Genomic DNA, 57,671 nt, shown 5'->3' with positions numbered 1-57,671 from the left:
TTTCCTCCTGGTGGTCTGAAAACCGTAGGTGCCACTTTGACAGTCTCCTCCACCATGTAGTCACACTTTCTGATCACAGACCTTATGCCTTCTACAGGAACAGAATCGAGATAATCATGGGTATAGGTGTGATTACCGAGCTCACATCCAAGTTCCACCATCCTCTTTACACAGTCGTTGTTCTCTCCCACAACACGGCTTCCCTGCATGAAAAATGTGGCATGACCTCCGTACTGCTGAAGCGAATCCAGAATACGGTTCGTGACCTCTGCCTTTGGTCCATCATCAAATGTCAGGGCTATCATAGGCTTATCCGGATCTATATGACTTAAATCCAGTGTCGCTCCCAGAAACTGATTATTCATGGCGATATAATCATCGGGTATGAGATACTTCTTAAGTACATAACAGGTCTGTCCGTTGGCACTGAACTGATCCCATCCCTCTATATTTCTCTCAACCGACACAGGGGCATTTTCTTCAAGTACTCCCACAACCGCAGAATCACTTTCCGAATCAACATGCATATTTACAGCAGTCAATGCCCGTGCTGTATATGGATAAGGAAACTTCGCTCTTTCTATCTTCGCCGGAACAGAAACATTGTTACTTTCAATGCTTATCCCGGAAGTTTCCTCCGCAGCCGATGTTTCATCGGCTTCTATACTTGTTGTTTCATCCTTTGCCTCAGGAACAGCCCTGACACCGCAGGCTGAAACTGCCAAAACAGCTGCACCCACAACCGGCAGCAAAAAAAACTTACTTACTCTTTTCATAACTCCCCCACCGTTTTATCACTCAACTATATATACTCTGTCTCCAAGCTGCATGATATCGTATATTTCTTTATTCCACTCATTATATACACCTATACAGCCTCGCGTCGCATCCATCAGCTCACCGTTACCATGGACCTCTATTGCACCGCCTAAACGCGTACGTGCCGTTGGCTTCTGAAGATTCTGGCTGGTCTGAATCAGCTGCTCCGCAGTAGCCTTGTCTATGAGCCCTGTCTTGAGTCCCCTTTTTGCATCCTCAATATTAGGATAATTTAGATACATCTCCTCCTTTAGAGAAGATGATACCTTCTTATCGCAGATATAAAAGTAACCTAACGGCGTTTTGTAATCTCCCTGCCTCTTTTTATCCCCCTCGGCAGCACCGGATGTCACCATATATGACTTTGTCATCACTCCATTGACCCAAAGCTCCATGTAATGAGATGACTTGTCATATGCCAGAGCTCTTCTTCCGTGACTCGCATATTTCATGAAGGTTCTGTTGATATTGTTATCCATAGGATCCAGCTTTATACCGTCAATGTCTACATAAGCGCTCCTGTCCGGTACCAGTCTGTCCCTCACCATCTCTCCGTTTTCATCGAAGTACCTCTCGAATCCATCCGGACAGATCATGTAGCTGTTCTTTATTCCCTTTTTAGAAGCAATCTCCTGCGCTTCAATCATTCCTGCAGCATGCTCCGGATTGGAAACCGGATGATAACGCTTTGCTGCTTTCTCAGCTTCATTGGTTATACCGCTTAAGTCTACTGTCGCATCCAGCTGAGCATCATCGTATTCCTCTCCGTAAGCGCTGCTACCGCCTCCGGCAGCAGTGGCAAGAAGCATCAGCGAAACTGCCAGAAGCCTCATTCTGCTACGACGACCTGAGCCTTTAATATTTTTTCCATCCATATCTCTATTAAGTCATTTCAGAAATTCTATGCACATTGTGATCGGATCACCGAAAATCCGGCCACAATGTATTCACACAGAACTCCGTACCTCAGCCGTTCCCTTCACTTATATTTTTCAGATTACCGTAATACTTCTCAACGTATCTCAGTATCTCATCAGCATCATCACCCTCATGAAGAAGCGTGATATATCCCTGAAGTGATTCTGCCTTTGATTTCAGCACATCTGATTTTTCATCAACAAATATGCGACTTTCATATTTACTGTTACGGGCATCCTGCATGAGGTTACATGCCGCACTGTTTCCATCCAGAGCTATCATAACTGACTGTCGGCGTTTAAATATCTCATAGGCAAAGCTTTTATAAGTGCCGAGAGGTGAAGACTCTATGGATACTCTGATTCCTGTCTCGGTTTCTCTGAGTTTGCTGAGCTCGCTTTCCGTAATAGATGCAGGAACAAAGCAAAATACCTTGAATTTATCTTTACACCTGTCCAAAACGTACTTTTCATATCCGCTTATTGACGGACCTATGGCAAAGAACAGCTTGCCGGGATCCCCCTTCTTTATGAGGTCATCCAGAAGTCTGCACTCCTGTTCTTCTATAGTAGTTACATGATGTGCATTGTTAAAACTGCCGCCGGCTATGACTACAGGAATCATATCAAGAGGAAGCTCTCTTATCCTGTCACTCAATTCTGCAGCGCTGTCATACTGTCTCTCTCCACCATCGAGGTCCATGAAGTCATCCGCTTTTTCGCGTATTCTCTTTTCGAGGAATTCTCTGACTGTCATCCCTCCGCACTTTCCATAGAAGGTCTGGATCTTATCATTGAACTCCTTCATAGAACCTGCTATTACTCTGTCATCAGCTTGCCTCATCTTCAGAAGCTCTTCATGGTTGAGATCCAGCATCCTCTCCAGAGAAAGCTGCTCATCTATTGAATCGGTTCCGTAAAGTGCACCTCCATCTGTACCCTGCACACAGGAGATACCTGTTTTCAGGTACTGCTTTAAAGGATGCATATCCAGTCTCGACAGATTATTCAGTCTTACATTTGATGTGATCTGGAATTCAAGCACCACCCCCAGAGACCTGATCTTCTCCAACAGCTTCTTTCCTTTTTCTGTATTGAGATCTGCTGTATAGAGACCGTGCCCTATTCTCATGTGAGGGAATATCTGACCTTCTGCCAATGCTTCTTCAACACATCTTATGCTATTGTATACATTGTCAGGAAGAGAGTCATTTTCACCTGCATGTATGCGCACAACATAAGACGGAATATCTTTTGCTATCTTTACTACCGCAGCTATAACGGATTTCAACTCCAGTATGTCATTTATCTCTTCACCTACAAAATCACTTCCGGCAACATATGGATCTATGGCTACAGCCTTCAATACCTGAAGGTTCTCAGTAAAATAGTTTCCATGTGCCACCTGATCCTTTACTATAGTGAGCGGTATACGCCTGAGAGCGGCAAGGAATCTTATGGTAACACCCGTCTCTCTGGTTATCTTCGGCATCACGTCATGTATTTGTTGCAATGTTTCTGCCGCTTCTGTCTTCTTTACAAGTGCAGTGTCTGACATCTCGGCATAGGTGATACCGTTGTGCTGATAGTTTCTTGCAACCCAAAGCAGACCGTCCTGAAACAGTGTATTGTCCGCATAGTCCGGATTTCTTCTGTCCTTCTCCATCTGTCTCAGTGCATCAACTATATCTTTATCAGGAATCTCACCGATATTTTCTATTTCGATTTTCTCCTTCGCAGCTGTCCCCTTTGTAAACACATATCTGTAAATATATACCTTCTCAAGATTTGTGAATACAGCCTGACCGTCCTTCATCACCGCCAGTGATGCACGGATTCTCGGAATATTGTATTTACTTCCGGATATATTATGAAGGATCAGATCTGCAAAATTGATCTCTGTGTTGTCATCGATACGTCTGTCTAGATACTTCCCCTTCAGTCCGCTGTTTACAAAATTGGCAGCCACATCAGCTCTCTGTTTTTCCAAAGCCGCTCTTTGTTCAGGTGTGATCTTCAAGCCAAGCTTTTTTATATAGTAATACGGATATCTGATCTGATGATGTATGCCGAGGGCTATCAGAACATCAGGACTAAGATTTGCGCTTCTGTGCGTATGCAAGTCCGAATGGAACTTGACTTCTTCCTTAATATATGTCTTAACCAGTGTCTTATTTATATCCAGGGCATAGTCCTTGGTCTGACTCATCAGAGTCTTTGCGATGGCAGGAATATACGCCTTTCTTTCGATAGTGCCGTCGGGATAGATATTGGCAACCTTGGTATTTCCCATTCTCAAGATGTAGACCTTCTGGTTTTCTCCATTGAAATAGCAAGGCACACTTCCCTCGATGACCTTCAGACCCTCCGCATTAAAACTGATGGGAAGATCACAGACCTTTGCAAGATTGGTTATCAGATTTCCTGTACCATGATTGGGTGTTTCCAAAATATAGGACATCCCGTTATCACCAAGGTTAAGTGTAACGATCACATCCTTTTCCTTGTCCAGATAGAACTTTCCAAAAAATGTCATATGCTTATCCTTTACCATGTGGGACTCATAAGTCCTGTCTATAGTGCCAATTCATCCAATGTACTTCCGTACGGAGGCAGGAATTCCCGAAGAAAATCTCCTACCTCCGGATAATTTTCCTTCATTTCCTCCAGTGACCTTAATGTAGATTCTTTTGCTGTACAGAACTCTCTGTTTCCGGAATTTTCTTCCTCGATGCACTTTATCAGTGCCGAGATCTTGTCTGCAGCCTTTACAAGCTTTCTCATATAAAGCTCGTTTTCATCAGTCTTACTTCTATTAAATATTTCATCGAAAGCCGGTCTCAGATCCTCCGGAAGTCTTTCCAAAAGACTGTTCTCCGCTATATGCTCCAGCGATTTATATGCTCCGGTTATTTCTTTATTAAAATACTTAACCGGTGTAGGCATATCTCCGGTTATTATCTCGGAGGCATCATGATATATGCCTATGAGTGCCGCCTTTTCTCCATCCAGCTTTCTACCATATCTCACATTTCCTATTATACATAAAGCATGTGCTATCATGGCAACCTCTACCGCATGTTCACTCAGATTTTCAGGTCTGGAATTTCTCATAAGTGCCCAGCGCTCTATATATTTCATTCTGGATATAGTTGCAAAAAATGTATACTTGTCCATATTCACCTCTTATTCATGATACTTATATCTCCCATTACTTTTTCATATCACACATTTTACCTCTTCAATAATATTTCATTTATTACCTGTCGAAGTAATCTGTAAAATCATACTTATTTATGGCAAAAATAAACAGAAATTTAAGAATTTAAAATATTTATAAAATAAATGTAATTCAAATCAAAATTCCTGTTATATCCACCATTTTATCCGAAGGAAAGGAGATATCATTATGTGTGCCGAGGAACGAAACCACATCTATAACAAATGGAAAAATGAATATAATTCACGTATAGAACGTCAAACCCACTTTAAGGATCTGCATAAATCCTGCATTTATGCTTATGCATTTATTCTCATTTTTATGGTAGGTGCAATCCTGATCAGTAATGAATACACCTCATATGGTTTTGATGAAGCCTCAGCTGTCTACCAGCTTTTCATTTATTCCTGCCCGTTGTTCATACTTATTCTTGCAGTATTCGAACTCATCGTTTACAGACTGATACCTGATCCTAATATGATAGAGATCGACGAATATTATGTTTTTCTCTCACATGATGACTTTGACAACTTTACAAAGGTTCTGGCTATCTCGAAAAATGAGCATTATACCATAAGAGATATACGTAGCGACGATACTATCAAAGATAAATGCATCATCATAGGAAGCTGCTAAGCTTCTATAAACCATCAGGCACTTTCATCACTGCTACTGCAAATGAAAGTGCCTGAATTATTTACATATTCCGAAAAGCTCAGTCAACAGACACTCTATATCATCTATAAACTACTGTTTGTGGATTTATATCTGTCCCTGCAGATTTTCTGCAGGACTGATCAAATCTTAGTCTCTATCAGAGACTGTATTTATAAAGCCAGTTTTTTTGCTTTCCTGTTTCTTATGGTCTCTACTATGCCAAGCTTTTTTTTCTCCTCCTTCGGCATAACTTTTCCGTCCCAGGTATTAAAAATCTCCATCATCTTTCCGGTAAGCTGACCGATAGTCAATTGTGAAGCTTTCTCGATATACTCAGAAAGTTCCTCATCCGCAGTTAACTTATCTATCTTCCACTCAGCATCTCCTATGGTATCAAACCCATCTTCTATGAGATTTTTCTCCTTGTCTATGATGTCAAATGTCTCTCCATTACCTGCTACAACGTAATAGATACCATGCTTTATGCCAACTATTCCGTTTTTATATTCTTTCAGTTTTGCCATATCAACCCTTCCTGTCCCACATTGTTGGTTTCTGTGCTATACCGTCGTAATCATTTACGAGGCTAGCCAACAAACGTTTATATGTCGTCGTCTTCGTATCTTCAGGTGTTGCCTTTATCCAGTCAAAATAATGTGACATATAGTCAGTTGCCCATGTATCATACGCATCTACACGTATCTGACGAGGCTCAAGATTCTTTATGCACGCGTGATACAGATGATCAATCTGATCTTCATTAAAGTCCTTGTATAATGCCATATAGAATACCGGATATACCGTTTCATCGGCTCTTTGCTCTGCCAGCTCTTCAGCATTGGCAGCCTCAACTACAACCTCTTCTACTCTGAATTCTTCCTCTTTTTCCCTCTGCATTTGATCCTGCATGAAGAAGGATTCTTCCAATGTCATCTGATGAGGTTCCATATCATCTACGATGTTGTCAAAGTTTCCGTTATACTCTGAGTCCAATATACTCTGGGTCTCCTTCAGCTCTCCACTTGTCTTTGGAAGCATAAGGAACTTGATGCGTACAGGTCTTCTGTACTTTTTACCCATGGCATCTGTCTTCAGTGCCTCATAGTTTATCTTTATATCTGTATAATGATTGATCTCTTCTCTCGCAGGTGCCAGAACATCTCTCTCAAAAAATGAGAACTTCGACCAGCTCTTGGGAATTTTCGCTACATTCTTACCTTTTTTATTCGGATCCGGCTCCCAGTCCGCTATCTTTCTCATGAAGTCATTATCAGTTCCGGTACCTAGTTCAAAGGTCCAGGTCTTGTTGTTGAACTGATATGACCTGAGAAGATCAAAAATTCTCGGAGAATATTTGTGAGTCATAAGAGAAGTTTCTTCCAGTCTCGGAGCTATATAGTACTTCTCTTTATCAGTCATCAGATTATAGAGAAACGGGAACATATCCTCATGAAATTTTATCTCCACGTCTCCGCTTCCGGGATCCATATGCACGACATTAAGCCAGTGAACCATGGCTTCTTTACCGCTCTCCAATGTGATCCACCAGGTCTTTTGACCGATATCGTTCAATATGGCCTTTGTATTTGTATAGCTCAGCTTATTTGCAGAAGCACTTCTGTGTATGATCTGCTGGAACTCACTGCAGTTAAATGTATACACCGTATTGATATCATCAGTCGGTTTGATCTTTGAAATCAGATAGTTAACGGCTTTACTCTCTACCAGTGAAAGAGAAAACTTTCCTTCCTGAACCATCTTTGTACTTTTGGCAACCTGTTGCTTACGAGCTTTTTCTATTCCATGACTCATAAATAATCTAAACTCCCACATCCGGATAATAAAAGTTGAGTAACTGTACGGTCTTTTTCTTATAAGTACATGATAATGCCTATTTCGCAAAACCACTACCGTATCTTTACTCAACTTTAACGTATATTTTCTCAACTTTTAGCCAATACAATCATAATCAGCTATAAGAAGGTTGAATCAATTTACGGACTTATTCTATCACTATCCGTAAATTCACTCAACCTTTACCTGGAATTCTTTTAAATACAGTATCCGTATGATAACTCAACTATTGTTATAATTCTACCGTAAAATCACTCAATTTTTATTCTATTCACCGTATACTTTCTCACATTTCAGAACAATTCTGATTTATAGACCGTACATTTGCTCAACTTTTGAACCGGATATTCCTTAGAAACCCACGTAATTCCGTCTGTCTTATCATGTATTTCTTATCCGTATAATTTCTCAACTTTCACCGTAATTTTACTCTACCTTTGTAAATTAATATCCGTACATAGCCTTAATTTTTTCGTACGATCACTATAATCTCCGTAATATCACTCAACTTTCAGGATATATATCCGTGTTTACCCTGCTGTTTTTCAGAATATATACCGTATAATCAATCAACCTTAATCATAAGTTCCTGATTTTTTTCTGGTCTCCGTATGATTTCTCAATTTTCCTTCATATTTTCCGTATCAGTTCTCAACTAACCGTATAATCAGTCAACTTTTAGAGATTAATTCCTCTTTTACCGTATTTTCCCTCAACATTCCCGTATATCTACTCTACGCTTTCCGTATGTAAACTCAATTCTTTTCGTATATCCTCTCAATTTTCAACGTATATATACTCAACTCTCACTGAGTTTCTTCTATAAGATGATAAAATAAATAAAATATATATAAATTATATATTATCTACTACTACAATAATCTCTGTAGGAGTTGAGTTATTTTACGGTTTATCCATTTAATGTAAAAAAATACTCCCGGATGATCAGGTATTCATCCGAGAGTTCATAAACTATATTCTAATTTTAAAATCAGTTTTCATCTATCAATGCTTTCAGATCATCAATTATAGCTTTGATTTTCTGAATATCATTTTTGGTAAACTGATAACCACGTTTTTCTTTACGCTTACCAAGCTTTACTACATTATCATTTATCTTGGATAGCATTTCATTTACTGCTATAGGAGCAGATATACCTATAGTTTTGTTGAGCTGTTCTGCATCAGCTTCCTTTGCATCCTTCAGGATCTTTTGATATTTATCCGCTTTTTCTCTTGCTCTTCGAAGCTGGGCCTGTGTGTTGATGAGTTCCTGAGATGTATTTTCAGTATTGTCCTGTTCATCCTGTACCATGGATTCCAGTTCAATTGTTTTATTTTTCAGACGAACGATCTCAGCTTCCTGCTCTCTTAACTTCTGTTCATTTTCTCTGAGGCGTTCCTCGGCAAGCTTTTGAGCCTTTTGATTCTCCTCATCCTGATTTTTAAGCTGCTGATATTCATCCTCAGTCAGTGTTTCATTATGCTCTGTAATATAGTTCAGTATGTATTTCTGTACCTCTATACTTCTTGATGCATATTGGTTAGCTTGGTTTATAGTGATTTTTTCCTCATCCAGCAGATTCTGTAACCCGACTATCAGATTTTTGTTTATGGAATCATACTTACGAATCTGACGGGAAGATATGGAGAGTTTATCAGCGATCCTGTCATATAGCTTTTTCTCGATGCCTCTTTTTTGAAGCAGTTCCATCAGTCTGGCAACTCTTATTCTCATCTCACCCGGATGTGATGACTCAGAAACTGCATCATAGTTCATCAGAAGATTAAGTTCTTCAAGCTCAGTCCAGGGTATGTCATCCCTTAAAATAAGTGCAGGTACTTTTCTATGCATGAAAGAAGAGTCTTCATCCAGAATCATACCAAATGCAGCATATCGTCTATGTCCTGATACTATAACGTAATTACCGGTTGCATTTCCTGTTCTTGATTCTCCGCCATCAAATTCTCTTGCAATAACTATGGCTGACTGGAATCCATTACGTTTGATATTCTCAGCAAATACATCTATATCTGTATCATCTATGTCTCTGTTGTTTGGAAAAGGAACCAGTTTTTCGTATTGAATCATCTCTATCTTAGAGCCGTTACCTAAATCCAGACTTACAGTATCCAGTTTTTTCTGAGTATTTTGAAGTAATATTTGTTTATTTCCATATCCTAAAGGTGCCGGATCTTTCTTTGACGCCATTTTTATCTCCCTGTGTTTTAATTATATAATGTTTATCTCTGTTCCATTTCGAAGCGAGTTTTAGTATTGGAATACTCACGTATCAGTTTTTTATAATCATCCAGATCTATGAGTGACAGCTGCTGAGCTACATTGATATAGTCTGTTCCTGCATTGGTCTTCTTATCGTAGAAGTAGATAGGCATATATCTGGATAAGGACTCTGCGATATTGTTATCATCTCTGATTACTGATTTCAGTGCTATATTCTGAAACATGGAATCGTATGCGGAATATTTCTGTCTAACGAGGGTAGTTCTTGCTTTTACATGTGCAAGTAATACACCTATGATCTGTAATTCACTGTTATAGTCGGATTGTATTCTGTAGTAATCTTCAATTACATCAGAGATACCATCGTATGAAAAGTTTGCTGAGTCTACAGGTATGAGTACATAATCTGATGCGATCAGAGACATATCTGAAAAACTGTCCGCTGCAGGGTTGTTATCTATGATGATCGTATCGTAATTTGATTTTAGTTTATCGAGAACATCCTTTAATCTGTAAAGATCTCTTTCCTGATATCCGTTACTGTAAAAATACTGATCAGGTCTTTTGACATGCTTATTGTTTGGAAGAACATCTACACCAAATTCCGAATGCACAAGTACATCATCAATAGAGGTATCACCAAACAGGAGATCAGTGATATCCGGCTTTTCTTCATCAAATGCTCTATATACCTGACTGGAATTACCCTGACAGTCCATATCAACTATCAAAGATCTTTTTCCTACTAATGTTGGTATACATGCAAGTTCTACGCAGCTTGTTGTTTTTCCAACACCACCTTTTTTATTGAATGCGCATAAAATACTCATGATTCCTCCGTACAAATGTTCGATAAAACAATAGATATTAATTATTGTACATCATTTTTTGCGTAAATGAAATATTTTTATACTGATTTTATTAGTTAGTACAAATTACAGATCAATACCGTATGTAATGTTTATATTTTCTTTTTCTTTCTCTGATAACTTTATTTTTTCAAATCGGTATAACTGCTTTATATCAGGATATTTTTTGGTATCGACCTTCTCCATGAACATTTCATAAGGACGTACGTATATCTGACAGTCTCCGTATAAAGCCTGATATACCATCATAGGTTCTCTGGTTTCTGTATGAGTTGCTACGCCTATTATTTTATACAGATATGTTGAGCTGTTTCGATCTACAGTTTCTCTTTTAAAATGCTTTACGATATCTCCTGATGTAAAATTTCTTTTCAATGTCTCCATTATTTTTATCCTCCTGATTTTTTTTATGGTTATCACTTTATTGTTTTTATTTTTTCTTTTATTTAATTCCTAAATCTATAATATCTTTTCTATATTAAAAATCATTCTAAATTAGCCAACCCATCCTTAAGTAAAGTTAATCTGTTGTATTGATATCTAATAAATTATATCAAGTTTTCGTTTTAAATAAATTTGATGTCATTTAAATTCTTTATTAATTTCATTGAATTTTTTCTGTTTGAATATTGATATAAACTAACATCAAACTGTTTGATTTGAAAAATGTGAACTCAGTTCACATTTTCATCCGGAATACTCAGCCCATTTAGTTTGTCTTGCGAAGATCTGATGTAATATGACAGGTTTCTGTGTAACATGTCACGGAGCAAGTTTATAACTTCATTTGTTAAATCTAAAATATACATAAATTAAATAAAAATTTTGCGTAAAATAGCATGGTCAGGAGGCGTGAAACATTCCTGATGGCAAACAAATGAAAAAATAAAATTGGAATATGTAGTGCTATGGGAGCAAATGAGCAACTATATGATGTGGTTTCTTAGGCTGTGAAACATTTTTCAGGATTCCGTGAAACATCATTGATGAATCTGCTAAGACAAAGTGAATTTGAACCGGGTTCAATTTTAAATGCTGGTGAATCGACATTGTAAATAGCGTGGTATTTGGATTACCACGCTAAAGGAAAAAGAAGACTAATAGTTATAGTCAGAGGTTCGAATTAAAAATAAGATACTAGGAATTAACACAACGATTCATGGTGCGCTGTTTATTGATATCATTGTTTTCAACATTGATAAGATCAAAAGATCTGTTTTTGGAAATTTTACGTCTGTTCCTCTTATTAGAAGAGGAACGGAACATAAAAAGTGAAACAACAGCATCAAGAATATAATAACCAAGAATGACGATTGCAGTTACAAGAATAAAATTCATGATAATAATGTCCATATTGTCCTCCCCCATTTAGATTTCAGATTGATTATTTAAGATTTGATTCGACGTTAAATTATACACATATAAGTTAAAAGTTAAAACAATATTAAAAGTATAAAAAAAGAAAGAAATGTCATAAAAAAGTAATAACTATTTATATTGTAAATATTAAATGCGACTAAATAAAGATTATACGAGAGAAAAAAAGGGATATTTTATCGTTTTGTAAGATTTGCACAATTTAAAAATCAAAAATTGTACAAATTTAAAAACGTTATTGACACATGAGGTCAATGCGTGATAGAGTTCACCACCGTCACAGGGAAGTGATCAGCTCGTTGAAACTTTTAAAAAGTTGTTTATGAAAGGAGTCATAAATGAGAGCACTGATTGAATTTATAAATAATTTCACCAGATGTGTGCGTTTTGAAAATGAATACAGATGGAATGATGATTACAGAAAATTCATTATTGAATAATTGACTTGTAATTACCTGTTCAGATGGGAGAAGCCATTCACTCCTTACTTATAGAATTAAAATCGAAAACAGGTAATTGACATATATTGAGGACTACGTGAAAGTTCGTAGTCGGTGACATTAGCTCGTACATCGATGTGGATCAAATCAGGCATCTGATGTTAATTATGAGAATAATTTTATCGGGAGAAGATTCCTGATGCGTAGCTGTGTCATAGAGTGATATTGCTTGTATACTCATCATCACACAATTTGAGATATATATAGAAGAAACAAATAGTATTTGCCAGTATACTACTCGCTGAAAGTGAAAGCTTTCGTACATATAAACTATATAATTAGTACATTCTTCATGCCAGGGAGTTTGTACTAAGTAATTGGTTTCCTTGTATCCCCTTCAATATTCGGAATTACCGTAAATATTATCTCCTGAAAGAATATAATATAGTTTAAATGTAAAGGTTGATTCGTAAAGTACTCAAATATAGATGTGTGAATGATGAGTGAAGCTCTATCTAAGATCTGATTTGAATTATAAAATACCCTTCGACAGGATGTGAACTCAGTTCACATCCTGTTTTTTGTTTTGAATGGAAGAGTAGTGTATTGAAATTGAGATATGAATAAATAAAGACAAAAAATCAATTTTCCTGCCTCAAAATATAGGTAAGCATCTCGATAAGGATGATCAATAGAGCCTGTTGATCAAGTGAAATAATACCACTTTGCGTTGGTGATAAAGAAATGACATGTGAAAAACCAAGATTCGTTGTTTTTTTAGCGGTAGTTGTAATAAGCCAGAATTTGTCAGTTAACTGTGAAATATCAGTAATTATGGACTGATATGATTTCATATCATGCAGTACACTAAAGACAATTACAGTAGAATTTTTATCTATAATTTTTTCATAATGTTCATAAGTAAGAAGATCTGATGCAGTCATGCATGTGATGCCCAGATTCGTCATATTCATGGCAAGCTTTTCACATACAACTTTGTTTCTGTAACGTCCCAGTGCGAAGACCTTGTCGGATGAGTTGATATCATCAGCAAGCTTTTTCAGGGAGTTATCACAAGAACCGGGTATGGAAAGGACTGCATCGGAATAAGCATTGGCAATTTTTGAAATAGGATCATCCGAAACCGAGTTCAGATTCTTTGAACGAAGCCATGTTTCTACTTCAAATTTAAATTCTTTATAACCGTTAAATCCAAGCCTTTTACAAAAACGAAGCATGGCAGAGGTGGATACTCCGGCGAGACTGGCGATCTGAGTGATGGTATAGTTATGCACCAAATCAGGATCTTCAGATATGAGATGATACAATTTGCGCTCATTTGTAGTATATGAATTCTTAAAATGATCCAAAGTTTCTATAATATTCATAATGAAACCTCTGCAATTATTAATAAACACTAAAGTCGTGAATAATATAACAAAAAAGCATTGCAATATCTACATCTCGATGATAATATTCTCACATGCAATCATAATTGTTTGACAAAATTGTCTAACAATAGTCGATGAGAGGAAAAAAAGTATGAAAAAGACCAACATTGGAAGAAAAGTAACTTCCGTTGTGTTAGTAGGTACTATGACTGCAGCGGCACTTGCAGGTTGCGGATCAAATACTAACACACCAGCAACAACAACAGCCGCAGCTACAGAGGCTGCAGCAACTGAGACAACAGCAGCTGCTGAAAAGCCGGCAGAGGGTGGAGTTTCAGGAACATTCTCAGGAGAAGCAGTAGGACAGGGCGGTGCTACTAACCCGGTTAAGGTTACACTTACACTTGATGCCGGAAAGATCGCAGATGTTCAGATCGAAGGTGCAGGAGAGACACCTGGTATCGGTAGCAAGGCTATCGAAGAGTTCCCTGCAAAGATGATCGCAGGAAATACAATTCAGGTTGATGCGATTTCAGGTGCAACTATTACATCAAAGGCTATCGTAGAGGCAGCTACAGCAGCTCTTGCTGAGGCAGGCCTTAAGCCTGAGGATCTCGAGTCTGTAGAAGTTGAGGCAGCCGCAGCACAGGCAGAGGATATGTCTATCGATACAGATATCGTTGTTGTAGGTATGGGTGGTGCCGGTATGACAGCAGCCATTACAGCAGCTGATGCAGGCAAGTCAGTAGTTATCCTTGAGTCACAGCCTATGGGCGGTGGAAATACTGTTCGTTCAACAGGTGGACTTAATGCTGCCGGAACTGAGGAGCAGAAGTCAAATGAGTTCACAGAGGCTGACGGTGTAGAGAAGACACTGAAGACAGCTAAGGAGAAGTGGGCCGATAACGAGACCATCACAAAGCTTGCTGCAACAGTACAGCAGCAGTGGGATGCTTACAAGGCTTCACCTGATGGATACTTTGATTCAGCAGAGCTTATGGCTCTTGATACTATCATTGGTGGTCACGGAATCAATGATCCTGAACTTGTTTCAACACTTACAAACGGTTCAGCAGGTGCTATCACATGGCTCAAGGAGCACGGCGCAGATCTTCCATCAGTTGGTGCAGCCGGCGGTGCTTCAGTTAAGCGTATTCATCGTCCTGTAGACGATAAGGGCAAGACAAAGGCAGTAGGTGCTTACATTGTTCCTGTACTTACAAAGAACGTAGAGGACAGAGATGGAATCGAAGTTTACTACAATACAACAGCTAACAAGATCCTTATGGAAGATGGTAAGGCAGTTGGTGTAGTTGCAGAGGGTGAGACAGGAAATACAGTTACTGTCAATGCCAAGGCAGTTATCCTTGCAACAGGTGGTTTCGGCGGAAACCAGGATATGGTTGTAAAGTACAGACCTGACCTCAAGGGATTTGTTTCAACAAATGCTGACGGTGCCAAGGGACAGGGTATCGAGATGGCAACAGCTGATGATGTAAAGGCTGATGTAGTAGATCTTGATCAGATTCAGATCCATCCTACAGTTCATACTGATCCGGACGGAAATGCTCATCTTATCACAGAGGGTGTTCGTGGTGATGGTGCTATCCTTGTAAACAAGGAAGGAAAGAGATTCTACGACGAAGTTTCTACAAGAGATAAGGTTTCTGCAGCTGAGATCGAGCAGACAGACGGTGTTGCATACCTCATCCTTGATCAGACAATGATCGATGGATCAGCTGTATATCAGGGATATCTTGATGCTGGTTACGGCGTAAAGGGTGAGACATACGAAGAGCTTGCAAAGGCTATAGGCATTCCTGAGGATGCATTCAAGGAGACAATGGAAGGCTGGGCAAAGATCTGGGCTGATAAGGCAGATCCTGAGTTCGGACGTACATCATTCTCTAACGAGAACAGCCTTGATAAGGCACCTTACTATGCTATCCTTGTATCACCTGGTATCCACCACACAATGGGCGGACTTAAGATCAATACAGCTACAGAAGTTATCAACACAGATGGCAATGTAATTCCTGGTCTTTTCGCAGCCGGTGAGGTTACCGGAGGCGTACACGGCGGAAACCGTCTTGGTGGTACAGCAGTAACAGATATCATCGTATTCGGTCAGATCGCAGGCGACAGCGCTGTAAAGTACGTTGGATAAAAAATAACATATAGTTTTTTGAGGAATGTGGTTTTCCCACATTCCTCTTTTTTTATTTACATAAGCTGCGAGCGAGTTGTATATTATATACAAATATATCAGATGCGAAGCGTGCTGTTTGTGCGATTGCACCAAAGAACAAGATAAATACTTTGGTGAAGGGACTGAATATATTCTATTCAGTACATGGTGTGAGAGATAATTTACGAAAGACGGTTTCGTATAATTGAGGTAAGGGGATGAAAGAATTTAAGGAAAGGAAGGATGCATTACAGATCATAGGTCTGGTACTGAATCATGGATCTGCAACGGCTTCTATGATAGCGGAAAATGTAGGAGTTTCCGAAAAGACAATAAGGAAACGAATTGCATATGCAAACGATATTCTTAGAGATAACGATGCAGGGGTGCTCGTGGCGAGACCAAAGATCGGAATAGTATTAAGCGGAAATCAGGAACAGAGAGGAAAGGCATTTGACCTTATTTATATGAAAAAGGACGATTCCGACGATTGCAGCAATGAGCGGATGCTTGAAACATTAAGACTTGTCCTTAGGTCAATACACAGAGATATCATCACTATAAATCAGATTTCGGATGAGCTTTATATGAGTCCGCCAACAGTGGCGAGAGAGATAAAGGCGTGCAGAAAGTGGCTCAGTGGATTCAACATAGAACTTAATTCAGTCCGAAACAGGGGACTGGAGATAAGATGTACAGAGCTTGATTACAGACAGGCGCTCAAAGAGTATATCTGTAAGCTATGTGAGCCGTCTGATATAGATAGAGAACTCAGATTCTTTTTTCCGGAGATAAACATTGGACTTATACGTGAAGCCCTTATATGGGTGGAGAATGAATGGAACCTTCTCCTTACGGAATCAAGCTTCGCTGAGATCCTGACCTACCTATGTATCGCGACATTCGAAAATGTCCGTAAAAAGCATGAACTCAAACTGACATTTTCCGAAGAGGAAGTCAATCGTTACAATGAGTATAATTTTGCCGAAAAGGTTTTTCGTCAGGTCAATGACCATCTCGGACTTACTTCACGAGCTGAGGAGATAAGATATCTGACGATTCAGATCCTGTGTTCAAAGGTCATTTCTTCTGCCAATGCAGACCCCATAAATATGGTGAGGGAATATGACCAGAAACTGCGGGATTTCGTAAACAGGACCATAACAGTCGTGTCGGATGTTCTGAACACAGATCTTTCTCAGGATGAAAGACTTTATGAAGGGCTTCTCAATCACATAAGGGCGCTGATTTTCCGTCTTAAGTACGGTCAGACTGTAGACACTACGGTCAATTCCTATATAAGAGAGAATTTTATCACTACCCTTAAGGTTTCATGGCTTGTGTCAACATTGTTCGAAGAATACTTCTCTCTTTCCATAGGTGATGATGAACTGAGCTACATAGCACTCTACATTCAGACTGCCATCGATTGCAGTCGGAGACCTGCAGAAGCTGTGCTTGTGACAGATCAGAACAGCTCTGTTACCAGACTTATACACGACAGGATAGTTCATACATCCATGGATATCGGCAAGATAGAGGATGTTACAGTGCATCAGTTTTTGAGAAGTAAATATCCTTCTGCGGAGCTGGTCATTTCGCTGGTTCCATTGGAGAGTAAAGACGAGAGGATTCTGGTGCTGAAGGATCCTTTCCATGAGAAGAATCGGGAAAAGATACATGAAAAGCTTATGGAGATTAGGGCAAAGAGACATTGGCAGAAACCACATTTCAGTTCGGTCTGTCACAGACTGTTCGAGCCTGATCTCATGATGACAGATGTACATTATGAAAATAAGGATGAGCTTCTTTATGATATGTGCAGTCTTTTGGAAAATAAGGGATATGTGTCTCATGAGTATTATGCCTCTGTAATCAAAAGAGAACGGGCGGCCAATACTGCCATCGGAGGGGATGTGGCCATTCCTCATGGGGACATGAGTTTTACCAATGAATCGAAGATAGTGGTTGCGATCCTGGATGAGCCCATAGACTGGGGCGATGAAAAGGTGGATGTTGTGTTTCTCCTTAACATACTGATGAAGTCAGAGGCGGAGGTCAGCAAATGGCAGGCATTTTACAGGCAGTTTATAAGTCTGACTGACTCACGTGAGGCTATAGATAAAATGAGGGATTGCTGTGATCCGGTGGAGCTGTACTGTTATCTGGTACAGTGAGGGGGATGCGAAGCCGGGCATACGCGCTAAAAAAGCTTATTTAATTTCAGAAAAAAATTAATTAGAAGAGGTCGTGAATTGATGACAGGTGCTGCGGCAAAGGGCGGAATATCATCATTCACGGCTTTTTTGATGTTGTTAAAAAGCTGATGCTACTCCCCATTACGAAAGCCCTGCAAAATAAACAAAACCATTTTCCTAATACGGAAAAAGAAAATTATTTTTCACCAATCTCCAAATGTTAAAATTTAAATAAAGAAAGAGATGTTTTAATTTGGAAACAGATAGGCCGGGAATCAGTTTAAAAGACATGACGGAGAAGACAGGATATTGACTATAAAATGATGTGAGTATCGGTAAATAGTAAGTCATGTGAATCAAAAAAAGGGGGTGGATGTGATGGATCTTAGGGAAATATTGAATCCGGAGATCATCGATCTCAGGGTTAAGGGAAATACAAAGAGAGAAGTGCTGGAGAATCTGAGTATCCATCTTTTGGAACAGGGATATATAGGAGATGTGAAACAGTTCGTAGATGATATATTCCTGCGGGAAGCGGAGGGTCCCACAGGAATGGGGGAAGGTCTTTCCATACCTCACGGTAAATCAGAGACAGTAAAGAAGATAGGTATAGCCATCGGGCGCACAGTGAATCCCATTGCATGGGAATCGGATATAAGCGACAGCGGATGGCAGGAGACAAATCTTATCTTTCTCTTCTGTGTCAGTGTAGATAATTCCTATGCAGAGAATCATTTGCTGCTCCTAAGTGAGCTTGCGGGAAAACTCGGAGATTACGGTCGTGTACAAAGCCTGCTTTCCGCAGAAACCGCTGATGAGATAATAGAAGATCTGGTTTCCGATAAAGCTGAATTTGAATGTGATAAGACAAGCGAGGAAGAGATCGTGGAGCTTGATATCGCATTGTAATAGTTAAAAAAAAAAAGAAAAGGGAGGTGAAGATGTGAATATCGTAGGCATTACCGCCTGCACAGCGGGTATAGCACATACCTACATCGTTGCTGAAAAGATCCAAAAGGCAGCGGAAGAGGCGGGCAACAAGTGTAAGATCGAGACCCAGGGTACTGTGGGAGTGCAGAATGGTCTCACGGCGCAGGACATCGCAGAGGCGGATGTTGTGATAGTGGCTCATGACATTCAGGTGCATGGTCTGGAACGGTTCAAGGGAAAGCCCACTGTGGACATTCCTATCAGTGTGGCGATGAAGAGTCCGAAAAGTCTGATAGCGACTATTCAGAAGAAGCTGGCAAAGTAAAAGTCGAAGGATAAATTAACAATTGATTCAGTCTTTTCTGTGAAAGAGGACTGAACACAAAAATACATTAATGGAAGGGGAAGTAAAAAATGAGTATTAAGGAATTGAAGAAACATTTGATGACTGGTATTTCTTACATGATTCCGATGGTAGTGGCAGGCGGTATGCTGGGAGCTTTTGCAAAGCTCTTCGGAACCTACAATATCGGAAGTCTGGGACCTGAGGCAGGGGCTACGGCATTCTCAAATCTGAATGCCTTCACATGGACAGAGTTTTGGTGGGCTATCAGTAAGCTTTCAGATTTCGCCATGAGCTTTGCGGTTCCTGTTATGGCTGCGGGAATTGCCTATTCCATGGCTGATCGTCCCGGCATCGTTCCTGCCTTTGTAATGGGTTATGTGGCGAATCAGGCGAAGGCCGGTTTTCTGGGCGGTATGCTCATGGCCTTCATCGTAGGCTTCATAGTCAACTGGATGAAGAAGTGGAAGCTTCCCAAGGTTCTGGAAAGTCTTAAGCCGGTAATGATCATTCCGGTGCTTTCCACCTTCCTGGCAGGTATGTTTTTCTTCATGGTGGTATGCCATCCGATGGCAGCTGCAATGACAGCTATCCAGATGTGGATCCAGTCACTTTCAAACGGTTCTCTCTTCATCATCGGCGCAGTTATCGGTGGATGCATGGGCTTCGATATGGGCGGTCCTATCAACAAGACAGCTTCCATGGCTGCCAATGCCTTGTTCGCTGACAACCCTGAAGGCATCGGATCCGCAGCTGAGTCTGCAAAGATCATCGGTGGTATGACACCTCCTATAGGTATCGGTATCGCTACACTTATCGCAAAGAAAAAGTTTACAGAAGAGGAAAGAAATGCAGGTCTTTCGATGATTCCTATGGGACTCTGCTTCATAACAGAAGGTGTTTTGCCATTTGCAGCCAATGATCCTCTGAGAGTCATCCCTTCATCTATGATCGGTTCAGCTATCGCATCAGGTCTTGCCATGGCGTGGGGCTGCCATACACCTGCGGCTCATGGAGGAGTTTTCATCCTTCCAGTGACTGAGAGATGGTACATGTTCGTTCTTGCACTTATCATAGGTTCTGCTGTTACTGCTGTATCCTATGCTTTCCTCAGAAAGCCTGCTTCAGAAGAGGCGGTTAAGGAAGAAGAGGTCAACGACGAGCTTGAGATCGCCATCAATGTATGATGATATAGAGGTTAAATTATGTTCGTTTCTATGAAAGATATACTGGAGCATGCCAATGTCTACAATTACGCGGTAATGGCGGTAAACAGTGTAAATATGGAGATGGCGAGGGCTGTCATCGAAGCCGCTCAGGAGAAACATTCACCCATAATCATTAACTTAGGTGTAGGTCAGATGAAGAAGCTGGCGCATCCCACTGAAATGGTGCCTATGATACGTGAAATGGCAGAGAGAGCTGACGTGCCGGTAGCATTGAACCTGGACCACGGTTCAAAGTTCGAAGATGAAATTTCGGCCATACGATACGGATTCACTTCGGTGATGATCGACTGTTCAGCCCTTCCCTATGAGGAGAATGTGAGCCGGGTGGCAAATATCGTTGCCCTTGCTCATGCAAAGGGAATCGCAGTTGAAGGCGAGCTCGGTCATGTGGGACAGGCCTTTCAGGGTGATGACGGAAAGGTGGATCTCTATACCAATGTAGCTCAGGCCAGGGACTATGTTGACCGTACAGGAGTGGATGCCCTTGCGGTTGCCATAGGCACCGCACATGGGGATTATCCGAAGGGTATGACTCCGAGACTTGATTTTGAAAGGCTTAAGGAGCTGAAGGCTGAACTCAGGATGCCGCTGGTGCTTCATGGAGGTTCAGGTTCCGGTGAGGAAAACATCAGAAAAGCCGTGGAGTGCGGCATCAATAAGATCAATGTCTGCACCGATGCCTTTCATGCGGCAGAGGATGCCATGAAGGCGAAATGGGCTGAGAATCCGAAGGCGAACTATCTGGAGATCATGGCGGCGGCTGAGGCTGCAGTAAAGAGATTTGTCATGGATTACATAGACATGATAGGTTCGGCTGACAGGTACGGATATGGCGAGTATCTCGCCGAAAAGGAAGAGATAGTGGTACTGAAGAAAACGGGTTGAATTTTGGTCACCTGCTTCTCCGATGTTTTCTGCCGGTAAAGAAGATACCGGAATAAACGCCAACAGCTAAGGTATTATGGAGCAGCAAAGAACAGGGTGACTTAACACAGGAGGAAATGGTATGTTACGATTTATAATAATGCTGATAATTCTTATAGCAGGACTTGGAAGTCTTCTTCAGGCGAAGCTGGAGTTCGCAAAAAGACAGCGCATAGAGCCTGACAATAAATGGAGTTATCGTGAGCAGATCTGGAGACGTATAGGCTATTTTCTCTGTGCCGTAGATTTCATAATCGCCGGATTTATCAATTTCTGATATCAGACAATTTGCAACATAAATTAAGTAAAAAAATCTCCCTGCCGGCTTTTGCCGTTGGGGAGATTTTGTACTAAAGGAGCATTTTTATACCGGTCTAAAGCCTGGAAGCGCCCGCATACTGATGGGAAAAATATCAACCTCTGATGCAGATGATTTGATGCAGAAGAATATGAAAAGACACATAACAGGCTGTCAGAGTTTCAAAGTGAACTGCTCACATATATCAGACTTCTTTGATATCAGTAGCGATCAATTCGAAATTATCACTGTTTTCCAGATATACATTCAGGTCATTGATATTGGAATATGTGATTCCATCCACACAGGAAAAGGCATTAGGCCCGATGCCGATAACATCAGTGTTCTTTTTTCGTAATTTAAAATCCAGACACTCAAAACCTTCTAAACCGAAACAATAAGGTAAATATTCCGTGTACCCTCTTTCTTCAAGCTTTTCTTTCACGTACTTATAGGATCTTTGGATATCCGGCAGAAATCTGTTTGAGTTTTTCAGATACTCCGGGTGTTCATCATAAAGCTTTTCAATCGCAGAATCTTTTTCAATTTTTAAGGGATGAAGAGTTATCTCTTTTGCGTCATGAAAATCACAAAGAGTATGTATCTCTTCCTCCAGATTAGCTTCATTTTGTCCCGGTAGTCCTATACCTAAGTCATAGTTTACATTTTCAAAGTGATTCTTCAGAAAAACGGGTAATGTCCTGTCCATGGCATTGTCCGTTTTCTTATGACCTAAGAAATTATGCAGGAAGAAACTATTAGTCAAATAGTCAATACTGATTCTGTTGATTCCCTTTTCTATATATACCGGGAAATAATTGTCATTTAATTTTCCGGGGAAAACCTTTAAGCTTATCTCTGCATCGCTGCTGACAGTAAACTGACATTTTATATTTGATAATATTTCTTCAATGACGTTTGGTCTGATTGAACCAGGTACACCTCCGCCAAAGTAGATGCTTTTAACTATATAATCATGCTTATAGTTTTCATCAAAGCTTTCTATTTCCTTTATGATGGCTTTATAGAAAGCTTCTCTTTGACAGTCTTCTACCATGTGATTCCTGATATCACAGAAAATACAGTTGTTGGTACAGTAGGGAATGTTTATATATAATCTAAGATCTCTCATCTCACACCTTCTCTCAATATGAAAAGAATAATATATTTAATTATGCTTTTCAACTTGGTAAAATATAATCAATATACACAAATGACGGGGCGGGAGTGTCATGGATATTAAACAGCTTAGATACTTTGTAGAAGTAGCTAAACATCGGTCGGTTCAGAATGCGGCTGATGCACTATTTGTAAGCAGGCAATGCATCAGTAAGAGTATCCAGAATCTGGAAAAATCCATCAATCATGATCTGTTTCTTCGTTCTAACGAAGGAATGGAACTTAGTGAAGCCGGAATGAAGTTTTATTCCAAAGCAGAGAAGATCGTTGAGGCTTTTGATTCCTTATCTTCGGAAATGAGATCATGTGATGTGACAAGAACACCGTTAGATATTTGTATACCGGAAACACTGCAATCATTCTATCAAAGAAAAATAGATGAGTTTGAGAGTAAATATAAAAATTGTCTATTAAATGTGACTGTTTGTAAGGATGCCAGAGCACATGATCTCTTTTCAAAAAGAGAAGTTGATTTGATAATCACCTGGAATGATCAGAACAATTCGAAAAATATATTTGATACGGTAACTATGTACGAACCATATGTTGCGATGTCAAAAAATAATCCATTATCCGTAAAGAAATCAGTGACTGCTGAAGATCTGAAGGGATCAAAGTTTGTTTATTATTCTGACGGATATCCGAAAAATTTATTCATGAAATATTTTTCAAAAGAAGATGGCTGTGTCATGGATGACATGCTGATGATATATTCGTTAATTTACGAAAACAAGGCTGTATTTCCGCTTCCCAGGATAGCTGTCACCAGTTTTGTAAAAGATATAGTTTACCTTCCTGTGGAAAGTAACTCAGGAAATGTTTTTGGAACAAAAGCGATCGTAAGAGAAGATGTGCTGATGAATCCGCTGAAAAAAACATTATGTGTAGCTTTGATAAATAAACTAAAGGAAGCCGTGTGAATTTTATAATCTGTCAACTTTTGGTTGCGGCGGAGAAGCTACTATTTGCTACTCAAGCTAAATCTGTACTCTTATAATTTAATCAGATGTTAAATTATAGGAGGGAGCGGAACACATGTCTAAAAACTTATCAAGAAGAGAATTCCTAAAGGGTGCGGCTGCCGGTGCTGCAGGACTTGCAGCCAGCAGTTTTTTGAGCGCTTGTGTCGGTGATATTCCTGAAGCAGAAAGCAGACCTTCAGAATCAGGGGAATCTGTAAAATCTGAGTCTTCTCAAAGTCCGGAAACAACAGCAGCTGAGAAGTCAGTACCGGCTTCAGAACCCGGTGATTTTGTTTTGAATGCAAAGAACTACAATCAAACAAAATGGAGCTTCGAAATTCCGCCTGAACCGGTTCCGGATTCAGAAATCAAAGAAACTATTACACATGATATCATCATCATAGGTGCCGGAATGGCCGGCCTGGTAACTATGTGCAGCGCCATGGAAAAGGGTGCTGACTGCTATATGTTCAGTGCTTCAACACGTCCTTATTCTCGTGGTGGAAGCAATCATGCTATCGGCAGTAAATATCAGAAATCTAAAGGGGTTAAGTACGATCCTGAAATCGCAAGAGAAATTGTTAAGGCTGAGCAAACCGCCGGAACTTACTTCATGGATAAGAAGAAGTGGGAAAGATGGATCAATAATTCCGCTGAGTCTATTGACTGGACTATTGATAAGATGGCTGCGAAAGGATTAAAAGCATCTTTGGAGCCGGGATACTGGGATCCGGACGGAACTTTAACAGTACCTCATGCTTCTCATAATTTCTATAATGATGAACAGCCTTTTGGTGCTTTATTTGGAGCTCCGATGCAGGCACAGGCCTATGCGGACACCATAACAGATGATCTGCACGGAACAATTGAGTATGAAACCGTTGCCAAATATCTGATCCGTGAAAATAACAATACAGGAAGAGTAAGTGCTGTAGTTGCTCAAAGAAAAGATGGTTCATATGTAAAATATGTTGGAAGAAAAGCCATAGTAATGGCAACAGGTGACTTCTCAACAAATCATGATATGATGGCAAAGTATTCCCCCTGGGCGTATGAAATCTTTAAGGACAAGCTGAAAACAGAGACAAACTATGATTCCGGTCTTGACTATGATGGATTGATGCCGGGAGATGGACAGAAGATGGGATTATGGGTTGGAGCTGCATGGCAAAAAACATTTCCAAATGCTCCTATGATCAATGGAGGTGTCAGCGGACCGGCACATGCAGTTATTTCTAACTTCTGGGGATTAAACGTAGATATCCATGGAAACAGATTCCAAAATGAAGTTACCAACTTTGCTTATGGTGCTATCTCACTGCTTCAGTTACCGGAAAGAACTGCTTACGGTATCTGGGGTGAGAACTATGCATACACTCAAAAAGAATGGGAACCATTTGGCCATTGTATAGATGAGGAGAATGGAATTAAAGCATATACACCTGAGGAATATATAGAGCAGTGGAAATCACGTTATATGCATTCTGACACAATCGAAGGTCTGGTAGACCAGTTTGATATGTCGGAGGAAGATAAGAAAAATTGCATAGAAACCATCAAGCGCTATGATCAGTACGCTCGTAACGGTTTAGATGAAGAGTATCATGTAAATCCCGAAGTATTGTATCCGATAGAAGGACCTTACTATGCATCAAAGAACACAGGCGCAACATTTTTAACTGTTTGTGGCGGATTAAGAACTAATGAGAAGATGCAGGTATGTGATGAAAATGATAAACCTATCGAGGGATTATACAATACCGGCATCATGACCGGTGACTTCTATGCAAACACATATAATTTCGTAATGCCGGGACAGAATTTAGGTGCGGTTTGCGGTACTTTGTCTTACCTGCTAGGAAGAGATCTGGCTGAGCTTTGATATGTTATACACATAAATATAAACATGGAAATTTAAACTTAAAGATTCAGTAATATGTATGGATTTCGAAAGACAGTGGAGCGATTCACTGTCTTTCTTTATGATATACTATGTGGTAAAATTTTGAAAATTCGAAGCAGAAAGGGAGTTTCACAAATATGGAAACGAGATCCAAATGGACTATAGAAGAGTTGAAAAAATACCAGTTTGCAACATTATTTAAAATGCATAAAGCCTATGTATGTTTTGTTTCGATTCTTGATATATTGCTTCTGATAGTTGCAGCGGCTTCATTTCATTATGGGTTTAACATATTGGCGATTGAATCAGTTGTATTTGCCATTTTGCTGCCATTAGGTATTTACATTATCACGATATTCAGAGTGAAAAGAAATTACAGTTCCAGTAAATTCCTGCAAAACACGGTTACAACGTTTAAGTTTGATGAAGACCGGTTTGAAGCCATTACCGATAGAGGAAGTTCTGTTATTGCATATGCTGACCTCTATAGGATACTTGAAACAAAAACCAATTTCTATTTTTTTATGAGTAATAATCAGGCATTAACCGTGATCAAGGAAAACTGTTCACCTGAACTTATTTCATTTTTACATGGATTGACATTAAAAAAATAACTATGAATTTACGCTTTATACCTATTTCAGATCTTAAAGATGCCAATGTTTCCATCTTTTCACAGTACAAGGAAAATCAGCTCGTACATTACAATGAACCTGATCTCGGACTTTTCATAGCAGAGAGTCCCAAGGTCATATTCAGGGCTCTGGATGCAGGCTATGAACCCATTTCTTTACTGGTGGAGGATAAGACCATAGAGAGCAGGGAGGCTTCAGAGCTTTGGGAGAAGCTTCGGAAGATGCCTGATAATAACGGTGATACACCTGTTTATGTCGGAGACATGAAGCTTTTGTCCCAGATAACAGGTTTCAAACTTACAAGAGGCGTGCTCTGCGCCATGAAAAGAAAGAAGCTCCCCGATGCAAGGGAGTTCTGTAAGGATTTCTGCCGTATAGCGGTGCTTGAGAATGTTGTGAACCCCACAAACGTGGGAGCTATCTTCCGTTCAGCAGCAGCTCTAAATATAGATGCGGTTCTTCTGACATCAGGCTGCAGTGATCCTTTGTACAGGCGTGCTGCAAGAGTCAGCATGGGAACTGTATTTCAGATTCCGTGGACTTATATCTCCTCAGAGGGACATGACCATAATGAAACGCCATTCTGGCCTGAGAGAGGAATGGGACTGCTTAAGTCTATGGGATTTAAAACTGTGGCTATGGCACTTCGTGACCGGTCCGTAAGCATTGACCACCCCGAACTGATGAAGGAGCCAAAGCTTGCCATCATTCTCGGCACAGAGGGGGAAGGCCTCATGGACGAGACAATAACGACCTGTGACTATGTGGTAAAGATCCCTATGTCCCATGGGGTAGATTCTCTTAATGTTGCCGCCGCCAGCGCAGTGGTGTTCTGGCAGCTTGGATTAAAAAGGAGTTAAATATGGATTTTAGAGGAAAGAAAATTGATGATCTCATCGTTAATCTGGAATTTGCAGATGGAACTTCTGCGGATTATGGTGTACATAAGTATTTCTGTTTCGAAGGAAAGGAGTACTTTGCCATGCTTCCTTTGATCGGGAAGAACCAGCTTGATCACACAAAAAAGTGTGTACTGTATGAGGTTCAGGAGGATGCTGAAAAGAATCCTGTCGTCGTATATATCGAGAACGATGGCGAATATGAAAGAGCAGCAAACTACTATTCCACATTAGCTTAATTCAAGGACTGAGATCCTGTTTAGAAATCATAGGCTGAAATCAAGAAGAAAAGGTATTGGCAAAAAATAAACGACCGTTTACAATTAGAGATGTAAACGGTCGTTTATTTTTGAGAAGATTATATGAAGACAACAAAAGAAGATATTATATTAACATCATTGAGATTGTTCGCTGAGAGAGGTTTTGAAGCGGTTTCTACAAGTATGATAGCGCAGGAGCTTGGGATCACGAAGGGAGCATTATACCGTCATTATGAGAACAAGCAGGCTATATTTGATGCCATAATTGTCAAAATGTTTGAACTGGATGCGAAGCAGGCGGAAACCAGCGGTGTACCTGTAAAAGAGTACAGTGATGATGCGGAAGCATATAAGGAAACCGGGTTTAGAGATCTCTGTGAATTTGTAAATGAGCAGTACAGCTTCTGGACAGAGAATGAGTTTGCGAAGCTCTTCAGAAGGATGATAACGATAGAACAGTTCAAGTCTCCCGAGATGAATAAGCTGTACCAGGATGTTATCGCTATAGGTCCTGTGAAATATACGAAGGATCTTTTCGGGGAAATGATCGTAAACGGTCAGTTAAATGCTGATGCCGCCGGTCTTGGTGCATGGAACCTTGCAGTGCAGTTTTTTGCGCCTCTCCAGCTTTCCATCCAGTTGTTTGATGGCGGGGCGGACAGTGAAGAAACAAGAGAGAACCTGAAAAAGGTGACAAGGGAGTTTGAAAGGAAATATATAAAACAGGTGTGTTCACAATGATAAACAGGAGGAAAAAGTAATGGGTACAGGTGATTTTACCATACGACCGGAAGAGAAAAAAGATTACAGAGCAGTTGAAAATCTGATTAGAGAAGCATTCTGGAATGTGTATCGTCCGGGATGCAGTGAGCATTATGTGATGCATGTTCTGAGAGATGATCCTATGTTTGTTCCGGAGCTTGATTTTGTCATGGAGCAGGATGGAAAGCTCATAGGACAGAATGCTTTCGTGAAAGCTTATATTTTGGCTGACGACGGCAGAAAGATAGATGTTCTTGCCATGGGACCTATAGGGATCACGCCGGAACTTAAGCGTAAGGGATATGGAAAGGCCATACTTGACTATACGCTGGAAAAGGCGGCAGCCGCAGGATTCGGCGCCGTTCTTTTTGAAGGAAACATTGATTTCTATAGTCATAGCGGGTTCACATATGCAAGTGAATTCGGAATCAGGTATCATGATCTCCCGGAGGATGCGGATTCGTCCTTCTTCCTCTGTAAAGAGCTGATACCCGGGTATCTAGACGGAGTTACAGGTGTGTATCAGACTCCTCAGGGATACTATGTGAAGGACGAAGAGGTGGAGGAATTTGACAGGCAATTTCCGCCGAAGGAGAAGCTGAAGCTGCCGGGTCAGTTATTTGGATAATGAAAAAAATCAAGGATAAGCGGATATAGGCAGATTTTACAGCTAAAACTTTAACTTCAACAGAAAAAGCAGATGCTTTACGCATCTGCCTTTTCTGTCGAGAAGATATCCTGAAGAAATCAGTAAACTGATTTTATTATGGTGTAAGTCCTGCCAAAGCATCCTGGAACTGAGCTATTCCATCACCGGCCATCATCATGGTCGGATTTGCCTGTAATCCGTAAATGATGAATGTAAGGTTCTGAGCATTGGCCGCGAACGGGATGTTAAGAATGCCGTTTGCTGTACAGGTAACCTGGATGGTAGTTCCGTCACTCAGTGCTACTGTGTAGGTCTGTCCTTCAACTACATTTGCTGTTACAGGAACGTCAACGCTTCCGGTTGCTGAATTAACAAATGCATTCTTGAAATCTACTACACCGCAAGCCATCATATTCTCTGTTGAAAGAAGCTGTGCTCCTGCAGCTGAGAAGTTGTTGATAGCAGAAAGGTTGTCGATCGGTGTAAGTACTTCAGATAGTGGCGCTTCAAGACCCTGACCTCCGAAATCTACAGAATTTACGGTTAACGCAGCAGGTATCTCGTTCATTACCGGAGCACTTCTGTCAGAAGTTGTCGGACGTCCGCCGTCGTCATCATGATCAGAATTCACTGAGACATCGACATAAACACCGCCCATCCGTGTCGCTATAGGCGAAAGTTCGATATTCATACCGGAGGTAACTGTAAGTGTCCATGAACCGTCGCTGTTCTTTGTAGCACTGACATATTTACTATACTTATCAGGAATGCTGAATGAAGAAATCTCATAGCCGGATTTAGGGGTTACGGTGACTGTTGAAGATTCTCTTACCACCTTCAGGCTCTCCTGTTCTGGTACGTACGATTTACCTAACCATCTGGCATCATTATATTTTGTAAAACCATCATTACTATAATCTGTTGTTAAACCATCGCCCGCAGATACAGTTACTGAGAAATACTCTGTTCCTTCACCGCCGTCTTCAACAATAATACCTCCATAGTTATATACAGTACCATTATTGTGCCCTACTTTTCCACCTGAATAGTTTTCAACGATACCATTATTCATGGTAACAAAGCCACCTTCGTAATTAATTACTATGGCATTCTGGTCAGATCCATCTTGAACGAAGTCACCATTATTGTACACAGTACCTGTGTTATTTTTGATGATAGCCGTTGTTTCTTCCTGAGGTGTCTCCGGAATGGCTAAAAGATCCGAATATTCATTAACACCATTAAATTGAACAAAACCACTATTTACGTTGATGGTACCATGATTATACATTACTCCACCGCTCTCTTCAGTCGTTTCGTTAATTGCCTGAATTTGTTCTGAGTCTGATTGTTCATTCTTAGTTGCTTCTGCTGAATTTGTGCCGATAGTGCCATGATTGCTTTGTACTGTTCCGTGTTCTACGTTGGACGTTATATCACCATTATTTGTTCCAACTGTTCCATTATTTGTGGTTATATCGCCATTGTTGGTAGTAATCGTACTGTTATTTGTTCCTATTTCTGCGTTATTTGTTGCAATAGAAGCTTCATTACGATCGTAATCAGTGTTATTTTCTCCTTCTATTTGCTCCGAGTTAACCTTTTCATTTGGTTCATCTGCAAACGCCGTCACACTGCACATCGATACCGCAACACTTAAACTTAATATAGCCGCCGCTGTTTTGAAAAATCGTCGTCTCATTAGCCCTCTCTTCCTGACATGATTTATGTCATATTTCAGATCGCGAGCACTTCACAGATATAGGCATCCTTTCCTGATATCTTCACGAATGATCAAATGCTCTTTAACATGGGACTAATATATATATATATATATCACAATACTGTCACAGAACGTATGGTCATAATAAAAGAGGAGCAGATACCATGCTATATAGATTCAACCTATAGGCAACGATAAGATTTAAGCGTTATGTATACCCCCTCTCTTTGCGCTATCATCATTACATCAGATAAAAAAACCGAAGACAAAAACAAAAATAAGTTTTTTCGAAGGATGATAGTCCCAAGGAGAGACATTGGCAAAGGGAGGATATGAGATATGAGCAAGTACAGATTTGAAACACTTCAGTTACATGTAGGACAGGAACAGCCGGATCCTGCGACAGATGCGAGAGCGGTTCCTATCTATCAGACAACATCTTATGTTTTCAGAAACAGTCAGCACGCAGCAGACAGATTCGGGCTTGCGGATGCGGGCAATATCTATGGCAGACTTACAAACTCCACACAGGACGTTCTGGAGAAGAGACTTGCGGCACTTGAAGGCGGAAGCGCAGCACTTGCGGTAGCATCCGGTGCAGCAGCCATCAGCTATACCATACAGGCTCTTGCTGCTAACGGTGGGCATATAGTTGCACAGAAGACCATCTACGGCGGCAGCTACAATCTTCTCGCACATACACTTCCTCAGTATGGAATCAGCACCACATTCGTAGATGCACACAACCTTTCCGAGGTTGAGGCTGCCATAAAGGATGAGACCAGAGCCATCTATCTCGAGACTCTCGGAAATCCGAACAGTGACATTCCTGATATCGATGCCATCGCTGAAATCGCTCACAGGCATGGACTTCCACTGGTGATCGACAACACCTTCGGAACACCATATCTTATCAGACCTATCGAGCACGGTGCAGATATCGTGGTTCATTCAGCAACCAAGTTCATCGGCGGTCATGGAACCACTCTCGGCGGAATCATCGTAGAAGCCGGAAAGTTCGACTGGAAGGCAAGCGGAAAGTATCCGAATATCGCAGCTCCTAACCCGAGCTATCACGGCATATCTTTCTATGATGCAGTTGGTGCGGCAGCATTTGTTACATACGTGAGAGCCATCCTTTTGAGAGATACAGGCGCCACCATATCTCCGTTCAATGCCTTCCTCCTGCTTCAGGGAGTGGAGACACTGTCCCTGAGACTGGACAGACACGCAGAGAATACAGCTAAGGTCGTAGAGTTCCTGAAGAACCATCCTAAGGTGCAGAAGGTGAACCATCCATCACTTCCGGAGCATCCGGATCATGAGCTCTACAAAAAATATTTCCCTAATGGCGGCGCCTCTATCTTTACATTTGAGATAAAGGGCGGTAAGGAAGCAGCATGGAAGTTCATCGACAATCTGGAGATTTTCTCTCTTCTTGCCAATGTTGCCGACGTAAAGAGCCTGGTTATCCATCCGGCATCTACGACCCATTCACAGCTTTCCGATGAGGAGCTCGAGGATCAGGGAATCACTCAGAGTACCATCAGACTTTCCATAGGAACCGAGCATGTTGATGACATCATAGCAGATCTCGAAAAGGGATTTGCAGCTATTTAAAAAACATGAGTCCTGTGAAGAAGCCCGAAGGGGAACTTGCCATGAACCTTTGGTCCCACGGGATTTTGCCGGAGCTGGTCTGACATCATACAGGATGTGAGACCGGATCCATGAAACTAATATTGATATAAGTTATCTTCCTGAAAAAACATATCTCAAAAAAGAAAAAGCGGTTCTGCATCATGTCAGTGCAGGACTGTTTTTTCGGTTTAAAATATCTTTCAGAATAGTTTCAGTTTCAGAAGCTAAAGTCTGCATCATTAAAAACCAATGCGGAAGGAGATTACCAATGCGTAGAAAAACTGTTCAGATTGCAGCATATGCCATGGCCTCAGCAATTACTATAAGTACATTAAGCGGATGCGGCACTGTAGATATACCAACAGCAACGACTGCCGAAGCTTCCAATGAGGCAGACAGTCAGGAGGCTCAAAAAGAAACAGAAACTTCGGATGAAACAAAAAAAGAAGAAAAAAGCGAAGACTCAATTCCTGAAGGAAACCAGCTTCAGGGAAACTGGGTATATGAGGTGACAGAGAGTCAGTCAGGCGGCCCCGGTAGTCATGGCGGCCCGGGTGGACAGGGAGGGCCCGGAGATTCGGGAAATCAGGGCGAAGGTCCCGGCGGTTCAGGTGCTCCCGGTCAGATGCAGGGTGATGGTTCTTCAAAAGAAGCCCATGGTGATTCAAATGGCGCTGCTCCGTCAGAAAAGCCTGATATGGACGGCCAGGGAAAGCCTGATGGCATGAAAGCACCGGATTCCGAAAGAGGAAATGCTCCCGGCGGTATGGGCGGCCCCGGCGGGCAGTCAGCTTCCGGTGAAGCAACAGCTACACTCCTTTGGGGAAATGGAAACGAGACCAGCAGCAATGTCACCATGTTCCCGGCAGAACTTGGGGGATATAAGGTTACAACACTCGGTAACGGAGCTCAGAATATCACATCCAACAATAAAAACGATGATGTTTATGTCCTGATTCCGGAAGGTGTGACAACTATTTCCTCCCGTATGATCTATGACTACAACACTACAAAGGGATGGAGTATTCCATCTACAGTAACCTCCATCGATTCTCAGGCATTCCTGTCATGCGCCGGAACCTTCTATGGTGAAAGCGATTCAGCGGCAGAAACATTTGCAGAAGGTGACAGTACAAGAGATTTCGTTTCCTACACAGAAGATAATTCACAGGAATTCACTGTAAAGGCAGGAGAGAACGGATATATAGATCCTAACGGTACATACCATCTTCCAAGCGGTATGCTGGACGGAAAGCATAAGATAACCTTTAACATAGTTGCGGACTATCAGTATAAGATCAAGTCTCTCGTTGTAGACGGACAGGAAGTTGCTGATGCAGCGGGACAGAACGAGTACGATCTTCAGTATACATTCACAACAGATTCAAGCTCAATCGAGGTAACATTTGAGGAGGATCCTGATGATTCAAGAGATCCAAGCGAATTCAGCGGAACCTTTGACTATGATGCTCCGGAGATTGAGTCAGCAGCAGTGACCGAAGACATTGACCTCACAGACGAGACTCTTTATGAGTACGCATCCGTTAACACAGGTGCAACAGCAAAGTACACAAACTCCATGGGTGTTTCAACAGGAGAGTACTATGCTGCAAATGGCAAGCTTTACAAGATGGTCTATTCATCTCAGGAGACTGATGAGCCAGAGTACTATTCAAAGGCTGAGGTCATCAATGGAGTTTATGAAGCTGAGGGGCTTGTTTACGGTAAGGACTATGACGAGATAAGACTCTATAACTACTGTGAGAATGTTGATTCGGGACCTGCCCAGGGTCTGGTGACACTTTACTGCACCTATCTTTATAAGGAGATAGATGTCGATGATGTCACTGAAAGCAAAATAGGAAATGACAGCATTAATACCGCCTCCGTATTTGTTCAGGAGGGCGGTGACCTGACTCTTGATAATTTTGTTTCAGTTGACAATACCTCCAGCAAGGGACCAAGTGAGGCCGGCAATTTCTTCGGACTTGGTTCAGCCATTCACGTGGACGGCGGTGATAATACCACATCTACAAAGAATACCTTCCTTTTCGGGGCTGCAAGTCTCGTACTGAATCAGCCGAACATACTCGGAAGGGTAAACTCAATTTATTCTCTGGCAAACGGTGTGCTTACAATCAACGGCGGAAACATTTTCTCCTGTTGTTCAGGCGGTCATGGTCCCTATGCATCCTGCGGAGGACAGATCTACATCAACACCGAGGGTACAAATATCGTAGGTGAAGACGGTTCCATCAATGTTGACCTTGATACTCTTGAGGCTACAGAGAGACCCGGTGATATCGCTACCATGCAACGCGGTGATGATGATAAGATGGAAGGTGTTTTTGAGGAACATGCCTCTGAAGTAACTGCCATCGTTACAGGTGACGAGTCAGGAACCGCACTTGCTACAGATACAGGTGGAGGAGTTATCGTTGCAAACCGGGTATCTACAAAGACCTATGGACTTCGCTGTGCAGGTGTTTACTCCATCGGTTCAAACGAGAGCTGGGTATACTGTTATAACTCTACACTTAAGTCATATCTTGATGCCGGACTCTGTTCTGCATCCGGCGGATATATATTTGCCGATAACTGTGATATCTCAGGTGTAATGGGTCTTAAGACACGAGGCGGCAGTGGCTCAGGACAGACAGAGGAGACAGGTATTCATGTTTCAAACAGCCGCGTTCAGGTTGAGTATGACGACGAAGAGATGCAGAAGGTATATGACGTTGCAAGTCCTGAGGACTGGGATGATTCTATCCTTGATAAGATAAAGGACCTGGGAGCAACAGCCATCGATATGCTTAACATCTTCCTTGATAAGGCTAACAACCCGTCCTTCATAGAGGATTCCCTTAACTGGTGGTTCAAGGATAAGTCAAAGACTCCGGGTTATTCAGGCGGTAACAAGTTCGCTGTAATTTATGTAGAGAACTCTTCAACACCTATTACCATAGAAGCATCACTTCTTAAGAACAAGAATTACGAGGATTACGGTGACGCATCAAAGCTTTCTTTTGATGAGACACCTGCAGATAACCTGATAGTATCTGTTGAAGGAGCCGGCGCTGCAGACATTACCTTCACCGATGAGAATTCAAGTACCAAGTGGGATAAGACAGGTGCAGAAAATGAGACCTGTGAGCTTACAGGAGATTTCTTCATCGGTGCATATTCCAACAATGAGGGTGGCACACCTGATATCGGAACAGGTGCAAATTCCCTTAAGGCTACATTCGTTAATTCCGAATGGGAAGGTACTGTGCTTTACGGTGATGACGAAAAGACAGGTTCAGCAACACTTATCTTTGATAAGGATTCAAGCTGGAAGGTTACAGAGGATACTGTAGTCGACACCATTGAGGCTGAGGATGTCAATGCAATCACCGCGGACAAGAAGGTGACCATCACCTTTACAAATTCCGACAGCATCAAGGAAGGCACATATGGAAATGTGACTTTCGTGAAGGCATAAATTTATATTTTCATTATAGAAAAGCCATCGCTTTTAGGATTAATATAAAATTCTTTGAGGGATGGCTTTATTGTTAAGATTTTGAATTTTTATTTTTGTTCAGCGATAAATTCTTTACGATTAAGTAATATGTATCGGTTTCGAAAGGCAGTGGAGATGGTCTTTTAATTATATGATGAGATTGTAAGATTTAGATATCGTGTGGTGCGGCAATTTGCGAACTCACCAATTGTCATTTAGTCTTTGAGTATCATCTTGACATGTTTTCCGATGATTTCCTCTATGCTGCTGACAGTTACAAAGCAGTTGTAATTTGAAAGGATCTCTCTAAGCTGGCGGAGCTCATATCTGCTTATAACTACATAGAGCGCTTTGTTTTCTCCGCCAATGTATCCTTCGGTGTTCCACACCGTGCAGGTACGGCCAAGTTCAGCATATATCCTGTTTTTTATAGCATCCACGTCATCATGAGTGAATATAAGACAGCCGCGTTCGGCATCGAAGCCTTCTTCTACCTTCGTCATGACAACTGAGACCAGCACATAGGTGAGTATGGAATAAAGCCCTCTGTTCCATCCGTAGATAAAGCCTATTATCATGTACAGAACGATATTGAAAAACAGCACCTGACGACCGATGGGTAGATGAAGCTTCGGACTCAGGATAGAAGCAACGATTTCCGTTCCGTCAAGGCATCCTCCATATCGAAGTATGATTCCCACACCGACTCCTAAAATAAGACCTCCGAAAGTGACTGCCAGAAGATGATCCTGAGTGATGGCAGGAGTCGTTTCGAAAAAACCGACTGCCACGGCAAATACAGTCATGGCATAAATGGCACGCACAACAAAAACCGTACCTCTTTTCTTCCAGCCCAGCAGTAAAAACGGAGCATTGAGAAGCCAGGTCAGGATACTGAGTTTGAAGCCTGTGAAATTCGCTGTTATCATTGAAACGCCGACTATGCCGCCGTCGAAGATCCTGTTGGGAGCAAGGAAATCTTCAATGGAAAAAGCTGCTATGATGGAACCTATGGTCAGCATTATGAAGCAATAGATATCATATAAGTGTGGTTTGTTTTTGAATTTATTTCTCGGCATCTATGGTACTCCCCTCTGTTAAATATCAGGTTCAATCGGTATGATTTTTCGATTTGACCTGATTAAAGTATAATCGTATATAGCAATTTTAGAAAGATACATACACATGCCTATTCTGCCTTACGGGCTTATGATATGAGGAAATCCGATGTTTGAACATATTTATTTTATAAAACAGGTATATACACCGCCTGTGTCATCTGCAAACTACAGAAATATATTTCCCTTCGAGCTGAATGAAGGAGATGCGAGTGATTTTTACGACAATATCGAAGACTCGTATTACAGGTTCCTGAATAACGGCAGCTTCTATCTTAACGGAAAGGTCAGGATGGTTCCTTACTATCCTGCATCAAAAGAGGTTGAGGATAAGCTTCTTTACATAGAGTCATTTTCCATTTTTTCAGTGCTTGAGCATTATTATACAGAGAGAAGGAATCTGAATTCCTACCTCCTTATGTACACGGTCAGAGGAAAAGGAAAGCTTCAGTACAAGGGAAAGGCCTATACTCTTGAAAAGGGAGAAGGCTTCCTTATTGACTGCAATATACCACACAGATATGAGACCGTTGGAAAGGAATGGGTGCATTGGGATCTGCATTTCAACGGTGGTATGGCAGGACTTTTATACAGCGAATACGCAAATCTGAATAAGGTAAAGTTTATTCCCTCCTCCGAAACCGAGTTCATGAGGAGTATGGAGAACCTTATAAGCAGCTATGAAACCTTCAGCAGATGCAGGGATCTTCTTATATCATATAAACTGGAAGGTATCATCATGTCCCTGATAGTAAATGCAGAAGAGTTTGAGAATGGCGATAATGATCTTCCCGAGGACATGAAGTACCTTATCTGCTACATGAATAACAATTATATGCATTTGCTGAGTCTTGACCAGCTGGCGGAATTTGTAGGCATCAGCAAGTTTCAGCTGATACGTGTTTTCCGAAAGTATATGGGTGTCACGCCTCAGGAGTACCTCATACGGCTCCGCACCAGAAAGGCAAAGGAACTGCTTGAAACAACAGACATACCTGTGAATAAAATAGGCTGCATAGTGGGAGTGGAAAATTCAAACTACTTTTATCATCTGTTCAAAAAACGCTTTGGGAAGACTCCAAAGGAATACAGGAAGGAGCACCGTAAGGAATGAAGCTCCGCAACATTGTATATCAATAGCGCAATATAATACATTTTTTCTCCTTGGATAATCCATTATAGTATCTCCATCAAGTTCCGGGACAAAAAAAGACCTGTAGAAAAGGGAGAAAGGTGGATTGTTTTGTACTACTACTTGGAGGAGAAAAGTTTAATGAAAAGGGATTTGTCCGTTGATGCAAAGATCAGCGTTCCCGAAAGGCTGAGCTATACCTGCGGAAATATCGGTAACTGTATAGGTCTTGCTATCATCAGTATGTACATGATGTACTACTATAAGGATATACTGCATATCAATGCCGGTATGATAGCAACCATCATGCTGATTTCCAGGGTGTTTGACGGTGTCACAGATATATTTATGGGATGTGTTGTAGACCGTACACATTCCAAAAAAGGAAAGGCAAGGGTGTGGCTTCTGCGAGGTGCTGTTCCTTATATACTTTCGGTCATCGGAATATTTTTCGTGCCATCAGTTGCAAGCGATATGGTTAAGTACATTTACATCTTTGTAATGTACAATCTTGCCAATGCTGTCTTCGGAACGGTTGTAAACACAGCCTACAATTCCATGAACAGCCTCATCACAAAGAATTCCTATGAAACGGGAATTCTCGGAATCTTCGGTATGGTGGGTGCCATGGTGGGAACAAATCTTGTGGGATCATATGCACTTAAGATCATCGATATGTTCGGTTCCGGTGAAAGAGCATGGCATTTGGGAATTACACTTATCGGTATGATAGGTCTTTTGTTCCTGCTTATCTGTTATTCAGGAGTTCGTGAACGTGTTACAGAGACTCAGGAGCAGATGGAGAATCCGCTTCCGGTAAAGGTCATCGTAAAAAATCTTCTTAAAAATAAATACTGGCTCATGGTCGGCCTTTCTTATGTGCTCATCATGTTTTTCAACGGCATATATTCAACTTCCCTTCTTTACTACTGTAAGGGCGTTCTGGGAAGCACAGATTATATGACTTCCATCATGAATATGACTGCCATGCCACAGATCGTGGCAACTATATCAGCTGCATTTTTTGTAAAAAAATTCGGTAAGGGCAACACCTTCAGAATAGGTAATGTGATCCTTATAGCGGGGTTCCTGATCCGTGCCCTGGCGGGTCCAAGACCTGATGTTCAGATCTTCTGCGGACTTCTTTATGGTGTAGGATATGGTCTTGCAACATCCGAGATACTCGGTATGCTTGCGGATACAGTTGAATACGGACTCTGGAAGACAAATGTGAGAATCGTAGGAAGTGCTTTTGCAGTAATGTCATTTGCGGCTAAGATAGGAAACGGACTGGGAAGTTCCGTTGTTGGCTGGCTCATCGAGTGGAGCGGGTACAATGCTGACACACTGGTTCAGAGCAGAACCGCGGTTTTATCCATAACTGCCTGCTCGGTATATATCCCCCTTGTCATGACAGTGGTAATGCTGTTCATCATGTTCTTCTACAATCTTGATAAGAACTTCGCGCAGATAATTCTCGATAACAAGAAGCGTGAAGAAAATCGTAGTGTGGAAGGCTGAATAGAGTGAAAAATGGGATTTCGGTATTATTTGTGCCATCGATCCGGGAGGAATGGAGATCAATATGAAGATTTATGATGTAAGGGTGGAGTACAGACACGAACCCCTGGGAATAGACATTGAAAGTCCCCGTTTTTCGTGGAAGATAGAAAGCGCGGAAAAAAACACTGTACAGAGAGCTTATCATATCAGGGTCACCGAACTTACACCATTTAAAGAAGAAAAGGGAGTTGTCTTTGATACGGGAGAAGTTCTTTCGGATGAATCGATACATATAAGATATGAGGGAGAAGCCTTACGGGAATGTACGTTATACAGAGTTGATATCGCCGTAACAGACAACCATTCGGAGAAAGGTGAAGCCGTAACATATTTTGAGACCGGTCTTATGGAGCCTCAAAATATGAAGGCAAAATGGATAACAGCTCCTGTGACCTATGAAGGTACAGCCTGTCCTGTATTTGCCCGCAGGTTCAATGTTTCGCCCCAAATAGTCCGCGCAAGGATCTACGCATCCGCACTCGGAATATATGAGATGAGTTTAAACGGAAAAAGGGTAGGGGATGCTTATCTCACACCCGGCTGGACTAATTACCATAAGCGTATCCAGTATCAGACCTATGATGTTACTGAAATGATAGTCGGAGGTTTTTGTGACTGTGAGATCACCATTGCCGACGGATGGTACAAAGGACCATACGGGGTGGAGTCAAAGCCTTGTCTCTACGGAGACAGGACAGCTGCAATAGCAGAGCTTCATCTGGACTATGAGGACGGAAGCAGTGAGGTCATATGCACTGACAGCAGTTGGGATGTTTTTGAACATACCATACGCTTTAGCCAGATATATATGGGTGAAGTCATAGACAGCAATTGTAAGCCTGTAAGTCATGGAAAAGCAGAGGTTCTTCAGCACAGCAAAAGTATCCTTGTGGCACAGGAAGACGAATACGTAAAGAAAGTAAAAAGGATACCCTGTAAGAGATATCTGGTAACACCAAAGGGAGAAAAGGTCCTTGACTTCGGACAGAATATGGCAGGCTTTGTGGAGTTCAAGGTCCAGGGAACAAAGGGGCAGAAGATAACTCTTCGCCATGGAGAAACTCTGGACAAAAACGGAAATTTTTACTCTGAAAATCTTCGCGCTGCCAGAGCTATGGATGAGTTTATCTGTGACGGAACTGAGCAGGTATTCAGACCTCATTTCACATATCATGGATTCAGGTTCATTGCTGTTGAGGGAATGGATGAGATCCACCCCGAGGACTTCACAGCCGTTGTACTTCATACCGACATGGATGAGACTGGAAGCTTCAGATGCTCCGACGAAGACATTAACAGACTACAGAGCAATATTCAGTGGGGAGAAAGAAGTAACTTCGTTGATATTCCGACGGACTGTCCTCAGCGTGATGAGCGTATGGGCTGGACCGGAGATGCACAGGTCTTCTGTAAAACAGCCTCCTTCAATATGAATACAGCCCTGTTCTTCACCAAGTGGCTTCATGATCTCAGGAGTGAACAGACCATGGAGTTTGGTCCGCCCCATGTGGTTCCGAACATCTGGGGAGATAAGGATGCTGCAGCAGCCTGGTGCGATGCGGCAACCATCATTCCCTGGACCATGTATCAGGTCTACGGAGATAAGAGGATACTGGAAGAGCAGTATGACAGCATGAGGGACTATGTAGACTACATCACTGCACACACAAACCGGGAGAACGGGCTCTGGCAGTACGGTTTCCAGTATGCGGACTGGCTGGCTCTTGACAAGGAGGAATGCTCGGACAGAGTTGGGGCAACAGATATATATTTTGTTGCCAATGCTTTCTACGCATATTCTGCGATGCTTGTGAGCAGAGCGGCAGAGGTACTGGGTAAAGACGATGATCACCGGAAATATCTTGAACTTCATGACAGGATAGTAAGGCTCTTTCAGGATGAATATATAACAAAGAACGGAAGACTGGTCAGCGAGACTCAGACAGGATTGGTGCTTGCCCTTCAGTTCGATCTTATAAAGGAAGAACACAGGAAAAAGATCGCTTCTTCCCTGGAGGAAAACATCAAAAGGCATAATAACCATCTGACTACAGGTTTCGTGGGCACGCCATATATCTGCCATGCGCTGTCTGATAACGGGCTTCATGAGCTTGCGGGAGTTCTTCTTTTGAACGATGATTTTCCGTCCTGGCTTTATTCCGTGAAGATGGGGGCAACCACAATCTGGGAGAGATGGAATTCCGTGAAACCTGATGGCAGTTTTGATGAGTCGGGAATGAACAGCCTGAATCATTACGCTTATGGCTCTATAGGTTCATGGATGTATGAGAAGCTTGCAGGTATTCAGCCTGATGCTCCGGGATATAAGAAGTTCAGAATTGCACCACGCCCCATAAAAGGAATCGACAGCGCTGAGGCATCCTTCGAGTCGCCCTATGGTCTTATAGTGAGCTCATGGAAAAGGGAGAATGATGTTTTCTCTCTCGATATAGAAGTGCCTTCAAACACGGAAGCAACAGTTGTGCTGCCGGGCGGAGCTGAAACAGTGAAAGTCGGCTCCGGAAAATGGCATTTTGAATAAATATAATATGGTGTCTTGATGCTGACAGATAGTGTTAGGTTACCTTAACCAAAACGGAATAGAAAAATCCGGGAGTTGAAATCTCCCGGATTTTTGTAACCATAAATCAATATACTTTCGTTTAACTGCGCTCAATATAAATCATGGAAGAAATAGTAAATTGCATAATAGCAACCAGTGAGGCTAAATAACTGCCTTAGCTCTCTCATATGCTTCATCAGGTATTCCGATATCTTCAACGAAAATCTTTCCGCTGTACTCTTTTCCGGCGCCGGTCACGAGACCTGTTTTGTTTCTTCCGAAAGTTATCGTTACGTCAGCTTTTATCCCGGCCCCCATGAGCTCGCCGGAGTCTGTATCGATGCCTGATGGCGCATCGATGGCTATGGTGATGCCGTGTTTGTGAGCATTGGCCTCATCCATAAAGCTCTTGTAGATGCCGTAGACTGGGCGGTGAAGACCTATCCCGAAGATGCCGTCAATGCAAATGTCTGAGTCCGGGAGATCGTCACCCTCCCTGTAGATCACTGCTCTTCCCAGAAGCTGCTGATAGTGGAACATCTGATAAAGAAATTCCCAGCTTGCTTTTTCGATGCTTCCTATGACCCAAACCACAGGATCGTACCCTGTTTCCTTCAGCATTCTTGCCACAGCTACAGCGTCGGCTCCGTTGTTGCCTACTCCCGCCAGCACCAGTATGCGGGCCTCCCGGGCGTAAGTATAGTGCCGGTTCACATATATGGCGACCTTGGAGCTTGCGGTCTCCATAAGATCAAGGGACTTAAATCCCATTTCCTGCATGGCTATCTGATCTGCCTTTTTTGCGACAGTTCCTGTTATTATTTCGGACATAATATGCTCCTTATCTTTAAGAGTCAAATACTATTATATGAAATAAGGTGAGTTATACTATATTTTTTTATAAATGAATAGAGATTTATCTGAAGTTGATAGATTGCATTAAATACAGGGATACAGACTGGTACACTGAGACTCTCAGATAGTACCGGTCTATTATTATATCATTTTTTTTAAACCGGAGAGGAGAATCAGAAGACTTTATCGATTAAAGCTCAAGGATTGCGAATAACTCCAATCTTACAGATCTGTAAGACTGGAGTCATATTCATTTAAGGTAGGGCGATTAAGATTGTACATATAAGCGAACAAAGTTTTGAAGGGAGAATTAATTATGGTCGCATTAATCGGTTTTCTGATGATAATCGCAATCGTTGCGCTTCTCTTGAAGGGCAAGATGTCACCGATAGTCGTACTGGCAGTCGTTCCGGTGATAGCAGCGCTGATCTTAGGATACAGCCCGCTTGATATTGCAGATTTCATCAAAGAAGGAATCAAAACCACAACAAGCAACGGTATCCTGTTCATTTTCTCGGTTATCTATTTCGGAGTTCTTTCCGACACAGGTCTCTTTGACGTTATAGTTAACTGGCTCGTTAAGAAGGCAGGGAACAATGTTATCGCAATCACAGTAGCCACAGCACTTGTAGCTACTATCGCCCACCTCGACGGAACAACAGCAACAACTGTTCTCATTACTATTCCGTCACTCTATCCAATCTACAAAAAAATGAATATCGACCCGAAGATCCTTCTGTGCATCACAGGAGCATGTATGGGTGTTATGAATCTTCTTCCATGGGGAGGACCTACAGCAAGAGCAGCAACTGTTCTTCAGATGGATGCCAATGAATTATGGCACATCCTCATCCCTATCCAGGTGGCAGGTTTCGTTATCAATATCGCGCTTGGTGTTCTTCTCGGAATGTACGCCATGAAGCACGGTGCAGGTGCCGGTAAGGGCGAGGCTGTTGAGGTTGATGAGAAGGCAGCAGCAGAGGCTGATGCATTAAGAAAGTCAAACCCGTTCCTTATCTTTAACCTCATCCTTACAGTCGGCGTAATTGCTATACTTTCAGCAGGTCTTGCAACAAGCTATGTTGTTTTCCTTGTGGCACTCTGTATCTTACTTGCAGTGAACTATCCTGATCAGAAGCTTCAGGACAAGCTCATCAAGAAGCATGCTCCGGCAGCTCTTATCATCTCTGCAACACTTTTTGCAGCAGGAGCCATGGTAGGTATCTTCGATGGAACCGGAATGCTTACAGAGATGGCCAATGCCATCATGGGAATCATTCCTTCAGCTCTCGGAAGATTCATTCATATCATCTTCGGTATTCTGGCACTGCCTCTCGGTCTTTGCGTTGGTACAGATGCATATTTCTACGGTATCATGCCACTGGTTATGCAGGTTGGTGAAACATACGGTGTAGCGTCCCTCAGCACAGCTCTTACCATGGTCATCGGAAAGAACATCGCGCTGATGGTAAGTCCTCTTGTTCCGGCAACATTCCTGGCTATCGGACTGACAAACACCGAACTGAAGGATCATATGAAGTTTTCAATCCCCCTGTATTATGTGATCAGTCTGTTGATGTTGCTCCTTGGCATCATCTTTGGCATCATACCTCTCTAAGGAGAGTTTCCCCGCGGCACCGAAAGGTGCCGTTTTTGCATATATATGATATAGTGAGAAAAAAAGAAACAGGTAGAAACTATGGCAAAAGAAACAATACTTGTAGTTGATGACGAAGCTCCTATCAGACAGGCGATACAGGCGGGCTTTATGGGAGAAGGAATAGATGTGGACGAGGCGGCAGACGGAGGAGAGGCACTTCAGATGCTGGAAAAGAAGCATTACAGCCTCGTGATCCTTGATGTTATGATGCCTGATGTTAGCGGATATACGGTACTTCAGAAAATGAGAGCTTCGGGTGACCACACTCCTGTGATGATGCTTTCCGGAAAGTCTGATGAAGTGGACCAGGTACTGGGTCTTGGATTCGGTGCCGACAGCTACCTGACGAAACCATTCCGTATAAGTGTGCTTATCCAGAATGCAAAGGCACTTATCAGACGTACCCGTGAATACAGTGTTCAGGTTCAGGAGATAAGAAGAGGCCCCTTTGTGGCAGATACTCTCCGTATGGAATGTTTTAAGAACGGTCGTGAGCTTAATCTTACAGGAAGAGAGCTGACCCTGTTCAGATTCTTCATGGAGCACCCGGGACAGGTATTCACCAAGGAGCAGCTGTATCAGCATGTGTGGAACGAAGCTGCGGTGGATGACAACACCATCATGGTTTACATCAAAAGAATAAGGGACAAGATAGAGGATGACCCGAAGAATCCTGTATATCTTAAGACCATCCGCGGAATAGGCTACAGATTTGACGGGGAGTAGAGTCATGGGCAAACATAAGGAATCCCTGAACATCCTGCTGTTGGTGCTTTTATCCATCTGTGTGGTGTTTGTAGACATTTACAGCTACAGAGTTTACCGGGAAAAGCTTATACGCTCGGAGCAGAAACAGCTTCTGGCCATGGCGGAGACCATTGGAGAGAGTCTGAACAACACGATAATCAGTGAACTGACAAAGATCGATTATTTCTTTTCGGGCAATGAGATCCCATCGGCAAAGCAGCTGGAAAATTCAGTCAGAGAATATCAGGAAAAGAACAGTACCGTCTTTGATTCAATAACCGTAAGTGAGGGAACTGAGGCCGGGGATGCTGTGATAAGCGGAAAACATCTTTCCGGCAGCGGCTGGTATGTACTTGAAATAAATAAAGATGTGGAGACCGTGGATGGCATCTTCAGACTAATGTTTCTGATGGATCTCAATGTGATATATCGTCGTATAGTGGCCCCGGTGAAGATAGGTAATGGAGGCTACTCTGTAGTCAAGGACAAAAACCTCGCCATCATCATGCATCATGCCAAAAACCAGATAGGTATGGATGCCATCTATGACAGAAAGGAACAGTATCCGGAGCTTGATCTGTCCAGTCTTGAAGACTGGCTGAATCTTCAGAGAAACAATGATAAGGGCATGAGCGTCATCGATACCTTTGTATGGGATGATCCTGACATCGCCCCGATAAAGCGTATCGTTGCCTTCACGACTGTAGACATACTGGAGGAACGATGGATAGTTAATTCTACTCTACCCATGAATGAGCTGGATGAACCTCTCTCGGATATGCTGGCAGTTATCCTGACATTAACAGGCGTGTATTTTTTTATTGTTGCAGCAGTAGTGATCCTGATAAACCGTACCCGTATGCGATCCGAGTCTCAGAAAAATGAGATCAAGTACCTGAGAGAAATAAATCAGGGAATGGAAGAGGTGGCGAGACAGAAGGACGAACTGAGACATTATCAGAGGATAGAGTCCCTCGGCATGATGGCGAGCCATATCGCCCATGAGTTCAACAACTATCTGACACCTGTAATGGTATACGCGGAGCTTCTGGAGAATGATCCGGAGACCGGAGAGCGTGGAAAAAAGATGGCAGGGGAGATACTTCAGTCAACAGACAGAGCAGCTTCATTATCGAGGGAGCTTTTGGACTTTTCGAGACAGGATTCAGGGGCGGATCTCGGACCTGTAAACCTGAGGACTGATACAGAGGCTGCGGTGGAAGTCATAAAAAGACTGACGCCGAAAAAGATAGAGTTTTCTTCTAAAATAATGTCTCAGGATATGACTGTACTAGCCAGAGACGGCATGATGCAGCATATACTTATGAATCTCTGCAAAAACGCTTTTCAGGCCATGGAAAAGAGTGAGCGAAAGAAACTGGATATAGTTCTGAAGCGGACCGGGGAAGGTGCTGTACTGACAGTTTCCGATACCGGTGTGGGAATTTCAAAGGACGCGAAGAATCGTATCTTTGAACCCTTCTATACAACAAAGGGATCCCATCACGGAACAGGACTTGGTCTATCTGTGGTGAGAAATATCATGCATTCACTCGGGGGAAGCATCAGTGTTGAAAGTGAACAGGGGGGCGGTACGGTTTTTTCACTTTTCTTCCCTGAGATTAGTAAGGCTAAAGAAAAGAAGGCTGAAGGAATAAGAAAGCTGGTTTATATTGATAACGATAAACAATTCCTGGATGAACTTGAGCAGGAGGTGAAGTCCCGTACCAGAAACAGTGAGACCCTTCAGAAGAGCATGGAGATATCCTTTACGACCGAGGAAATGCAGCTTCTTTCCAGACTTCAGAAGGATCCGAAGTGCTGTGATATCCTTGTCGTAAGCTACACTCTGGACAGTATGAACGGCATAGAGTTTCTGGAGATCGTCAGAAGACTTAACCCTGATATCTGCCTGATTCTCGCGTCAGGGAGCGATGACGCGGATCTTCAGTGGTATGTGAACAACAGGATCATTGACAGGATCATCATGAAGGATAAGCTGCTATCGGAGCTGGATAAACTGTCATAAACTGATGCAGACGTTTATCAGTGACACGATGGAGATGCATTGATTGTACGTTATGTGCTATTTCAAGTATAATCGTACATATAAATTTTCGATTAAGTGCTGATATCAATAAATGATAAGGAGGGGAACTATGCTGGAGATAGGAACAAAGGCACCGGAGTTTACATTACCGGATCAGAACGGAGAGATGCGTTCACTGACAGATTACAGGGGGCAAAAGGTCATCTTATATTTTTATCCCAAGGATATGACTTCGGGATGCACGAAGCAGGCATGCGCATTTGGTGAACTGTATCCGCAGTTTCGTGAGAAGGGAGCTGTGGTTCTGGGAGTAAGTAAGGACTCCGTGGCATCTCATAAAAAGTTTGAGGAAAAGTACGGTCTTCCGTTTACACTTCTTTCAGATACGGAGTTAAAGGTCATTCAGGCCTACGATGTATGGAAGGAAAAAAAGAATTACGGTAAAACATATATGGGCATAGTCCGCTCTACTTATCTAATTAATGAAGAAGGAATCATCGAAAAGACCTTCGATAAGGTAAAGGCTGCGGAGAATCCGATGCAGATGTTCAAGTCGTTAAGCGAATGACAACTGAGGACAGCGATAATAAAAAAGCCGGGTCAGATTCTGATCCCGGCTTTTGTGGTTTATGTAAGTACTATAACTTCCTGAAGTTTTTTAATGATGTATTCTCGGTCTTTTCCTTTTACTCCCAATGCAGAGAGTGCTCTTTCAACGGTCCATTTCTCATTTTCCATCAGATTTATGATATCCTGAATTTTGCAATCCAGCGCATATTGCTCTGCATATTTTTTTGCGTATCTTTGAACTTTCTCACACATGATACCCCGTCCTTTCTTTGTCTCTTTAAAATGTCTGAGACCACTTGCCAGTTCATTAAAGTGCATTTCTGTTGATGACTTGGCGTGAAAATCCTCGATCAATTTACCGATTTTGTCGTGCCCTTTGTATTTTCCGTTGACATAAACTATGTGTGAACCATCATTAAAATTCTCGTTTGTGTCAAGCACCTTTCTTTCTATTCGGTACATCGGAAGTCCTGCACTAAATTTATCATATCTGTATATGAAAATCACATAGGAATCTTATCCGTGAAAACAAGTGTCATAAGATCGTCATCAAATAGATCCAGTCCGTCAACGATTTTGTCGAGATCAGTTCCGGATGGAACTATAGTTTCTACATCCTTGTATGTGTTCAATTTTTAACTCCGTATATTTACTATAACATTGGGGATATCCATATAGAATTATCTATGAGTTGATTTAATTCATTTTTCAGAAATATACCTAGGATAACAGAATAATCCTATAGGACATAAGTTTCACGATTATTGTACAAAAATCTGTCTACGGAAGAATGATATCAAAAAAGGGTCGGTTTTCATATAGTCTAATATAAGACTATATCGCAGTGTCATTTTAATAAGTGCAGGATTTTTGAAGTAAATCTAAATGAACATGTAATCAAGTATCAGAAAAATAAATAATTATACAGTCTATTCTTTGCATACTTTGCTGGTTGGATTGTCGTAGCAAAACGATATATAATAATGGCAAATATTTTCATTGTGATTGAAAATATAAAAATATTATTTAAAAATTTCAAAAAATAAAAAAGATCTGACTTTCGCCAGATCTTAATTAACCGCACAATGCGGACAAATGTAATTTCGGATAAATCCTTATTTGAACTCACCTTGTAAATTACATTTATATTTTAGATTAATAGGTAATATTTTTCAAAATAGTTTTGTACAGACAGAACGGAGTATATATGAAGATCATCATATCCCCGGCAAAAAAGATGCGGGATGCCAGCGATATAATGGAAGCAAGGGACCTTCCTGAATATCTTGATAAGGCAGAGCATATAAAGGAGTGGATACAGAAGTTAAGCTACGAAGAAAAGAAGAACCTGTGGAAGTGTAATGACAGGATCGCCGAGCAGAATGAACTTCGATTTAAAGAGATGAATCTTCGTGAAAATCTAACTCCGGCGCTTCTTTCCTATGACGGTATCCAGTATCAGTACATGGCTCCGGCTGTATTTGAGGATGGCCAGAATGATTATGTCGAATCGCATCTCAGAATACTTTCGGGATTTTACGGAGTTCTGAGACCTTTTGACGGAGTCACACCATACCGTTTGGAAATGCAGACGAGGGCACGGGTTGATGACTTCAAAGATCTCTATGACTATTGGGGAGAAAGTCTTTACAAAGCAGTCATAGATGAAAGTCGTCTCATCATTAACCTTGCATCCAGAGAATATTCAAAATGTATAGAGAAATATCTGACGCCTGAGGACAGATTCATCACCTGCATCTTTGGAGAACCTGAAAACGGGAAGGTGGTACAAAAAGGTGTATATGCCAAGATGGCTCGTGGTGAGATGGTACGATATATGGCATCGGTAAATGCAGAAACCGGGGATGACATAAAGGGATTCAACTGGAGTGGATATAAGTTCTCGGAAGAACTGTCAGGAGATAATGAATACATATTTTTAAAAGGATAAGATAAGCATTATTTTTTGCAATCAAGGTAAAAATAACCCATTGTCAAAAGTTTGGCACATCGATTATAATCACTCATTGTTACGCTAAAAGTTCAAAATTTAAGAGAAAATATAAGTTTTCGATTTGGGCTTTCAGCAGGATAAAACATAGGTGGTAGAAGATGAGAAGGGTTATATCGAAGGTTATTATAGTTTCGTTACTGGGGGCAAGTTTGAGTGGCTGCGGAGTCATAAACAGATTTACCGGTTCCTCCGATAGTGCATTTGAAAAAATAGAGCCGGTCACAGCAGGAAGCAAGATATATGATTCTGAAAGATCGGATGACATTCTGCTGAAGGTAAAGACTGCTTTGGATGACGAAGCAGAGCTTATGACCCAGGATGAAGCCCTGGAGCTTGAATATACAAAGGACGATGGAAAGCATAAGGTCATCAAGTACAGAACCAGAAAACTGCATGATGGCAATGCCTACATTAGTAAAGATATATATACATCTTTGAACGATATAGATAAAGAGGGGCATGTGGTTGAGTATATACTCAGCGACAAGGTTACACATACAAAAGAAGTTGTAGGAACCAAGGCCGATCTTAACACTGTAGACTGGGAAAACGGACGTAGTGAAACTGAACCTTCCGACATAGTTAACAGTGAGCTCAAGATGATACTTGATAAAGCAGACATCGATAACAGTGAGGTCAGTGTGGTCGATAAGGGCGGAGAAGAGCTGTATAGTGTTAACTGTCTCATCGGAATAGAAGATGCCCTTAGTATCATGGGATTACAACCCGAAGCTTTTGGTTTGAATAAAGATGAGATCGGTAATTATAAGTGCACTATAAGTGTATATGCAGATAAGGAAGACTATAGTATAGCCGGCTACGATTTCAATCTGTCCGGTTTCTTTGACAGATATTACAAAATAGCAGATGGTCTCGATAACTTTGAAGTGACTCTTTGCAAGTTTACGAATGCCATCAATTACAGCGATAAATATTCTGAGATTGCTATGGCCAGATTTGAATAACGGTTGGGGGCGGTCCTGAAAAATAGATGATGTGAGCGGCAAAGGTCTTTGCCGCTCATTTTTTCTGCCCTTTAAATATTTTGTCTTTCTCCTTAAATTTATGCTCACAATGTCTATGTATGGTATAATATACAATATTAGACATTTTAAGGAGGGGTACTATTATGGGCAAAAGAGAGAAGCGTAATGTCATAGTAGGTCAGTCCGGAGGACCGACAGCAGCTATCAACTCATCACTGGCAGGTGTGTTCAGAACTGCAAAGGACAGAGGCTATAAAAAGGTCTATGGAATGCTTCATGGTGTACAGGGACTTTTGGAAGGTCGTTACATCGATCTTTCAGAGCATATACAGACAGGACTTGATGCAGAGCTTTTGAAGAGAACACCGTCCGCATATCTCGGATCATGCCGATATAAGCTTCCTAACATCAGTGAAGACAAGGAAGTTTATGAGAAGATTTTCCAGATCCTGGATGAGCTGGAGATCGACTGCTTCATCTATATCGGTGGAAATGATTCCATGGATACCATCAAGAAGCTTTCGGATTACGCTATCATCACAGGCTCAGAGATCCGTTTTGTCGGATGTCCGAAGACTATTGACAATGATCTCGCATTGACAGATCACACACCGGGATATGGCTCGGCTGCGAAGTATATCGGAACATCTGTAAAGGAGATCATCAGAGACGGATGGAGTCTGGAGACAAAGAACGGACAGATCATCGTCGTTGAGATCATGGGACGTAATGCGGGATGGCTTACCGGTGCAGCAGCGCTTTCAAAGGGCGAGGACTGTGACGGACCTGACGCTATCTATCTTCCTGAGCTCGATTTCGATGTAGAGCTTTTCGTTGAAAAATGCAGAGAGCTCCTGAAGAAAAAGAGATCAGTTGTTATCGCTGTTTCAGAGGGGATACACACTAAGGACGGAACATATATAAGTGCGCTCGGAAACACAACTGAATATGTAGATGCGTTCGGACATAAGCAGCTTACCGGAACAGCCAGATATCTCTGCACAGTTCTTTCTAAGGAGATCGGTTGCAAGACCAGATCCATAGAGCTTTCAACTCTCCAGAGAGCAGCCAGCCACTGTGCATCACGTGTAGATATCCTTGAAGCTTACGAGGTAGGCGGTGCAGCCATGAAGGCGGCTGATGAAGGCGACAGCGGACAGATGGTCGTTATCAGAAGACTTTCCGATGATCCTTATCAGGCAGGAACTGAGGTTAAGGACGTACATAAGATCGCAAATGATGAGCGTCTGGTTCCGAGAGAGTGGATAACAGAGGATGGTACTTATGTTACAAATGAGTTCATAACCTACGTAAGACCGCTGATCCAGGGCGACGTTGCACCTATCATGGTTGACGGTATTCCGAGACACCTCTTCGTGCCGGGATATCAGGAACTGCTGTGATTTTTGACACACACATCTTAATATGCAGATGCTGTCTTGACCGGTGAGAGTTTACGGAAGTGCAGCAGGCTGGCGATTCGATTTTTTTCTGATTCTGAGAGATTCACATCATCTGATGTGGATCTCTTTTTTGCGTTTTTCATCTTGTACCGGTGAGCGCAAGACGAAAAACGCGAAACCGAACTTTTAGGTCAGCTGAGCCTTTATTTTATATAAGTAAAAGCCGACAAATATAGAGAGGAGGGTGGGACCATCGTTTCATTTACTCTGTTTTTAGAGTCCATTATCTGTGAGAGACAAAAGTCTGTGTCTCACATAAATGATGCGGAGCACACACGTTAGTGTTCAAATTGCAGCATAGATTTAGTTTTTGAAAGGTTGAGAGATATTTTGAAAGACAGAAATAAAACAAAAAAATCCATTATATCTTTTTTCTTTATTCTGCTGGCTGTGTTGTGCTTTGTCTCAGCGACGTCGGCAGCAGATATAAATGAGGAAGGGGTTCTGTTGAAAGTGGGAGTGCCTACAGACAGGTGTCCTGTGTTCTATCGTGATATGGAAACAGGGGAAATAACAGGAATAGGTGCGGATCTCATCAGTCTTTCGGCCAGAAATGCAGGGTATAGAGTAGAGCTTACAGAGATAAAAGAAGAGACTCTGAAGGCGGCGCTGGATAATAAAGAGTATGATATCGTTATGCCGTTTGGAAGTGCCATAACCAGTGCATCGGGAGCAGCCTCCATAGTAACGGATAATTTGATTCAGACTCCATTCACACTCGTGACAGAAGAAAAAAGAAGATTTCCTCCTTTAAATGCGGCGAAAGTCGGAATGCTGAAGTCTCTTAGCGGAGGTGCTGAGACGGTACATCAGCTATATCCGGGAATGGAGATAACTCTTTATCAGAATATGGCGCAGTGTGTACAGGCGCTTCATGATGGAGAGGTCGATGCATTACTGCATAACTCATATGTATGGAGCTATATATTGCAGAAACCATCTTATTCCAATCTTTCGGTGCAGCCATCGGCCATGTTCTCCATGGACTTTCGTGCAGGAACATTGGACGATTTAAAAGGCAGGGAAATCATAGACAGGCTAAATGCCGGAATAGCTGAGATGAAGGACACTCAGGTACAGGCTATAGTTCTGGATTATACATCCCGTAGACTTTACAAGTACGATTTTTATGATTATCTGTATGAATACGGACTGGTTTTAGGTTTAGCTGTACTTCTTATCATTTCTTTGCTTATAATCTTTGTGATGAAGCAGCATGCCATTCATCTGGAACAGGAAGAAAAGATGCGTCAGCTGATCGATTATGATGCACTGACCGGAGTATGGAGTCTCAAGGGGTTCAGGAAACGAGTAGAGGAAATTTTACAGGCACATCCGGATATCCCGTATTTTATATCCTATAACAACATAAGGAATTTTAAATTTATAAATGATAGTTTCGGTATGGAGGCCGGAGATGAGCTGCTCAGGTTCTGGGCAGAAACCTCACTTAAAGTGCTTGGAGAAAATGAAGCTATAGGGCGCATAGAAGGAGACCATTTTGTTGTTCTCAGAGAGATACGTGGAGAAGAAAAGTTTATTGAGGACGAGAATAATGTCTTAAACTCTGTTAAAAACTTCTTCGTAAATCGAGGAAAGGATCAGAGTGTTCAGATCTGCAGCGGTATTTATGTGCTGACTCCTGCTGACTACCAGAAGATAGATGTGGATCATATGCTGGATTTTGCCAGAGTGGCAGAAAAAAGAGTTAAAGAGAGCGGAAGAGAGGGATATGAGTTCTATAATCCCAGACAATGGGAAAAAGGTAAAAGAACTTCTGATATCGTCAGCTGCTTTTCTCAGGCGCTTACGTCCGGAGAACTGAAGGTCTGGTATCATCCTCAGGTTGATTATGCTACAAGGACAGTTATAGGGGCAGAGGCACTCTGCAGATGGAATCATTCAAAGCTTGGCTGGATCTCTCCTGGTGAATTCATACCGGTGCTGGAAGAAGCTGGATATATATTTGACCTGGACTCTTATGTGTGGGAAACTGTCTGTAAGGATCTTAAACGCTGGAATGATCAGGGAATAAGAAGATCTGTGTCGGTGAATCTGTCAAGGAAAGATATCAGGGGTGATTTTGATATCGTTAAACATTTCTGTGATCTGATAAGCAGATATGAGCTTCAACCGGATCAGCTGAGGATAGAGATAACCGAAACTGCCTATGTGGAAGAGGGAGAGATCCTTGCCGATACCACAAAGAGGCTTGAGGACGCTGGGTTCATGGTGGAAATGGATGATTTCGGCAGCGGTTACTCATCCCTTCATATGCTTAAAGAGATCCCTGTAGATCGTATCAAACTTGATCTTCACTTTCTTGAGGGAAAAGGAGATATGGAAAAAAGCAGGATCATCGTACGCTATATGATAAGGATGGTCCGCTCACTTGGAATGAAGCTTATTGCGGAAGGCGTAGAGGAAGCTGAACAGGCGGAATTTCTGCATTCCCTCGGATGCAAAGAAATGCAGGGCTTCTATTTCTATAAGCCTATGCCGACAGAAGAATTCGAAAAGTTAAAATGATGCGTACGCGCCACACGAATGTGTGGTGATGCTATAAGCGTGCAGCAAATTCTTTTGACGCTTTCATCTAAAATGAAACAACAGTAAGGAGTAAATGAAATTGGGTAAGAAACAAGTATCGGTGATTTGGAGCTATATCGCGGTGGTGCTGATCGCTATCACTGTGGCACTGTGCGTTGCGATGTATACAGTGATTAACACAAAAATAAATCTCGCAAAAGAGGAGGCTTCTCAGGCAGCAGTGACAGAAACTGTTCCTGAGACTTCGGTAGAAGTTGCCGATGTCAATGCATCTGAATCGGTGGCTGAAGCGGAAAATACTGATATCTCCGGTGTAAAAATGCTTACTTACTGGGAAAATTCAGCGCCTTTAAAACAGCAGCTCATCTCATATGTAGAGAGAGTCACAGACGAAAGTAACAGCAGTTTTATTCCTGTGGACAGACGTATAGCGGTTTTTGACCTTGACGGAACGCTTTTCTGCGAGACAGATCCTACCTATTTTTCTCATTCTTTGTTGCTGCATCGTATCCTTGAGGATGAGGGTTATAAAGACAGAGCGAGTAAATTTGAAAAGCAGACAGCAGATAAGCTCTTTAAGCATATTGAGACAGGAAAGGCCTATGAAAATCTCGATATGGATGTCAGCAAGTGTATAGGTTCGGCCTTTTCGGGCGTTACATTGGAAGAGTATGATAATTATGTACAGGCATTCAAGACGTTTCCGATGCCGGATTATGAAGGCTTGCTCCGGGGAGACGGATGGTATCTGCCCATGATTCAGGTGGTAAATTATCTGGAGGCCAATGATTTTACCGTGTACATAGTCAGCGGAACCGATAGATACATGGTCAGATCGCTGGTACACGGTTCACCGGTAAATGTTCCTGATTCACATATCATAGGCTCTGACAGAGATCTGATTGCCAGCGGACAGGGAGATAAGGGGGCGAAGGACTATAATTTTGTATCTTCGGACAAGCTCATCACAGGCGGCGATGTATTAACGGACAATATCCAGCTGAACAAGGTAAAGGCTATTGTCCGGGAGATAGGCATACAACCTGTTCTCTCCTTTGGTAACAGTACAGGAGACGCAAGTATGGCAGAGTATGTCATAACGGGAAACCAGTACGAAAGTCTTGCATTCATGCTTTGTTGTGATGATACAGAGCGTGAGAACGGAAACCTGAAAAACGCTGAAGAAATGAATAAAATGTGTATGGAACACAACTGGATCCCTGTATCCATGAAGAATGACTGGACAACGATATACGGTGACGGAGTCATGAAGAAGATTACTGTGGTGGATGCGGCAGGCTGAAATTCTTTTTTGTAAATGACAAATATAGATGCGTATGGTACGCTTGAATGAGTGAGGGGCAGTGCATTTGCCCCTCATTTCATATGATACGATACGAGGATATGTGAGACAGATTAAAAGAATACAGGTGATTAAGTATGGATACATTTATGAATATGGATCTTAGCTTCAAAACGATTTTTCCACTCATTATGGCGCTTGTCCTGATTTTTCTAGTGCCAGTTATGGCATCAAGACAGGGTATGAGTTACGGAGAATATGTCCTTTCTCTGTTCACAGGACGAAAGAGGCATTATGATGCTCTTGAAGAGGAGAAGAGGATAAGGAGCGGAGCAAAAAGAAAGGAGAGGCATCTGTTTAACGGAAAGCCCAATGAAATGATGCAGCTTCTTTCCACACTTCTGATCTTTGCACGTAGGAACAAACTGGGACTCGTTTATCCGGGTACAGTTGATAATGACGGAAAGATCGCATCCATCATGTGTTTTCTGGTGACCGGATCTAAGGTTTATGGAATCAACTGCTTTGGTTATGCCGGAGTGATAAATGAAGGCAGAGGGAAAAAGGACTGGAATCAGCATATTAACTACCGGGATGTTTCCATTCAGAGTCCTGTGATTATGGATGAGGTTCAGTACAGTCTGGTGCGTGATGCTATGGACAAGGCGGGTATGAAGGAAATACCTTTGGAAATAAAAGGAGTATTTACCAGCAGAGATGCGGTGTTGAACAACCCGGATTCCCGGAATGATGTAATGACTGTGAAAGGACTGTTGGATTATCTCCGGGATACCATAAAGGATGAGGAAGAACAGTTCGATCCATATGCTATAGCGAGACAGATGAAAAGCCTCGTGAAGGAGATAAAGCCTACTAAGAAAAGGTGACACAGCACTGTATCATTTTTAAGTATTATCATTGCGTGAGGAACGCAAAAATATAAAAGTATAGCGATCAGTTGAAGAGTTCTGACAGAGATGTCGGAACTTTTTTGCAGCATAAAAGTGTAGTTGTTAGAGAGCAATTGGTATGCTACCCGTCAAGCGGACAGTAAAAAATCAAAAAGTTCCCTACCGCCAG

The 57,671-nt window shown here is 41.8% G+C and carries 47 protein-coding genes (1 of these 47 running past the window's edge); 30 read left to right on the top strand and 17 right to left on the bottom strand.

All coding sequences use genetic code 11. The annotated features are described in order from the left end of the window. The 4 genes from BXO88_RS11300 to yfbR form a co-directional block, all read right to left on the bottom strand. Positions 1 to 776: the 5' portion of a polysaccharide deacetylase family protein gene (locus BXO88_RS11300; protein WP_078037837.1), read on the bottom strand. 307 nt of this gene lie to the left of the window's left edge; only the first 776 of its 1,083 coding nucleotides appear in the window; it begins with the start codon at positions 774 to 776; the stop codon falls past the left edge of the window. An 18-nt stretch (positions 777 to 794) separates the two neighbouring features. After that, the gene (locus BXO88_RS11295; RefSeq protein ID WP_078037836.1) at positions 795 to 1,694 is read right to left on the bottom strand and encodes a L,D-transpeptidase family protein; all 900 of its coding nucleotides are present in this window, start codon (positions 1,692 to 1,694) and stop codon (positions 795 to 797) included. Positions 1,695 to 1,785: 91 nt separating this feature from the next. After that, a complete protein-coding gene (locus tag BXO88_RS11290) occupies positions 1,786 to 4,272 on the bottom strand; it encodes an adenosine deaminase (RefSeq protein ID WP_078037869.1) in 2,487 nt (828 codons plus the stop codon). Between the two features lie 38 nt (positions 4,273 to 4,310). Next, positions 4,311 to 4,913, bottom strand: a complete 603-nt coding sequence (gene yfbR / locus BXO88_RS11285; RefSeq protein ID WP_078037835.1) for a 5'-deoxynucleotidase — start codon at positions 4,911 to 4,913, stop codon at positions 4,311 to 4,313. Between the two features lie 232 nt (positions 4,914 to 5,145). On the opposite strand from yfbR, the gene BXO88_RS11280 reads away from it, so the two are divergent. Continuing rightward, entirely contained in the window at positions 5,146 to 5,592 is a 447-nt protein-coding gene (locus BXO88_RS11280) for a hypothetical protein (RefSeq protein WP_078037834.1), read from the top strand. A 191-nt stretch (positions 5,593 to 5,783) separates the two neighbouring features. On the opposite strand, the gene BXO88_RS11275 is transcribed toward BXO88_RS11280, so the two are convergent. The 7 genes from BXO88_RS11275 to BXO88_RS11245 all read right to left on the bottom strand — a co-directional run bounded on the left by BXO88_RS11275 (position 5,784) and on the right by BXO88_RS11245 (position 13,786). Next, on the bottom strand, positions 5,784 to 6,137 hold the full coding sequence (locus BXO88_RS11275; RefSeq protein ID WP_078037833.1) for a hypothetical protein: 354 nt from the start codon (positions 6,135 to 6,137) through the stop codon (positions 5,784 to 5,786). Between the two features lies 1 nt (position 6,138). Next, positions 6,139 to 7,425, bottom strand: a complete 1,287-nt coding sequence (locus BXO88_RS11270; RefSeq protein WP_168171691.1) for a replication initiation protein — start codon at positions 7,423 to 7,425, stop codon at positions 6,139 to 6,141. A 1,033-nt stretch (positions 7,426 to 8,458) separates the two neighbouring features. Continuing rightward, entirely contained in the window at positions 8,459 to 9,679 is a 1,221-nt protein-coding gene (locus BXO88_RS11265; RefSeq protein WP_078037831.1) for a ParB N-terminal domain-containing protein, read from the bottom strand. A 32-nt stretch (positions 9,680 to 9,711) separates the two neighbouring features. Further along, entirely contained in the window at positions 9,712 to 10,542 is an 831-nt protein-coding gene (locus BXO88_RS11260; protein WP_078037830.1) for a ParA family protein, read from the bottom strand. A 105-nt stretch (positions 10,543 to 10,647) separates the two neighbouring features. Continuing rightward, complete coding sequence (locus BXO88_RS11255) at positions 10,648 to 10,965, bottom strand: DUF1653 domain-containing protein (RefSeq protein WP_078037829.1); 318 nt, start codon at positions 10,963 to 10,965, stop codon at positions 10,648 to 10,650. A gap of 753 nt (positions 10,966 to 11,718) precedes the next feature. Next, entirely contained in the window at positions 11,719 to 11,934 is a 216-nt protein-coding gene (locus BXO88_RS11250; protein WP_078037828.1) for a hypothetical protein, read from the bottom strand. 1,105 nt (positions 11,935 to 13,039) lie between these two features. Beyond that, complete coding sequence (locus tag BXO88_RS11245) at positions 13,040 to 13,786, bottom strand: MurR/RpiR family transcriptional regulator (protein WP_078037827.1); 747 nt, start codon at positions 13,784 to 13,786, stop codon at positions 13,040 to 13,042. Positions 13,787 to 13,940: 154 nt separating this feature from the next. Here BXO88_RS11245 and BXO88_RS11240 point away from each other — a divergent pair, with 154 nt between their 5' ends. The 7 genes from BXO88_RS11240 (at position 13,941) to BXO88_RS16335 (ending at position 21,878) form a co-directional block, all read left to right on the top strand. Then, positions 13,941 to 15,956, top strand: coding sequence for a flavocytochrome c (locus BXO88_RS11240; RefSeq protein WP_242945206.1), 2,016 nt, complete (start codon positions 13,941 to 13,943; stop codon positions 15,954 to 15,956). A 239-nt stretch (positions 15,957 to 16,195) separates the two neighbouring features. After that, positions 16,196 to 18,154 (top strand): BglG family transcription antiterminator, encoded by a 1,959-nt coding sequence (locus tag BXO88_RS11235; protein WP_078037826.1) that lies wholly within the window; start codon positions 16,196 to 16,198, stop codon positions 18,152 to 18,154. 399 nt (positions 18,155 to 18,553) lie between these two features. Continuing rightward, positions 18,554 to 19,084 carry a PTS sugar transporter subunit IIA gene (locus BXO88_RS11230; protein ID WP_078037825.1) on the top strand — a complete coding sequence of 177 codons (531 nt, stop codon included), beginning with the start codon at positions 18,554 to 18,556 and terminating at the stop codon, positions 19,082 to 19,084. Positions 19,085 to 19,118: 34 nt separating this feature from the next. Then, the gene (locus BXO88_RS11225) at positions 19,119 to 19,430 is read left to right on the top strand and encodes a PTS fructose transporter subunit IIB (RefSeq protein ID WP_078037824.1); all 312 of its coding nucleotides are present in this window, start codon (positions 19,119 to 19,121) and stop codon (positions 19,428 to 19,430) included. Positions 19,431 to 19,519: 89 nt separating this feature from the next. Beyond that, positions 19,520 to 20,635 carry a PTS fructose transporter subunit IIC gene (locus tag BXO88_RS11220; RefSeq protein ID WP_078037823.1) on the top strand — a complete coding sequence of 372 codons (1,116 nt, stop codon included), beginning with the start codon at positions 19,520 to 19,522 and terminating at the stop codon, positions 20,633 to 20,635. A gap of 18 nt (positions 20,636 to 20,653) precedes the next feature. Continuing rightward, positions 20,654 to 21,562, top strand: a complete 909-nt coding sequence (locus BXO88_RS11215) for a class II fructose-bisphosphate aldolase (RefSeq protein WP_078037822.1) — start codon at positions 20,654 to 20,656, stop codon at positions 21,560 to 21,562. A 121-nt stretch (positions 21,563 to 21,683) separates the two neighbouring features. Then, the gene (locus BXO88_RS16335) at positions 21,684 to 21,878 is read left to right on the top strand and encodes a hypothetical protein (protein WP_139355577.1); all 195 of its coding nucleotides are present in this window, start codon (positions 21,684 to 21,686) and stop codon (positions 21,876 to 21,878) included. Positions 21,879 to 22,104: 226 nt separating this feature from the next. Here the strand turns inward: BXO88_RS16335 and BXO88_RS11210 are convergent, their stop codons facing one another. Beyond that, positions 22,105 to 23,031: a radical SAM protein gene (locus tag BXO88_RS11210; protein WP_078037821.1), complete on the bottom strand. Its 927-nt coding sequence runs from the start codon at positions 23,029 to 23,031 to the stop codon at positions 22,105 to 22,107. 100 nt (positions 23,032 to 23,131) lie between these two features. Here BXO88_RS11210 and BXO88_RS11205 point away from each other — a divergent pair, with 100 nt between their 5' ends. The 7 genes from BXO88_RS11205 to BXO88_RS11175 all read left to right on the top strand — a co-directional run bounded on the left by BXO88_RS11205 (position 23,132) and on the right by BXO88_RS11175 (position 29,127). Beyond that, positions 23,132 to 23,998 carry a LysR family transcriptional regulator gene (locus tag BXO88_RS11205; protein WP_078037820.1) on the top strand — a complete coding sequence of 289 codons (867 nt, stop codon included), beginning with the start codon at positions 23,132 to 23,134 and terminating at the stop codon, positions 23,996 to 23,998. A 115-nt stretch (positions 23,999 to 24,113) separates the two neighbouring features. After that, the gene (locus BXO88_RS11200; RefSeq protein WP_078037819.1) at positions 24,114 to 25,922 is read left to right on the top strand and encodes an FAD-binding protein; all 1,809 of its coding nucleotides are present in this window, start codon (positions 24,114 to 24,116) and stop codon (positions 25,920 to 25,922) included. A 158-nt stretch (positions 25,923 to 26,080) separates the two neighbouring features. Then, entirely contained in the window at positions 26,081 to 26,557 is a 477-nt protein-coding gene (locus BXO88_RS11195; protein WP_078037818.1) for a YcxB family protein, read from the top strand. 2 nt (positions 26,558 to 26,559) lie between these two features. Continuing rightward, positions 26,560 to 27,438 carry a TrmH family RNA methyltransferase gene (locus BXO88_RS11190; protein ID WP_078037817.1) on the top strand — a complete coding sequence of 293 codons (879 nt, stop codon included), beginning with the start codon at positions 26,560 to 26,562 and terminating at the stop codon, positions 27,436 to 27,438. Between the two features lie 2 nt (positions 27,439 to 27,440). After that, entirely contained in the window at positions 27,441 to 27,716 is a 276-nt protein-coding gene (locus BXO88_RS11185; protein ID WP_078037816.1) for a DUF1292 domain-containing protein, read from the top strand. A 123-nt stretch (positions 27,717 to 27,839) separates the two neighbouring features. Then, on the top strand, positions 27,840 to 28,478 hold the full coding sequence (locus BXO88_RS11180) for a TetR/AcrR family transcriptional regulator (protein WP_078037815.1): 639 nt from the start codon (positions 27,840 to 27,842) through the stop codon (positions 28,476 to 28,478). A 19-nt stretch (positions 28,479 to 28,497) separates the two neighbouring features. Further along, a complete protein-coding gene (locus tag BXO88_RS11175; RefSeq protein WP_078037814.1) occupies positions 28,498 to 29,127 on the top strand; it encodes a GNAT family N-acetyltransferase in 630 nt (209 codons plus the stop codon). Positions 29,128 to 29,263: 136 nt separating this feature from the next. Here the strand turns inward: BXO88_RS11175 and BXO88_RS11170 are convergent, their stop codons facing one another. Further along, positions 29,264 to 30,850 (bottom strand): hypothetical protein, encoded by a 1,587-nt coding sequence (locus BXO88_RS11170; protein ID WP_078037813.1) that lies wholly within the window; start codon positions 30,848 to 30,850, stop codon positions 29,264 to 29,266. Positions 30,851 to 31,210: 360 nt separating this feature from the next. Here BXO88_RS11170 and BXO88_RS11165 point away from each other — a divergent pair, with 360 nt between their 5' ends. Together BXO88_RS11165 and BXO88_RS11160 are read left to right on the top strand one after the other, a co-directional pair. Next, entirely contained in the window at positions 31,211 to 32,491 is a 1,281-nt protein-coding gene (locus BXO88_RS11165; RefSeq protein WP_078037812.1) for an O-acetylhomoserine aminocarboxypropyltransferase/cysteine synthase family protein, read from the top strand. Between the two features lie 289 nt (positions 32,492 to 32,780). Continuing rightward, on the top strand, positions 32,781 to 35,996 hold the full coding sequence (locus BXO88_RS11160; protein ID WP_078037811.1) for a hypothetical protein: 3,216 nt from the start codon (positions 32,781 to 32,783) through the stop codon (positions 35,994 to 35,996). Between the two features lie 236 nt (positions 35,997 to 36,232). On the opposite strand, the gene BXO88_RS11155 is transcribed toward BXO88_RS11160, so the two are convergent. Further along, a complete protein-coding gene (locus BXO88_RS11155) occupies positions 36,233 to 37,096 on the bottom strand; it encodes a YitT family protein (protein WP_078037810.1) in 864 nt (287 codons plus the stop codon). Between the two features lie 148 nt (positions 37,097 to 37,244). Here BXO88_RS11155 and BXO88_RS11150 point away from each other — a divergent pair, with 148 nt between their 5' ends. From BXO88_RS11150 to BXO88_RS11140, 3 genes are all read left to right on the top strand, one after another. After that, the gene (locus BXO88_RS11150; RefSeq protein ID WP_078037809.1) at positions 37,245 to 38,249 is read left to right on the top strand and encodes an AraC family transcriptional regulator; all 1,005 of its coding nucleotides are present in this window, start codon (positions 37,245 to 37,247) and stop codon (positions 38,247 to 38,249) included. A 159-nt stretch (positions 38,250 to 38,408) separates the two neighbouring features. Next, positions 38,409 to 39,788 (top strand): MFS transporter, encoded by a 1,380-nt coding sequence (locus tag BXO88_RS11145; protein ID WP_078037808.1) that lies wholly within the window; start codon positions 38,409 to 38,411, stop codon positions 39,786 to 39,788. Positions 39,789 to 39,852: 64 nt separating this feature from the next. Beyond that, positions 39,853 to 42,372 (top strand): family 78 glycoside hydrolase catalytic domain, encoded by a 2,520-nt coding sequence (locus BXO88_RS11140; protein ID WP_078037867.1) that lies wholly within the window; start codon positions 39,853 to 39,855, stop codon positions 42,370 to 42,372. A gap of 183 nt (positions 42,373 to 42,555) precedes the next feature. Here BXO88_RS11140 and BXO88_RS11135 read toward each other — a convergent pair whose 3' ends face one another. Continuing rightward, positions 42,556 to 43,224, bottom strand: a complete 669-nt coding sequence (locus BXO88_RS11135) for an NAD(P)H-hydrate epimerase (protein ID WP_078037807.1) — start codon at positions 43,222 to 43,224, stop codon at positions 42,556 to 42,558. 340 nt (positions 43,225 to 43,564) lie between these two features. On the opposite strand from BXO88_RS11135, the gene BXO88_RS11130 reads away from it, so the two are divergent. The 4 genes from BXO88_RS11130 to bcp all read left to right on the top strand — a co-directional run bounded on the left by BXO88_RS11130 (position 43,565) and on the right by bcp (position 48,273). Further along, the gene (locus BXO88_RS11130) at positions 43,565 to 44,866 is read left to right on the top strand and encodes a CitMHS family transporter (protein ID WP_044994722.1); all 1,302 of its coding nucleotides are present in this window, start codon (positions 43,565 to 43,567) and stop codon (positions 44,864 to 44,866) included. An 81-nt stretch (positions 44,867 to 44,947) separates the two neighbouring features. Beyond that, positions 44,948 to 45,634, top strand: a complete 687-nt coding sequence (locus BXO88_RS11125; RefSeq protein WP_078037806.1) for a response regulator transcription factor — start codon at positions 44,948 to 44,950, stop codon at positions 45,632 to 45,634. 4 nt (positions 45,635 to 45,638) lie between these two features. Next, on the top strand, positions 45,639 to 47,684 hold the full coding sequence (locus BXO88_RS11120; protein ID WP_078037805.1) for an ATP-binding protein: 2,046 nt from the start codon (positions 45,639 to 45,641) through the stop codon (positions 47,682 to 47,684). Positions 47,685 to 47,814: 130 nt separating this feature from the next. Continuing rightward, positions 47,815 to 48,273 carry a thioredoxin-dependent thiol peroxidase gene (gene bcp / locus BXO88_RS11115; RefSeq protein WP_078037804.1) on the top strand — a complete coding sequence of 153 codons (459 nt, stop codon included), beginning with the start codon at positions 47,815 to 47,817 and terminating at the stop codon, positions 48,271 to 48,273. Between the two features lie 59 nt (positions 48,274 to 48,332). Here bcp and BXO88_RS11110 read toward each other — a convergent pair whose 3' ends face one another. Together BXO88_RS11110 and BXO88_RS16970 are read right to left on the bottom strand one after the other, a co-directional pair. Then, positions 48,333 to 48,737: a hypothetical protein gene (locus BXO88_RS11110; protein WP_078037803.1), complete on the bottom strand. Its 405-nt coding sequence runs from the start codon at positions 48,735 to 48,737 to the stop codon at positions 48,333 to 48,335. 41 nt (positions 48,738 to 48,778) lie between these two features. Beyond that, on the bottom strand, positions 48,779 to 48,907 hold the full coding sequence (locus tag BXO88_RS16970) for a hypothetical protein (RefSeq protein ID WP_256363674.1): 129 nt from the start codon (positions 48,905 to 48,907) through the stop codon (positions 48,779 to 48,781). 575 nt (positions 48,908 to 49,482) lie between these two features. Between BXO88_RS16970 and yaaA the strand changes: the two genes are divergently transcribed. The 6 genes from yaaA to BXO88_RS11080 all read left to right on the top strand — a co-directional run bounded on the left by yaaA (position 49,483) and on the right by BXO88_RS11080 (position 57,478). After that, a complete protein-coding gene (gene yaaA, locus BXO88_RS11105; protein ID WP_078037802.1) occupies positions 49,483 to 50,226 on the top strand; it encodes a peroxide stress protein YaaA in 744 nt (247 codons plus the stop codon). A 161-nt stretch (positions 50,227 to 50,387) separates the two neighbouring features. Continuing rightward, the gene (locus BXO88_RS11100; protein WP_139355576.1) at positions 50,388 to 51,254 is read left to right on the top strand and encodes a hypothetical protein; all 867 of its coding nucleotides are present in this window, start codon (positions 50,388 to 50,390) and stop codon (positions 51,252 to 51,254) included. A 164-nt stretch (positions 51,255 to 51,418) separates the two neighbouring features. After that, on the top strand, positions 51,419 to 52,678 hold the full coding sequence (locus BXO88_RS11095) for a 6-phosphofructokinase (RefSeq protein WP_078037800.1): 1,260 nt from the start codon (positions 51,419 to 51,421) through the stop codon (positions 52,676 to 52,678). 513 nt (positions 52,679 to 53,191) lie between these two features. Continuing rightward, positions 53,192 to 55,267 carry an EAL domain-containing protein gene (locus tag BXO88_RS11090; RefSeq protein ID WP_242945210.1) on the top strand — a complete coding sequence of 692 codons (2,076 nt, stop codon included), beginning with the start codon at positions 53,192 to 53,194 and terminating at the stop codon, positions 55,265 to 55,267. 100 nt (positions 55,268 to 55,367) lie between these two features. After that, entirely contained in the window at positions 55,368 to 56,591 is a 1,224-nt protein-coding gene (locus BXO88_RS11085; RefSeq protein WP_078037799.1) for an HAD family hydrolase, read from the top strand. A 137-nt stretch (positions 56,592 to 56,728) separates the two neighbouring features. Then, positions 56,729 to 57,478: a hypothetical protein gene (locus BXO88_RS11080; RefSeq protein WP_078037798.1), complete on the top strand. Its 750-nt coding sequence runs from the start codon at positions 56,729 to 56,731 to the stop codon at positions 57,476 to 57,478. Positions 57,479 to 57,671 lie beyond the last annotated feature (193 nt).

This window comes from Oribacterium sp. C9, assembly GCF_002007235.1.
In the GTDB taxonomy this organism is placed as follows: Bacteria; Bacillota; Clostridia; order Lachnospirales; family Lachnospiraceae; genus Oribacterium.
The sequence above is the reverse complement of the archived record's forward strand: the minus strand, read 5'-3'. Positions and strand labels throughout refer to the sequence as shown.

Excerpts from the sequence above, each read along its gene's own strand:
- BXO88_RS11295 (WP_078037836.1), bottom strand. The coding sequence starts at position 1,694 with ATGGATGGAAAAAATATTAAAGGCTCAGGTCGTCGTAGCAGAATGAGG.
- BXO88_RS11290 (WP_078037869.1), bottom strand. The coding sequence starts at position 4,272 with ATGACATTTTTTGGAAAGTTCTATCTGGACAAGGAAAAGGATGTGATC.
- yfbR (WP_078037835.1), bottom strand. The coding sequence starts at position 4,913 with ATGGACAAGTATACATTTTTTGCAACTATATCCAGAATGAAATATATA.
- BXO88_RS11280 (WP_078037834.1), top strand. The coding sequence starts at position 5,146 with ATGTGTGCCGAGGAACGAAACCACATCTATAACAAATGGAAAAATGAA.
- BXO88_RS11275 (WP_078037833.1), bottom strand. The coding sequence starts at position 6,137 with ATGGCAAAACTGAAAGAATATAAAAACGGAATAGTTGGCATAAAGCAT.
- BXO88_RS11270 (WP_168171691.1), bottom strand. The coding sequence starts at position 7,425 with ATGAGTCATGGAATAGAAAAAGCTCGTAAGCAACAGGTTGCCAAAAGT.
- BXO88_RS11265 (WP_078037831.1), bottom strand. The coding sequence starts at position 9,679 with ATGGCGTCAAAGAAAGATCCGGCACCTTTAGGATATGGAAATAAACAA.
- BXO88_RS11260 (WP_078037830.1), bottom strand. The coding sequence starts at position 10,542 with ATGAGTATTTTATGCGCATTCAATAAAAAAGGTGGTGTTGGAAAAACA.
- BXO88_RS11255 (WP_078037829.1), bottom strand. The coding sequence starts at position 10,965 with ATGGAGACATTGAAAAGAAATTTTACATCAGGAGATATCGTAAAGCAT.
- BXO88_RS11250 (WP_078037828.1), bottom strand. The coding sequence starts at position 11,934 with ATGGACATTATTATCATGAATTTTATTCTTGTAACTGCAATCGTCATT.
- BXO88_RS11245 (WP_078037827.1), bottom strand. The coding sequence starts at position 13,786 with ATGAATATTATAGAAACTTTGGATCATTTTAAGAATTCATATACTACA.
- BXO88_RS11240 (WP_242945206.1), top strand. The coding sequence starts at position 13,941 with ATGAAAAAGACCAACATTGGAAGAAAAGTAACTTCCGTTGTGTTAGTA.
- BXO88_RS11235 (WP_078037826.1), top strand. The coding sequence starts at position 16,196 with ATGAAAGAATTTAAGGAAAGGAAGGATGCATTACAGATCATAGGTCTG.
- BXO88_RS11230 (WP_078037825.1), top strand. The coding sequence starts at position 18,554 with ATGGATCTTAGGGAAATATTGAATCCGGAGATCATCGATCTCAGGGTT.
- BXO88_RS11220 (WP_078037823.1), top strand. The coding sequence starts at position 19,520 with ATGAGTATTAAGGAATTGAAGAAACATTTGATGACTGGTATTTCTTAC.
- BXO88_RS11215 (WP_078037822.1), top strand. The coding sequence starts at position 20,654 with ATGTTCGTTTCTATGAAAGATATACTGGAGCATGCCAATGTCTACAAT.
- BXO88_RS16335 (WP_139355577.1), top strand. The coding sequence starts at position 21,684 with ATGTTACGATTTATAATAATGCTGATAATTCTTATAGCAGGACTTGGA.
- BXO88_RS11210 (WP_078037821.1), bottom strand. The coding sequence starts at position 23,031 with ATGAGAGATCTTAGATTATATATAAACATTCCCTACTGTACCAACAAC.
- BXO88_RS11205 (WP_078037820.1), top strand. The coding sequence starts at position 23,132 with ATGGATATTAAACAGCTTAGATACTTTGTAGAAGTAGCTAAACATCGG.
- BXO88_RS11200 (WP_078037819.1), top strand. The coding sequence starts at position 24,114 with ATGTCTAAAAACTTATCAAGAAGAGAATTCCTAAAGGGTGCGGCTGCC.
- BXO88_RS11195 (WP_078037818.1), top strand. The coding sequence starts at position 26,081 with ATGGAAACGAGATCCAAATGGACTATAGAAGAGTTGAAAAAATACCAG.
- BXO88_RS11190 (WP_078037817.1), top strand. The coding sequence starts at position 26,560 with ATGAATTTACGCTTTATACCTATTTCAGATCTTAAAGATGCCAATGTT.
- BXO88_RS11185 (WP_078037816.1), top strand. The coding sequence starts at position 27,441 with ATGGATTTTAGAGGAAAGAAAATTGATGATCTCATCGTTAATCTGGAA.
- BXO88_RS11180 (WP_078037815.1), top strand. The coding sequence starts at position 27,840 with ATGAAGACAACAAAAGAAGATATTATATTAACATCATTGAGATTGTTC.
- BXO88_RS11175 (WP_078037814.1), top strand. The coding sequence starts at position 28,498 with ATGGGTACAGGTGATTTTACCATACGACCGGAAGAGAAAAAAGATTAC.
- BXO88_RS11170 (WP_078037813.1), bottom strand. The coding sequence starts at position 30,850 with ATGAGACGACGATTTTTCAAAACAGCGGCGGCTATATTAAGTTTAAGT.
- BXO88_RS11165 (WP_078037812.1), top strand. The coding sequence starts at position 31,211 with ATGAGCAAGTACAGATTTGAAACACTTCAGTTACATGTAGGACAGGAA.
- BXO88_RS11160 (WP_078037811.1), top strand. The coding sequence starts at position 32,781 with ATGCGTAGAAAAACTGTTCAGATTGCAGCATATGCCATGGCCTCAGCA.
- BXO88_RS11155 (WP_078037810.1), bottom strand. The coding sequence starts at position 37,096 with ATGCCGAGAAATAAATTCAAAAACAAACCACACTTATATGATATCTAT.
- BXO88_RS11150 (WP_078037809.1), top strand. The coding sequence starts at position 37,245 with ATGTTTGAACATATTTATTTTATAAAACAGGTATATACACCGCCTGTG.
- BXO88_RS11145 (WP_078037808.1), top strand. The coding sequence starts at position 38,409 with ATGAAAAGGGATTTGTCCGTTGATGCAAAGATCAGCGTTCCCGAAAGG.
- BXO88_RS11140 (WP_078037867.1), top strand. The coding sequence starts at position 39,853 with ATGAAGATTTATGATGTAAGGGTGGAGTACAGACACGAACCCCTGGGA.
- BXO88_RS11135 (WP_078037807.1), bottom strand. The coding sequence starts at position 43,224 with ATGTCCGAAATAATAACAGGAACTGTCGCAAAAAAGGCAGATCAGATA.
- BXO88_RS11130 (WP_044994722.1), top strand. The coding sequence starts at position 43,565 with ATGGTCGCATTAATCGGTTTTCTGATGATAATCGCAATCGTTGCGCTT.
- BXO88_RS11125 (WP_078037806.1), top strand. The coding sequence starts at position 44,948 with ATGGCAAAAGAAACAATACTTGTAGTTGATGACGAAGCTCCTATCAGA.
- BXO88_RS11120 (WP_078037805.1), top strand. The coding sequence starts at position 45,639 with ATGGGCAAACATAAGGAATCCCTGAACATCCTGCTGTTGGTGCTTTTA.
- bcp (WP_078037804.1), top strand. The coding sequence starts at position 47,815 with ATGCTGGAGATAGGAACAAAGGCACCGGAGTTTACATTACCGGATCAG.
- BXO88_RS11110 (WP_078037803.1), bottom strand. The coding sequence starts at position 48,737 with ATGTACCGAATAGAAAGAAAGGTGCTTGACACAAACGAGAATTTTAAT.
- yaaA (WP_078037802.1), top strand. The coding sequence starts at position 49,483 with ATGAAGATCATCATATCCCCGGCAAAAAAGATGCGGGATGCCAGCGAT.
- BXO88_RS11100 (WP_139355576.1), top strand. The coding sequence starts at position 50,388 with ATGAGAAGGGTTATATCGAAGGTTATTATAGTTTCGTTACTGGGGGCA.
- BXO88_RS11095 (WP_078037800.1), top strand. The coding sequence starts at position 51,419 with ATGGGCAAAAGAGAGAAGCGTAATGTCATAGTAGGTCAGTCCGGAGGA.
- BXO88_RS11080 (WP_078037798.1), top strand. The coding sequence starts at position 56,729 with ATGGATACATTTATGAATATGGATCTTAGCTTCAAAACGATTTTTCCA.